This window comes from Deltaproteobacteria bacterium, from assembly GCA_016874755.1.
Lineage (GTDB): Bacteria > Desulfobacterota > Binatia > UBA9968 > UBA9968 > DP-20.
The window spans coordinates 115,344-173,014 of the sequence record VGTH01000005.1 but is presented as its reverse complement, the minus strand read 5'-3'; the positions used below and the strand labels follow the sequence as shown (position 1 = coordinate 173,014).

The 57,671-nt window shown below is 57.0% G+C and carries 52 protein-coding genes, 1 tRNA gene and 1 pseudogene (2 of these 54 cut by a window edge); 28 read left to right on the top strand and 26 right to left on the bottom strand.

The genetic code is table 11. The annotated features are described in order from the left end of the window. Together FJ145_05005 and FJ145_05000 are read left to right on the top strand one after the other, a co-directional pair. Positions 1-1,726: the 3' portion of a UPF0182 family protein gene (locus FJ145_05005; protein MBM4260785.1), read on the top strand. The gene continues 977 nt to the left of window position 1, outside the view; the window shows 1,726 of its 2,703 coding nt (coding positions 978-2,703); the start codon falls outside the window, past its left edge; it ends in the stop codon at positions 1,724-1,726. An 85-nt stretch (positions 1,727-1,811) separates the two neighbouring features. Beyond that, positions 1,812-2,540, top strand: a complete 729-nt coding sequence (locus tag FJ145_05000) for a TVP38/TMEM64 family protein (protein ID MBM4260784.1) — start codon at positions 1,812-1,814, stop codon at positions 2,538-2,540. Positions 2,541-2,544: 4 nt separating this feature from the next. On the opposite strand, the gene FJ145_04995 is transcribed toward FJ145_05000, so the two are convergent. After that, positions 2,545-4,311 (bottom strand): glycosyltransferase family 39 protein, encoded by a 1,767-nt coding sequence (locus FJ145_04995; GenBank protein ID MBM4260783.1) that lies wholly within the window; start codon positions 4,309-4,311, stop codon positions 2,545-2,547. Positions 4,312-4,643: 332 nt separating this feature from the next. Between FJ145_04995 and FJ145_04990 the strand changes: the two genes are divergently transcribed. The 5 genes from FJ145_04990 to FJ145_04970 all read left to right on the top strand — a co-directional run bounded on the left by FJ145_04990 (position 4,644) and on the right by FJ145_04970 (position 9,246). Then, complete coding sequence (locus FJ145_04990; protein MBM4260782.1) at positions 4,644-5,873, top strand: hypothetical protein; 1,230 nt, start codon at positions 4,644-4,646, stop codon at positions 5,871-5,873. Between the two features lie 10 nt (positions 5,874-5,883). Next, positions 5,884-7,044 (top strand): hypothetical protein, encoded by a 1,161-nt coding sequence (locus tag FJ145_04985; GenBank protein ID MBM4260781.1) that lies wholly within the window; start codon positions 5,884-5,886, stop codon positions 7,042-7,044. Position 7,045: 1 nt separating this feature from the next. Then, positions 7,046-8,095: a TonB C-terminal domain-containing protein gene (locus FJ145_04980; GenBank protein MBM4260780.1), complete on the top strand. Its 1,050-nt coding sequence runs from the start codon at positions 7,046-7,048 to the stop codon at positions 8,093-8,095. A gap of 85 nt (positions 8,096-8,180) precedes the next feature. Further along, on the top strand, positions 8,181-8,813 hold the full coding sequence (locus FJ145_04975; GenBank protein ID MBM4260779.1) for a MotA/TolQ/ExbB proton channel family protein: 633 nt from the start codon (positions 8,181-8,183) through the stop codon (positions 8,811-8,813). Positions 8,814-8,820: 7 nt separating this feature from the next. Continuing rightward, positions 8,821-9,246 carry a hypothetical protein gene (locus FJ145_04970; GenBank protein MBM4260778.1) on the top strand — a complete coding sequence of 142 codons (426 nt, stop codon included), beginning with the start codon at positions 8,821-8,823 and terminating at the stop codon, positions 9,244-9,246. Between the two features lie 71 nt (positions 9,247-9,317). Here FJ145_04970 and FJ145_04965 read toward each other — a convergent pair whose 3' ends face one another. Continuing rightward, the gene (locus FJ145_04965; GenBank protein MBM4260777.1) at positions 9,318-10,586 is read right to left on the bottom strand and encodes a VWA domain-containing protein; all 1,269 of its coding nucleotides are present in this window, start codon (positions 10,584-10,586) and stop codon (positions 9,318-9,320) included. Between the two features lie 115 nt (positions 10,587-10,701). On the opposite strand from FJ145_04965, the gene FJ145_04960 reads away from it, so the two are divergent. Beyond that, positions 10,702-11,484, top strand: a complete 783-nt coding sequence (locus FJ145_04960) for a hypothetical protein (protein ID MBM4260776.1) — start codon at positions 10,702-10,704, stop codon at positions 11,482-11,484. On the opposite strand, the gene aroQ is transcribed toward FJ145_04960, so the two are convergent. The 10 genes from aroQ to FJ145_04910 are packed head-to-tail and all read right to left on the bottom strand — an operon-like array spanning position 11,485 to position 19,971. After that, positions 11,485-11,925, bottom strand: a complete 441-nt coding sequence (aroQ, locus tag FJ145_04955) for a type II 3-dehydroquinate dehydratase (protein ID MBM4260775.1) — start codon at positions 11,923-11,925, stop codon at positions 11,485-11,487. An 18-nt stretch (positions 11,926-11,943) separates the two neighbouring features. Continuing rightward, positions 11,944-13,020: a 3-dehydroquinate synthase gene (locus FJ145_04950; GenBank protein ID MBM4260774.1), complete on the bottom strand. Its 1,077-nt coding sequence runs from the start codon at positions 13,018-13,020 to the stop codon at positions 11,944-11,946. After that, positions 13,001-13,507 (bottom strand): shikimate kinase, encoded by a 507-nt coding sequence (locus FJ145_04945; protein MBM4260773.1) that lies wholly within the window; start codon positions 13,505-13,507, stop codon positions 13,001-13,003. The genes FJ145_04950 and FJ145_04945 overlap by 20 nt, the downstream gene beginning before the upstream one ends. A 45-nt stretch (positions 13,508-13,552) precedes the next feature. Continuing rightward, positions 13,553-14,746, bottom strand: coding sequence for a chorismate synthase (gene aroC, locus FJ145_04940; protein MBM4260772.1), 1,194 nt, complete (start codon positions 14,744-14,746; stop codon positions 13,553-13,555). Between the two features lie 35 nt (positions 14,747-14,781). After that, positions 14,782-16,824: a type IV pilus secretin PilQ gene (pilQ, locus tag FJ145_04935; protein ID MBM4260771.1), complete on the bottom strand. Its 2,043-nt coding sequence runs from the start codon at positions 16,822-16,824 to the stop codon at positions 14,782-14,784. Further along, complete coding sequence (locus FJ145_04930) at positions 16,821-17,462, bottom strand: pilus assembly protein PilP (GenBank protein MBM4260770.1); 642 nt, start codon at positions 17,460-17,462, stop codon at positions 16,821-16,823. Before FJ145_04930 ends, pilQ begins: the two co-directional genes overlap by 4 nt. A gap of 6 nt (positions 17,463-17,468) precedes the next feature. After that, positions 17,469-18,089, bottom strand: a complete 621-nt coding sequence (locus FJ145_04925; GenBank protein ID MBM4260769.1) for a pilus assembly protein PilO — start codon at positions 18,087-18,089, stop codon at positions 17,469-17,471. Positions 18,090-18,092: 3 nt separating this feature from the next. Continuing rightward, the gene (locus FJ145_04920) at positions 18,093-18,671 is read right to left on the bottom strand and encodes a hypothetical protein (protein ID MBM4260768.1); all 579 of its coding nucleotides are present in this window, start codon (positions 18,669-18,671) and stop codon (positions 18,093-18,095) included. Beyond that, the gene (gene pilM / locus FJ145_04915) at positions 18,668-19,762 is read right to left on the bottom strand and encodes a type IV pilus assembly protein PilM (GenBank protein ID MBM4260767.1); all 1,095 of its coding nucleotides are present in this window, start codon (positions 19,760-19,762) and stop codon (positions 18,668-18,670) included. The genes FJ145_04920 and pilM overlap by 4 nt, the downstream gene beginning before the upstream one ends. Before the next feature lie 8 nt (positions 19,763-19,770). Further along, positions 19,771-19,971, bottom strand: coding sequence for a helix-turn-helix transcriptional regulator (locus tag FJ145_04910; protein ID MBM4260766.1), 201 nt, complete (start codon positions 19,969-19,971; stop codon positions 19,771-19,773). A gap of 276 nt (positions 19,972-20,247) precedes the next feature. Here FJ145_04910 and priA point away from each other — a divergent pair, with 276 nt between their 5' ends. The 6 genes from priA to FJ145_04880 all read left to right on the top strand — a co-directional run bounded on the left by priA (position 20,248) and on the right by FJ145_04880 (position 26,360). Further along, the gene (gene priA / locus FJ145_04905; protein MBM4260765.1) at positions 20,248-22,581 is read left to right on the top strand and encodes a primosomal protein N'; all 2,334 of its coding nucleotides are present in this window, start codon (positions 20,248-20,250) and stop codon (positions 22,579-22,581) included. Positions 22,582-22,598: 17 nt separating this feature from the next. Next, on the top strand, positions 22,599-23,141 hold the full coding sequence (def, locus tag FJ145_04900; GenBank protein MBM4260764.1) for a peptide deformylase: 543 nt from the start codon (positions 22,599-22,601) through the stop codon (positions 23,139-23,141). Positions 23,142-23,183: 42 nt separating this feature from the next. Next, entirely contained in the window at positions 23,184-24,125 is a 942-nt protein-coding gene (locus FJ145_04895; protein MBM4260763.1) for a methionyl-tRNA formyltransferase, read from the top strand. Further along, positions 24,019-25,473 (top strand): 16S rRNA (cytosine(967)-C(5))-methyltransferase RsmB, encoded by a 1,455-nt coding sequence (gene rsmB, locus FJ145_04890; protein MBM4260762.1) that lies wholly within the window; start codon positions 24,019-24,021, stop codon positions 25,471-25,473. The genes FJ145_04895 and rsmB overlap by 107 nt, the downstream gene beginning before the upstream one ends. Then, on the top strand, positions 25,474-26,139 hold the full coding sequence (locus tag FJ145_04885; protein ID MBM4260761.1) for a ribulose-phosphate 3-epimerase: 666 nt from the start codon (positions 25,474-25,476) through the stop codon (positions 26,137-26,139). It abuts the gene before it with no gap. Between the two features lie 144 nt (positions 26,140-26,283). Next, positions 26,284-26,360 (top strand) — tRNA-Pro (locus tag FJ145_04880). 54 nt (positions 26,361-26,414) lie between these two features. Here the strand turns inward: FJ145_04880 and FJ145_04875 are convergent. Continuing rightward, a pseudogene (locus tag FJ145_04875) lies at positions 26,415-26,723 on the bottom strand (hypothetical protein). A 233-nt stretch (positions 26,724-26,956) separates the two neighbouring features. Here FJ145_04875 and FJ145_04870 point away from each other — a divergent pair. From FJ145_04870 to FJ145_04855, 4 genes are all read left to right on the top strand, one after another. Further along, positions 26,957-27,508 (top strand): hypothetical protein, encoded by a 552-nt coding sequence (locus tag FJ145_04870; GenBank protein MBM4260760.1) that lies wholly within the window; start codon positions 26,957-26,959, stop codon positions 27,506-27,508. A gap of 367 nt (positions 27,509-27,875) precedes the next feature. Beyond that, entirely contained in the window at positions 27,876-29,279 is a 1,404-nt protein-coding gene (locus FJ145_04865) for a metallophosphatase (protein ID MBM4260759.1), read from the top strand. Further along, positions 29,272-30,621, top strand: coding sequence for a TIR domain-containing protein (locus FJ145_04860; protein ID MBM4260758.1), 1,350 nt, complete (start codon positions 29,272-29,274; stop codon positions 30,619-30,621). Before FJ145_04865 ends, FJ145_04860 begins: the two co-directional genes overlap by 8 nt. A gap of 24 nt (positions 30,622-30,645) precedes the next feature. After that, positions 30,646-31,725 (top strand): hypothetical protein, encoded by a 1,080-nt coding sequence (locus FJ145_04855; GenBank protein MBM4260757.1) that lies wholly within the window; start codon positions 30,646-30,648, stop codon positions 31,723-31,725. Positions 31,726-31,748: 23 nt separating this feature from the next. Here the strand turns inward: FJ145_04855 and FJ145_04850 are convergent, their stop codons facing one another. From FJ145_04850 to FJ145_04820, 7 genes are all read right to left on the bottom strand, one after another. Then, positions 31,749-34,736 carry a GAF domain-containing protein gene (locus FJ145_04850; protein MBM4260756.1) on the bottom strand — a complete coding sequence of 996 codons (2,988 nt, stop codon included), beginning with the start codon at positions 34,734-34,736 and terminating at the stop codon, positions 31,749-31,751. A gap of 292 nt (positions 34,737-35,028) precedes the next feature. Then, positions 35,029-35,592: a hypothetical protein gene (locus FJ145_04845; protein ID MBM4260755.1), complete on the bottom strand. Its 564-nt coding sequence runs from the start codon at positions 35,590-35,592 to the stop codon at positions 35,029-35,031. Positions 35,593-35,999: 407 nt separating this feature from the next. Beyond that, on the bottom strand, positions 36,000-36,719 hold the full coding sequence (locus FJ145_04840) for a hypothetical protein (protein ID MBM4260754.1): 720 nt from the start codon (positions 36,717-36,719) through the stop codon (positions 36,000-36,002). 44 nt (positions 36,720-36,763) lie between these two features. Further along, positions 36,764-37,336: a hypothetical protein gene (locus FJ145_04835; protein ID MBM4260753.1), complete on the bottom strand. Its 573-nt coding sequence runs from the start codon at positions 37,334-37,336 to the stop codon at positions 36,764-36,766. Between the two features lie 685 nt (positions 37,337-38,021). After that, complete coding sequence (gene ispH, locus FJ145_04830) at positions 38,022-38,960, bottom strand: 4-hydroxy-3-methylbut-2-enyl diphosphate reductase (GenBank protein ID MBM4260752.1); 939 nt, start codon at positions 38,958-38,960, stop codon at positions 38,022-38,024. Between the two features lie 281 nt (positions 38,961-39,241). After that, positions 39,242-39,475: a hypothetical protein gene (locus tag FJ145_04825; GenBank protein ID MBM4260751.1), complete on the bottom strand. Its 234-nt coding sequence runs from the start codon at positions 39,473-39,475 to the stop codon at positions 39,242-39,244. Positions 39,476-39,486: 11 nt separating this feature from the next. Next, positions 39,487-40,566, bottom strand: coding sequence for a hypothetical protein (locus FJ145_04820; GenBank protein MBM4260750.1), 1,080 nt, complete (start codon positions 40,564-40,566; stop codon positions 39,487-39,489). Positions 40,567-40,658: 92 nt separating this feature from the next. Between FJ145_04820 and FJ145_04815 the strand changes: the two genes are divergently transcribed. Both FJ145_04815 and FJ145_04810 read left to right on the top strand, forming a co-directional pair. Beyond that, positions 40,659-40,862 (top strand): cold shock domain-containing protein, encoded by a 204-nt coding sequence (locus FJ145_04815; protein ID MBM4260749.1) that lies wholly within the window; start codon positions 40,659-40,661, stop codon positions 40,860-40,862. Between the two features lie 11 nt (positions 40,863-40,873). Further along, positions 40,874-41,536: a class II aldolase/adducin family protein gene (locus FJ145_04810; GenBank protein MBM4260748.1), complete on the top strand. Its 663-nt coding sequence runs from the start codon at positions 40,874-40,876 to the stop codon at positions 41,534-41,536. A gap of 45 nt (positions 41,537-41,581) precedes the next feature. Here FJ145_04810 and FJ145_04805 read toward each other — a convergent pair whose 3' ends face one another. The 3 genes from FJ145_04805 to FJ145_04795 are packed head-to-tail and all read right to left on the bottom strand — an operon-like array spanning position 41,582 to position 46,669. Next, positions 41,582-43,276, bottom strand: a complete 1,695-nt coding sequence (locus tag FJ145_04805; protein MBM4260747.1) for an SGNH/GDSL hydrolase family protein — start codon at positions 43,274-43,276, stop codon at positions 41,582-41,584. After that, complete coding sequence (locus FJ145_04800) at positions 43,270-45,537, bottom strand: hypothetical protein (GenBank protein MBM4260746.1); 2,268 nt, start codon at positions 45,535-45,537, stop codon at positions 43,270-43,272. Before FJ145_04800 ends, FJ145_04805 begins: the two co-directional genes overlap by 7 nt. 7 nt (positions 45,538-45,544) lie before the next feature. Further along, the gene (locus tag FJ145_04795; GenBank protein ID MBM4260745.1) at positions 45,545-46,669 is read right to left on the bottom strand and encodes an ornithine cyclodeaminase family protein; all 1,125 of its coding nucleotides are present in this window, start codon (positions 46,667-46,669) and stop codon (positions 45,545-45,547) included. Between the two features lie 173 nt (positions 46,670-46,842). Here FJ145_04795 and FJ145_04790 point away from each other — a divergent pair, with 173 nt between their 5' ends. After that, positions 46,843-47,595: a hypothetical protein gene (locus FJ145_04790; protein MBM4260744.1), complete on the top strand. Its 753-nt coding sequence runs from the start codon at positions 46,843-46,845 to the stop codon at positions 47,593-47,595. A gap of 13 nt (positions 47,596-47,608) precedes the next feature. On the opposite strand, the gene FJ145_04785 is transcribed toward FJ145_04790, so the two are convergent. Continuing rightward, positions 47,609-48,391 carry a trypsin-like peptidase domain-containing protein gene (locus FJ145_04785; GenBank protein MBM4260743.1) on the bottom strand — a complete coding sequence of 261 codons (783 nt, stop codon included), beginning with the start codon at positions 48,389-48,391 and terminating at the stop codon, positions 47,609-47,611. A 112-nt stretch (positions 48,392-48,503) separates the two neighbouring features. On the opposite strand from FJ145_04785, the gene FJ145_04780 reads away from it, so the two are divergent. From FJ145_04780 to glgP, 3 genes are all read left to right on the top strand, one after another. Continuing rightward, the gene (locus FJ145_04780; GenBank protein ID MBM4260742.1) at positions 48,504-49,274 is read left to right on the top strand and encodes a hypothetical protein; all 771 of its coding nucleotides are present in this window, start codon (positions 48,504-48,506) and stop codon (positions 49,272-49,274) included. A gap of 176 nt (positions 49,275-49,450) precedes the next feature. Beyond that, the gene (locus tag FJ145_04775) at positions 49,451-50,089 is read left to right on the top strand and encodes a hypothetical protein (GenBank protein MBM4260741.1); all 639 of its coding nucleotides are present in this window, start codon (positions 49,451-49,453) and stop codon (positions 50,087-50,089) included. Positions 50,090-50,299: 210 nt separating this feature from the next. Then, positions 50,300-51,994 (top strand): alpha-glucan family phosphorylase, encoded by a 1,695-nt coding sequence (gene glgP, locus FJ145_04770; GenBank protein MBM4260740.1) that lies wholly within the window; start codon positions 50,300-50,302, stop codon positions 51,992-51,994. Here glgP and FJ145_04765 read toward each other — a convergent pair. Then, positions 51,984-52,928 carry an alpha/beta hydrolase gene (locus tag FJ145_04765; GenBank protein ID MBM4260739.1) on the bottom strand — a complete coding sequence of 315 codons (945 nt, stop codon included), beginning with the start codon at positions 52,926-52,928 and terminating at the stop codon, positions 51,984-51,986. The genes glgP and FJ145_04765 overlap by 11 nt on opposite strands. Further along, positions 52,877-53,392, bottom strand: a complete 516-nt coding sequence (locus FJ145_04760) for a hypothetical protein (protein MBM4260738.1) — start codon at positions 53,390-53,392, stop codon at positions 52,877-52,879. The genes FJ145_04765 and FJ145_04760 overlap by 52 nt, the downstream gene beginning before the upstream one ends. A gap of 214 nt (positions 53,393-53,606) precedes the next feature. On the opposite strand from FJ145_04760, the gene FJ145_04755 reads away from it, so the two are divergent. The 4 genes from FJ145_04755 to FJ145_04740 all read left to right on the top strand — a co-directional run. Further along, a complete protein-coding gene (locus FJ145_04755) occupies positions 53,607-54,164 on the top strand; it encodes a hypothetical protein (GenBank protein MBM4260737.1) in 558 nt (185 codons plus the stop codon). Continuing rightward, complete coding sequence (gene mltG, locus FJ145_04750; protein MBM4260736.1) at positions 54,134-55,228, top strand: endolytic transglycosylase MltG; 1,095 nt, start codon at positions 54,134-54,136, stop codon at positions 55,226-55,228. The genes FJ145_04755 and mltG overlap by 31 nt, the downstream gene beginning before the upstream one ends. A 159-nt stretch (positions 55,229-55,387) precedes the next feature. Further along, positions 55,388-56,818 (top strand): hypothetical protein, encoded by a 1,431-nt coding sequence (locus FJ145_04745; protein ID MBM4260735.1) that lies wholly within the window; start codon positions 55,388-55,390, stop codon positions 56,816-56,818. Positions 56,819-56,834: 16 nt separating this feature from the next. Then, on the top strand, positions 56,835-57,671 hold the 5' portion of the coding sequence (locus FJ145_04740; protein ID MBM4260734.1) for an AAA family ATPase. It continues 153 nt past the right edge of the window; 837 of the gene's 990 nt are visible here — the first part of the coding sequence; it begins with the start codon at positions 56,835-56,837; its stop codon lies off the right edge, out of view.

The following is a 57,671-nucleotide window of genomic DNA, read 5'->3' as shown; positions in this document are numbered from 1 at the left end:
GAGCAAGGATTTCCCCGCCGAGGAAGGCCTTTCCGCGGAAGGCATCAAACGCAACGATTCCACAATCAAGAACATCCGACTTTGGGAGCCGCGCCCATTGCTCGCAAGCTACTCCCAGCTGCAAGAGATTCGCACCTATTACAAGTTTGTCGACCTCGATCATGATCGCTACGAAATCGACGGCAGCATGCGTCAGGTAGCAATCTCCGCGCGCGAGATCTCCCACGCCCATTTGCAGGGACAAAACTGGATCAACGACCATCTAACCTTTACCCATGGTTATGGCGTTGTCGTGAGCCCGGTAAACCAGGTAAGCGCGGGCGGCCAGCCGGAATTTTTCATCAAGGACATTCCGCCGCAGTCAACCGATACGTTCAAGGTCACCCAACCTCGAATCTACTTTGGCGAGCTTGCGAACCAGTACATTTTGGTCAAAACCAAGGCCCGCGAGCTCGACTATCCTGCCGGCGACCAAAATATTTACACCACCTACGATGGCCGCGGCGGCATTCCCATCGACTCGTTCTGGCGCAAGCTGCTTTTCTCGGCGCACTTTGCCGCGCTTCGCATCACCCTGTCGGAGGACATCACCAACCAGAGCAGAATCCTCCTGCACCGTAAAATTCAGGACCGGATCAGAAAGATTGCGCCGTTTATCACGTTCGACAGCGATCCCTTCATGGTGATCGCACAAGGCGGCAGGCTCTTCTGGATGATCGACGGCTATACCACCTCGCGTCACTACCCCTACTCCGCGCCGGCAGGACGGATGGGCAACTATATCCGCAACTCGGTCAAAGTCATCGTTGACGCTTATCATGGCAACGTCGACTTTTATCTCAGCGATCCGACCGACCCGCTGGTTTCGTCCTATGCAAAGATTTTCCCTGGCCTATTCAAGCCGTTAAGCACGATGCCTGCCGACCTACAAAAGCACATTCGATACCCCGTCGATCTTTTTACCGTCCAGGCGCATATGTACGCGACCTTTCACGTGCGCGATCCTCAGGTGTTTTATAACAAGGAGGACCTGCTCAGCATTCCACGCAAGAGCACCGGCGGCCGCGAGCAAGAGCTCGACCCCTATTACACGATCATGCGTCTGCCCGGGGAGCAAAAAGAAGAGTTCGTACTCTTGCTGCCCTTTACACCCAATAAGCGCGACAACATGCGCGCCTGGTTGGCGGCGCGCAGCGACGCGCCGAATTACGGCAGGCTGATCGCGCTAAACTTTCCCAAAGCCAAGCTGGTTTACGGCCCCAAACAGGTGGACGCCCGCATCGATCAGGACACGGTGATTTCTCAGCAGCTCAGTTTGTGGAATCAAGCCGGCTCTCAAGTCGTGCGCGGCATCCCGCTGGCCATCCCGATCGACCAGTCTCTTTTGTATGTTCAACCTCTCTATCTGGCTGCCGAACAAGGCAGCTTGCCCGAGCTCAAGCGGGTCATTGTCGCGTTCGGCAACCAGATCGCCATGGAGGAGAATCTTGAGCTGGCGCTTCAGAAGATTTTCGGCGGCAGGCCGCTTTCAACGACGCCGCTTGCGCCGCCCACAACCGCGGCTGTAACCGGCGAAAAGGCGGCCGAGGTCAAAAATCCCGCGCGTGAGGCACTGCAGCATTTCCAACGCGCGCAGGAGCTCCTGCGCCAGGGCAATTGGGCGGGCTATGGCGACGAACTGAAGAAAGTCGAAGCGCTACTGCAACAGATGCAAAGTACTCGCTGATAAGCACGGCGACAGCCCCGGATAGCATTTGGCCTGAAGACTAGTTCTATCGTCTTAGAACCGTTTCGTTGCTATACATTTGCCGATGATTTCTCAGCGCCGCCAGCTCATTACCAGAGGAGTCATTTTCATTGTGCTGCTGGCGCTGCTGTTCTTTTTTAGCCGGTACATACCCCAGCCGCTGATGGCATTGGCGCCGGCCGGAGAAGATTTTGAGGACTTCGAAGCCGTCGCCTCCAGCGGCGACAAACTTGGCCGCTTCCTGCAGTCGCTTGGCCCCTACTCACCGGCAGTGTTTGTTGTGCTGCAAATCCTGCAGGTTGTGGCGGCGCCGATACCGGGCGAACTGACCGGCGTGGTCGGCGGTTTCGTCTACGGCGAGACCCTGGGATTTATTCTTTCGACGATTGGCCTGGCCATTGGCTCATGGGTTGCCTTTGAGCTGGCAAGCATTCTCGGGCGCCCGTTTGTCGAGCGCTTTGTCAGTCAAGAAGTTTTGCACAAGTTCGACTTCTTGACCACGAACACGGGCACGTTCATCTGTTTTCTGCTTTTTTTGATTCCGGGGTTCCCCAAGGATTATTTATGTCTGGTGCTGGGGCTGAGCCGCATGAAACTCAGCACGTTTCTGATCGTCTCGATCATCGGCAGGTTGCCCGGCACCTACATGCTAACGATCCAGGGTGCCAAGTTCCGCGAACAAGACTATTTGCAATTCGCCATCATCGCGGTTGCCTCGGCGTTGGTATTGCTGCTCGCCTATATCTACCGCGAAAAGATTCTTCACTGGATCAAACACCGCCACGAACGGTAGCGATTCATCGATTGGTAACCAAACGATAATTTTCGAAACGCGCAAGCTCCGTCGGCGTGGCGCCAACGGATGCACTGAACTGTCCCAGGCCGTTTTCTCTGACGATCACAAGCAATGGGGTTTTTCCGCTTTTCCAGCGCGCGGCGAATTCCTCGAATGGCAGCAGCACCGGCCCATAACCGGCGACTGGCGGCGGTCGGCGCAGCGCAAGGTAATTGCTCGCCATGATGCTAGTTCGGCCCGGTGATTGCACCAACCACGCTGGCTTGTCGATGCGGAAATAAAAAGGAATACCTTCAACGTAGGTGTCGTAAAATGCCAGCTGTTCTTGGCCGTTGAGATGCGGCGCGGCCGCTTGGGCCAACGGTTTAGACACGCGATTGAAAGATGCCGAGGCGACGATTTGCGTGAGCAGTGTCATGAAAAGGGCCAAGCCGGTGGCGCTGCATAGATAAGGAAAGCCGCGGTCCTGCCAGCGGTTTTGCCATCGGTAGCGCAGCGCCACCGAAAGCACCAGGATCATCGTTAGCGCTGCCGCCACAAGTAGAGCTCTGTTCGCCACCACCCCCGAGCGAATGCGTCCGACCAATACCTGCGGCGCAAAAGCGCCTACAAGCAAATACAACATGCAGCTCAAGGAAAGAATCCAAGGTGCCAAAAAGTCCATCATCCACGGAGCGCGCGGCTGCGTTGGCAACGCGGCACTGATGGAGCGTCCCACCAGCAACGCCAAAGCGGGAAAGATCGGCAAGATATAATGTGGCAATTTCGAGTTTGACGCTGAGAAAAAGGCAAAGGGCAAAATCACCCAGAGTGCGAGAAACAACATCACCGGCTCAGCCCTTTGCTGCCAGCAACGTTTGATTGCCATCGGCAGGTTCAAAGTCCATGGCAGAAAGCCGACGCTGATAACTAGGGGGAAATAGTACCAGCCCTTCGAACGATTAAAGCGCGGCGTTAGATAGCGAGCGAAGTGCTCATCCCAAAAAAAATAACGCAGGTAGCCCGGGTTCCTGATCTCGGCAGCGACGTACCAGGGCACAACGATAGCCAGGTAAAGCAAACATCCTAGCGGCAGGTTAATTTGCTTGAGCAGCGCCCATCTTCGGGTAAGTAACAGGAAACCCAAGATCACCATGCCGGGGGCGATCAGCGCGATCGGCCCCTTGACCAAAGTGCCAAGAGCCATCGCGACATAGAGACTGACGACGTCGCGGCGACGCGCTCCAAACGCAGCATCCTCGGCGATGCGATAAAAGGAAAACAGCGCCCAGGTAATGAAAAACGTCAAGGTCATGTCGAAGATTACTAGACGGGAGAAGATGACAAATTGCAGGCTCGTGACGAGGACCAAGCAGCTCCACAGAGCTTCCCACAACCCCCACTGTCGGCGCGCAAATCGATGGATCAAGAATAGACAGCCCAACGCTGCCAGGGTTGACGGCAGGCGCGCCGCCCACTCGGAGAGTCCAAAAATCTTAAACGCTGCCGCGATGAGCCAGTAGAAAAACATCGGCTTGTCGAGAGTCGGAAGAAAATTCTGGTGCGGCGTCACCCAGTCCCCGAGCAAGAGAATTTCCCGCGCTTTCTCGGCGTTGCGTCCTTCGTCGGGTTCGAACAATGCCGCGCTGCCCAGCCCACTGAATAGAATCAACAGGCCAACCAACAGCACGAGCAACTGCCAGCGCGATTCGCTCAACGCACTTTGAGCGGGAGCGTAGGCGCGGCTCTCTCCAGTCGTTTTTGCGATGGGGTCGTAATCTAACTGCATATCAAACGATTCAGCACGAACGCATTAGGGAGAAAATATCCGGAAGGCTACGTCGATGGGCTAGGCTTCAACAGGCGCGCGTCCGCCGTGAGCTGGCAACGCCGGCTCCAAGCCCGGCCAACACCTGCGAGGAAAACTCACCATTAGCGTGGCACGACAACCATACAGACAGTTCGGTGGTCCGATAGCAATTGCGGTTCTTCGCAATTTTATAACGCGGATTGGCTGTTGAGACAACAATATCGAGTTACGGCCTGTCGGAGCCGCGCCATTGCGCATTGACTTGCCCATGGCCGCGTCGTAGCTTGACAAGGTCCGGTCAACAAGTGGCCATGCTTAAACGGCTCCCAGTTCCCGCCCTTCTGGCGCTGACTCTCGCTGCTTTTCTCATTGCATCGGCGTTTGCCCAGCAGCCGGTGGCGAGCTTCTTTTATGACGAAAAAGGCAACGTCGTGCGCCAAGAGCGCGACACCAACAACGACGGTAAAATGGACCGCTGGACCCACTATGACCGGCAGGGGCAAATCGAACGCATCGAACAGGACAGTAATTTCGACGGCAAGATCGATGCCATGGTCTACTACGAAAACGGCAAGCCGAGGCGGCAAGAAATCGCCAGTAAGAACGACGGACAGTTCGATACCTGGATTTTTCTTGACGCCAGCGGCGAGATCGAGCGCAAGGGACAGGACCCCAACCGCACCGGCAAACCTACCCAATGGGTTTACTACAAGAATGGCCAGCCGGTGCGCAGCGAGGAAGATACCAAGGGCCGCGGCGTTACGAACCGCACGGTGCAGTTTCGCGACGGCAAAGTCAGCCGAGTCGATGAGGATACCAACAGCGACGGCAAACCCGACAGTTATTCTTTTTATGAAGACGGTCAACTCGTTCGCAAGGAGCTCGACCGAAAATTTAGCGGAAAAATCGACCTCTGGGGTTATTATCGCGACGGCCGGCTCGTCAAACAAGAGGAAGATATGCGGGGCGATGGCAGAGTCGGCCGCATAGTTTATTTCAATGGCGATGAAGTGATTCGCCGCGAGGAAGATGGCGCCGGACGCGGCCGCATGGATATGGTCGAGTCTTTTTACCAGGGGCGGTTGGAAAAGCGCCTGCGCGACAGCAAAGCCAGCGGCAAGTGGGACCTGATTTTTTTCTTCAAAGACAATGAGCTGATTCGCGAAGAGCGCGACAGCGATGGCGATGGCTTCTTTGACATGCGCTTCTGGTACGAGAACGGCAAGGTTGCCCGCCAGGAAGCCGACACCAACAAAGACCGCCGTGTCGATGTCTGGGTGCGCTTTGAGAACGGCGAAATGGTCGAGCAGCTAGAGGATCAAAACTTCACCGGCAAAGTTAGCGCTCGGTATACGTTTAAGGGCGGCCAGGTCTCCGGCCAAGAGCAGCTCGCCAATATCGACCCGCCCAGCGTGCCGACGCCGTTCGGCAGCGTCGAAGCGGAGCTGCGCACGATGCTGGGCTCGGACTCTGTCATGGCTTCGGCCGTCGGCCAATCGCGCAAGCAAGCCGTCTTGTCCGCGGCCAGCGAAGTAAAGTAGAATCGGCGTTATGAAAGACCCCTGGCAAACATTCGCCTCAGCCCCGGTGCTTTTGCTGGTTGCAGCGTTGTTGGCTGGCTGCCAGGCGAGCGCGACGCAATATCCGCCCGGCAGCTATCCCGTGCCCAATTATCCGGCCGGCTCGGGAGCGCAGCCGCCCACGGCAAGCGGATCTCCAACCAGCCGAACGCCACAGCCCCAATCGCCGCCGCGCAGCAGCAGAGCCAACCAGCATGTTATGGGATCGATGGCTGAAGGAGCGCGCTGGGGGGGCATGCTTGCCGGCCCGTTCGGCCACTTCGGCGCTTTGGGCGGCATGTTGGTCGGCGCGATCTATGGGATGGTGACAAGCGGCCAGGAAGAAGAGCGAGTCATAGCCCAGGTCAGCAAGGAAACCCAGAAAGACCAGCAGCTCGAGGCGCTCATCGAAAAGGAACTTGAGCGGCAGCGGGCGTTGGAGGGTCAGGTGTTGGGAAGCGGCACAACAACCCCCCCCACAACCACGCCAGGTGGCAACCGGGCTTCGCAGCCTTCCCAAAGTCAGCCTAATCGTGAAAGGATTGAGGTTGCTTCAGTCAATAAACCCGTGCCGGCGCCAGCCGCACCAGCGCCCTTTAAAAACGTCGAGGTCCGCGACATGAACGGCGATGGCATCCCAGATCTTTGGATTTACTACAACCCCCAGAAACCCGGCGAGATCGTGCGCCAGGAGGAATCGACCAAGGGCGACGGCCGAGTCGATACCTGGAGCTATTTCAAAGACGGCAAATTGCAGCGTCGTGAAGTCGATACCCGCGGCCAGGGCCAACCGACAACGATTTACTATTACAACGACGACGTGCTCGCGCGCGAAGAACGCGACGAAGTGGGCCAGGGGCGCATGACCTACCGCGCGACCTACGAAAAGGGCCGCCTCGCCAAAGTCGAACGCGACACCACCGGCCGCGGCCGTGCCGATTCTTGGGTTTATTACGATGTGACACAAGACGGCGAGGTTATCCTGAAAGACGAGCGCGATTTGAACGGCGATGGCATCGCCGACATCTGGACCTACTATGAGAATGGTCGTGTCGCGCGGCGCGACGTCAGCGCCGCAGGTCTGGAAATTCTCGCCAAGCAAGAACAGCTGCCTAACAGCGACCTTAGAACTGTTTCACTGCCGGGAAGCTAAGATGGGCAACACGATGTCCACTTCTTGGGGAGATACGGGCCTCTCCTCGGTTTTCCGTGCCCCCTTTCTGCTGTCCTCCATTCTGTTGCATGGCTTGCTGGCCCTCTTGACGTTGCGCCTGGTTAACTTGCAGATCGCCAAACCGGAGCCGGAAGTGCCGATCGCCGTGCAGTTGGCGGAGGTGCGCGTGCCCGAGGTGCGCGAAGGCAGTTCGCCCAACAAGAGCATCGGCCCGGGCCAGGGCCCCGGCGGTCCCAAGACTATGCCCAAGCTCGGCACGCCGATTCCACCGGCGCCGAGAACCGGCAAAATCGATAGTGGCTCGCTCGAAGCCACCGCTCCAAGCAAGAACGCCGAGCCGGCCACCGAGCCGCCCCCTAAACCGGTGGCCCTTCCCGGTCCCAAAGTGTTAGCCTCAGCGGATACGCGCCAGGAATCGGTCAACGCCAAGGAAACTTCACCCGATTCGCTAGTTCGCCTGCCGACCCGCGATGCGCCGACCAATTTGCCCGGCAGCGCCGCGGCGGACGCCGAGCTCAACCAGAGGAGCTTGGCAATGGCCAAAGGTGCGAGCGACGGCCCAGGCATTCGCGGGCTTAAAGAAGGCGCGCAGATTCCCGGGGCGCTCAAAGGCACGGGCACCGGCACAGGACCCTACGGTGTGCCCGGCGGCAGCAAGAGTGGCACTGGCATCGCCGGCGGCGGCACCGGCACGGGTACCGGCGGCGGCAGTGCCACTGGATTACGGGGCATCCCCGCGGCGGAATTCAATAGCTATCTCACCCAGCTAAAAAAACGCGTCGAAGCGGTCTGGCGCTTTCCCGATGGTGTTTCCGGTGTGCAGCGTGTCGCTGTCGTCTTCTCCCTCGACCGCGCCGGCCGGCTGATTCAAGCCGATGTCATCGATTCTTCCGATACCCGCATTAACTCAAGCGCCGTGGATGCCATGAGAAGGGCCTCGCCTTTTCCGCCGATCCCCGACAGTTTGAAAGAACTCGCCAACGAGCCATTGCGCATGCAGTTCACCGTCACCGTCGGCGTGCGTGGCTGAACGCTGCGTCGTTGTTGGTTTGAAGATTTCAATAATAGTTGTTTTCAGGTAATCTGCCGCGAAAGATTCGGAGAAATCACTGACGATGCAACCACAAGGTTTGGATCTCATCGATATTATCAACAAGGGTTGGCTGACTACTTACCCATTGATCATTCTGTCGATTGTCAGCGTCGCGGTCGTGTTCGAGCGGCTCTGGACCCTGCGCAATGTCGGCGCAGCGACCACTCGGCTGGCCGAATCTCTCCTCGATCCGATCAAAAAAGGCCAGCGCGATTTGGCCCTGGCGATCTGCCGGCAGAATAACAATTCTCCAGCGGGGAGAATCTTCCTCAATGTTTTTGACAAGGAAGGCAACTTTGGGCTCGACACCGCCAACGCCTTTGCTGCCGAGGCGATGTTTGAAGAAACCCAAAACTTAAAAAAGAATCTCTGGATCCTCGGCACCGTGGCGAGCAGCGCGCCGTTCATCGGTTTGCTCGGCACCGTCGTTGGCATCATCAAAGCTTTCGAAAACATGGCCATCGCCGGCACCGGCGGTTTCGCGGTAGTGGCTGCCGGCATCTCTGAGGCTTTGGTGGCAACGGCCTTGGGCCTCGCGGTGGCCATCATTGCCGTGGTTTTTTACAACTATTTTCAAACGCGGATTTCCAACATCAACGGCCTTTTCCGCATACAAGTGAGCAAAGTGCTCCACAACCTTAACCTCGCAGTGTAAGCGCACCATGGCTATCACACCCCTCGGCGGCAATGGCGACGATGCCGGCATCGTCGCAGAAATCAATATCACGCCGCTCACCGATATCTTTCTGGTGCTGCTGATCATTTTCATGATCACCAGCTCGGCGATGATCGAATCGGGAGGCAAAGTCAATCTGCCTAAAGCGGTTGCGACAAAATCGGAGACCCGCGGCACCACGGTGACGCTGACGCCGAAGCAGGAGATTTTCGTCAATCAGAAGAAAGTTGGCGAGGATACCCTCGAAGCCACGTTGAAAGAAGCGCTCAATGCCAACGCCGACAAGACCGTGATCTTGCGCGGCGATAAAGATGTCTTATTTGGCGAAACCGTGCGCGTCATGTCGATCATCAAGCGTGCCGGCGCCACCGAAATCGCCATCGCCGCCGAAGCCGAACGCGCCAAGCGTTGAAGACCGCAATCTAAAATCTGGAATTTGTAATCTGGAATTTGTTGCTCACCGGTGAGCAACGTGAGCAGCGTCTAGCGCGGCGTCTCCGAGGGCGCCGGCGGCTGCGGCGGCGGGCGCCGCGTGTTGTCTTCGCGATTGCGCTCAACGTCGCGCTGGATTTCCGCCGGGCTGCGGCCCAAGCGTTCCACTTGTAGTTTTAGGCTTTTCTCTTTTTCCAGGAAGACTTCCAGGTCTAACGACTTCTGTGTGCTCGATTGGTAGTCGATGGTAATCCGGTCACGGCCGATGGAGCCATCGCTCGCCCGCGCGAAGACTTCGATCTGATTGCGTCCATCCACCACCGGCACGGCTGAAGAAAAGAATCCATCGGCGGCGAGCCTGGTTTGGGTAGCTTTCTGGCCGCTCGTCTGATTGACGATTTGCACGAAATCGACGCCCACCACGGAGATACTTTCGATCACCGCGAGCACGTCAGCCGGCCGCGACACCGGTGTGTACGTGCCGCCGCTCTCAGCGGCAATGCCCGTGGCCGCTCTGGGGTGCGACAACGCGTCCTCACCCAAAGCAAACACATGAACTTTGATCCCGGCGCGGCCCGCAAGGCGGGCCGCATTGATGGCGAGATTGGTATCCTCCGGGTCGGCAAACTTGCCGCCGCCGATGGGCAGTGTTGGAAAGCCATCGGTGAGCAGAAACTGGACTTTGACCGCATCGGGCCGCTTTTCACTGCGACCAAAGCCCATCAGCTCGGAGATGCCCGTCCGGATGCCTTCAACCATGTTGGTTCCGCCGGTCGGGCCATTGCGTAATATGTCGTCCAGGGCGCGCCGGACGAGATCGAAGTCTTGGGTGAGCGGTTGCAGCAGCCGCACCTCCTGACCAAATGAGATCACCCCGACCCGGGTGGTCTCCGAATTGAGTTGCAAAAGCACGCGGCGCGCGGCGGCGACCTCCGCGGCGAGCACGGAATTGCGCAGGTTGCGCAGCGGCGGACCGCCACCGACACTGACGCCGCCAATGGAGATCTGCGGTGTCGGAAACCGCGACGACCCACCGTCGGGTAGCTGCCCAGCGTCGCCGAGATCGACGCCGGCATAGGCTGCGGTGCTGCCGGACACATCGACGATAAATGCGATATCGACGTTGGGGGATCGAGCCAGGTGGTTGCCGACCTTGCCGCTAATCAGAACGGTTTTCTGATCTTGGCTGATGCGGCTGCCGTCTTTGGGCGAGAGAATCTGGACCCTGGGCTCCGCTCCCATACTGAGAGCAGCCTGAGCGACGGTCACAAACAGCAGAAGAATCCCCTGGGCAACAAGCCTAAATTTTGCTCGGTTCATGGCGCGCCCCCGTAAATCAAATAACTAACATGTCTTAGACGACCAGTAAATGTGGATAATATCGAACAAAACTGGCCGATTGCCGGAGGTCCGCCGGATCGCTATAATAGCGTCTATGATGAAGCCAAAAGCGTTGTTGCCCTTGATCGCCCTCGCAATCACGTCGTTTCCAGCCGCCGCGCGTTCCGACTACACGCTGGAGCTCAAGAACGGCCGGAACATCGTCGTGCCGAGCTACCGTGAAGAAGCCGGCGTAATAAAGTTCAGCGGCTTTGGCGGAGAGATTGGCATAAGCAAAGACCAGATCCAGGCGATCCGCCATACCGCCGCCGCAGATCGCAATAGTTTCAATATCCAACAGGCCACGGCGACAAAAACGGTCTCAGCTTCCCCCGCACGGCCGGCGGTACGATCCGCCAGCGAGGGTGGCAAGGAGGGTGCTTCCAACGAGGCAGCGCAACGGGCCAAGGAAGAAAGGGAATACCAAGATAAGGTCAGGGCGTTAACCGAACAGCTCAAGAGCGCCCGGGATCAATACTCGCAAGCAGTGCGAGGCACCACCGGCCCGCAAGGCAACCAGCTGCACACCGACGAACAACTGCGCGCCCACAACGACGACGCGAACTCGCGCTACAAGAACGCTCTCCACAACCCTTCGCAACCGGAGCCAGTCAAGCTATTGGTCCCCTCGCCGTTTAGCAGCTTGCCGCCCAAAGCGGAGTCATTTTCGCCCGCGCCGTTCCCCGCTGCCCAACCCGGAGCACCGGCCTACAACGATAGAGAAAGGGAATTCAGCCAGCTCCGTGAAAGAACCACTCAAATTGAGAGGCAACGCGAACAACTGATCAATGAAATGCGCCAAAAAGGCTTCAACACCGGCTCGTTGTTTGTCGAATAACTAGATTTGCCCCACGGCAGCGCGCAGGCCAAGCAAGTAGCTCTGCACGCCAAAGCCGGCAATCTGCCCCACCGCCGCACCAGCGATATGCGAGTGATGACGAAAGTCCTCACGCTTGTAAATATTTGAAATGTGAATTTCCACGGTCGGTAGGCCGCACGCAAAGATTGCGTCCTTCATCGCCAAACTGGTGTGCGTATAGGCGGCTGGATTGATGACGATCGCCTGAAACCGTTTCGGCGCGTCCTGTATCCAAGTGACCAGCTCCCCTTCGTGGTTCGACTGGCGGATGTCGACCTCAACGTTCAACTCCTTGGCCAGCTTGCGCACTTGCTGATTGATCTCTTCCAACGTCAAACGGCCATAGATTTCCGGTTGGCGCGTGCCCAGCATATTCAGATTGGGGCCGTTTAACACCAAGATACTTTTCTTTTTTGCCATTGGCTCTTCCAAACCATTCTAGCCGCCCAAGGCCGCGATGATTTCGGCCGGCGCCAGGCTGTGAAACTTCGTCTTGCCGATGCCGGCGCACATGACGAACTTGACTTTGCCGGCGGCGGACTTTTTGTCGACTTCCATCCCTTGAATCAACTCTTGCAAGGTGACGCTCGCGGGAATTTCCAGCGGCAGCCCGGCCTGCGCGATCAGCTTGCACACCCGCTCCAGGGCGGTTTCATCGCAATGGCCAAAACGTTTCGAAAGCGCAGTCGCTTTTGCCATGCCGACGCCGATCGCTTCGCCGTGGAGAAACTGCGTGTAGTTCGTCGCTGCCTCAAGCGCATGGCCCAAAGTGTGACCGAAGTTGAGCACCGCGCGATAGTCGTCTTCGCGCTCATCCTGCTCGACCACGCGCCCCTTGATGGCGCAGCTCGTGGCGATCACGTGAATCAAGAGCTCATGATCGAGCGCGATGAGCTTGTCGATATCACGCTCCAACAGGCGAAACAGCGCCGGATCCTCAATGACGCCGTACTTGATCACTTCCGCGAGGCCGGCGATGAGCTCACGGCGCGGCAGAGTATTCAACGCCTCGACATCGATCAGCACCAGCCGCGGCTGATAAAATGCGCCGATCAAATTTTTGCCTTGGCGATGATCCACCGCGGTTTTGCCGCCCACGCTCGAATCGACCTGCGCCAACAACGTCGTCGGCGCCTGCACGTAAGGCACGCCGCGTAAGTACGTTGCGGCAGCGAAACCCGCCATATCGCCGATCACACCGCCGCCGAGCGCCAGTATGCACGACTTGCGCTCCAGCCGCTCGTCGATGAGACGATCGAAAATCTGCGCCAAAGTCGCAAGGTTTTTGTGCTCTTCCCCATCGGGAATCAAAATTGGAATGGTTTCAAAGCCACTTGCCTTGAGCCCGTCGTGCACCGTGTCGAGATACAACTGGGCGACGGTGGGGTTGCTCACCACGGCCACCTTGCCGCGCAGACCGGCCTGCGCGAGATAATCCCCGGCGCGCGCTAAAATCCCCCCGCCGATGTGTATCGGATAGGAGCGCTCCCCGAGATTAACCGTCAACGTTTGCATCATGACTCGCCGGGGCATCCAACTGGGCGATGATATTATCGACCACCTGATCGATCGTCGCATCGCTGGTATCGACGCTGAGATGCGCTTGGGCATATTGCTTGGCGCGCTCGCCGAGCAGTTGCTCGATCCGCTCTTCGCGATTGGTGCCTTTGAGCAGCGGCCGCTTGGTGCCGTTACCCACCCGCTTGAGAATGACCTCGGTGCTCGCCGTGAGACAGACGAGCAGCGATTTCTCCTTCAACAGAGCGAGATTGTCCTGATCCATAATGACGCCGCCACCGGTTGCGATGATCTGACTACTTTGCGCTAGAACTTCGGCCAACGCCTGCTTTTCCGCCTGGCGGAAATAGGGCTCGCCGTTCTCGCTGAAGATCTCCCGGACCTTTTTGCCTTCTTTTTTTTCAATGGCGCGGTCGAGGTCGACAAAGTGGCGCTTGAGCTTCTTGGCGAGATTGCGCCCCACCGCGCTTTTACCCACCGCCATGAAGCCGGTCAACGCGATGTTATGCGAAGGATGTTCCTGCAACGGCTAGTAGTTTTTAATTTGTTCGAGATAATTCTCGTAGTTGCGCCGGGTTTCACGCAGCGAGTCACCGCCAAATTTTTCCAGGAAAGCATTGGCCAGTTCGAAAGCCACCACCGACTCGCCCACCACCGCCGCCGCCGGCGCGGCACAAACGTCGGAGCGCTCCACCGAGGCGTCCGTGGGTTGCTTCGTGTGCAGATCCACCGAATTCAACGGACTCATCAAGGTGGAAATCGGTTTCATTGCCACCCGCACCACCAACGGCGAGCCGTTGGTCATGCCGCCTTCGGTGCCGCCGGAATTGTTGCTGCCGCGGTAAAAACCTGTCGGCACAATCCGCGGCGTGGCCTGGCTCACGTCTTTCTTCGGATCGAAAAAAATCTCATCGTGCACCTGCGAGCCGCGCCGCCGCGCCATCTCAAAGCCGAGCCCGATTTCGACGCCCTTCATGGCTTGAATGCTCATCAACGCCTGCGCCAAACGGCCGTCGAGCTTGCGGTCCCACTGGGTGTGGGTCCCCAAACCGGGCGGCAAACCGAGGGCGACAACTTCGAAGATTCCGCCCAGCGTGTTGCCTTCTATTTTGCACTCTTCGATGAGCGCGATCATCTGCTCTTCCGCTTTTGGATCGGCCGTGCGCACCGGCGACTCTTCAGAGCGCAAGAAGGTTTCCTCGTAAGATAAGCCATCCAGATTGGCTTCGATGCCGCCCAGCGAACGAAGATAGCCCATGACGCGAATACCGAAGGGAGAAAGCAGCTGTTTAGCGAAGGAGCCCACGGCCGTGCGCGACACCGTGTCGCGCGCGCTCGCCCGTTCGAGAATGTCGCGCGCATCGGCGCGGTCGTATTTCAGCACGCCGTTCAGATCGGCATGGCCGGGGCGCGGGTTGGTGACGGCAATCTTGTTATCGCGATCCTCGGCGGACGGCGACATTTTCTTGGTCCAGTTTTTCCAGTCGCGGTTTTCTATGCCGAACGTAACCGGCGAGCCGAGGGTTTCGCCCCAGCGGATGCCGGAGCGGATCGACACTTCGTCTTTTTCAATAAGCATACGGCCGCCGCGGCCGTAGCCCTGCTGGCGGCGCCACAGATCGTGATTGATTTGGGCGACATCGATAGGAAATCCCGCGGGCACGCCGTCGACGATCATCGTCAAACAGGGCCCGTGGGATTCGCCCGCAGTGAAGTAACGCAACATGCGGGCATCCTACCGTATTATTTTTTTTGAGGCTAGGGGTTGTAGACTACCGGCGTCGACGGATCGCCCTCGGTGCGGCGCAGTTGATCGCGCCACAATTGTTCAGCGCTGGGCAATGTTCCGGAACCGGCCGTGGTCAACCTTGGCGTGATGAACACCATCAGCTCTTCGAAGTCTTTTTGGATGCGATGGTTTTTGAATAGCCAGCCAAGAATCGGAACGTTCTTGAGGTAAGGAACGCCACTTTGGGATTCCTGTGCCGTGTCCTTGAGTATACCGCCAAGAACGATGGTTTCACCATCTTTCACAAGCACGCTGGCACTCGCTTCACGGTTGAGCTCGTCGAACGGCACGACACCGACCGAGCCGTCGGGGACGGTGGCGCTGTTGGCGATCGAACTCGATTTGACGTTGATATTCATGAGTACAAAACCGTCGCTAGAAACCTGCGGGGTCACGGTAAGAACGATGCCCACCGGCACTCGTTCAGTCGCTACCGCGGCGCCAGCCGCAGACGATCCACTGCCAGTAGCGATGTTCGTCGAGCTCGGCAGCGCGATGCGCAGAATGCGCTCGCTGCGTATCGTTGAAGCCTGGTTGTTGAGTGTGACAACCGACGGGCGCGAAATAATTTTGATGTTGCCTTCGTTTTCCGCGGCCTCTAGGGCCGTCGCTAGGTTACGAAAACCCGCGGCACGATTTTGAATGATTGACAGTGTAGCCCCCAGACCGTTGGCGAAGTTGGGAAAGCTTGCGGAGTTTCCGCTGAAAGGCGTGGCCGCGGCGGCGCCAGATGAAAACCCTGCCCCGAGAAGGTCGAAACTCAAGCGGGCACCCAAGGCTCGTGCAAAGGTCGGTGTGGTCTCGATCAAGTTGGATTCGATCAATACTTGCGGCGTGCGCATGTCGAGTTTAGCGACCAGGGTGCTAATATCTTCGACCGCCTTTTTAACGTCGCGCACCATGATGGTATTGCTGCGCTCATCGGTCACCAAAGACGCATCGGGCCGCTTGCTCTGCAGCGATTTGACCTTCGCTTCGAGATCTTTCACCTTCGCATAATTGATGTTGTAGTACACCGTCTCCAGCGGCTCTAGATTTTCTTCGGCCTTTTTCGCCGCGGCGACGTCGTCGCGTTCCTTTTTCAACTGACCCGCGGTGGAAATGCGCACCACGTTACCGACCTGCTCTTTGCCAAGACCGTTCGTATCGATCAAAAGATCGAGGGCCTGATCCCAGGGCACGTCCACCAGTCTCAGGGTAACCTTATTGTTAACATCACTCGTAACGACGATGTTAAGACCGCTCACCTCGGCGAGCAGCCGAAAGACGTTTTTGATGTCGGCATCTTTGAAATCGAGCGACAGACGCTGACCGCTGTATCGTTTATTATCCGAACGTGAGACCGCAGTGACCTGGGGACCGCCCCCGGCCGCCTGGAAAACTCCGGGCGTGGTTTCAAAGGATTTGCCCTCGATGCGCTTGCCGGCTTTCACGAAATCGATATTTTTCTTGTCGGTGTTGCTCGGATCGATATTACCGATGGTGATTTTCACGCCGCCATCTTCAGGCGTAATCGTATAAGGCGGAACATTGGCCGCCAAGATATCTAAGGTAACCCGCATGTAGCCTTCACCCGAGGTAACGCGCGCCGTGCTCACCAGATTGGTCGCAAGACGAAAGCTCTCCGTCGCGCCCGGTTGTTTGGCGTCGGTAAAGATGTCCAATAGTAGACGCGCTGGTTGCACCGCGGGGAAATGGCGAAAGTTCGCGATCGGTTGCAATAATTTTAGCGTCAGGACGGTCTGGCCAACTTCCTGACGCGCAAAAAAGTCCTGAATCTTGGGAGCCGGTGCATCGGTCGCGGCCTGCGAAGGGGTTGGGTTGACCGGCCTTGGCACAGAAGCCGTGCCTTGCGTGGCCGACGCCGCAGGCTTGGGTTGTTCCACGGCTGCCGGGGTGCAGCTCAGTAGACCAGCTGCCAAACCGAGGGCAATGCCGCTGCCCGTTATCATCTTGATGGGTCGAAATAAGCTCATAATTGTCTCACCGCTGTGTTTGTTCCGATCATTCATTCCGCACCCTCCGCTGTTAGCCTCATGCTGACTTCCCGTTTTTTCTCCGCGCCATATAAATCAACGTAGCTTTCCTGAATCGTGATGCCGTCGCGCTTGATTGCGATCACTTTGCCGTCGTTGGAACCGATCGGTGTCCCGACTCGAATCACGTAGCCAAGGCCCGCAGCGTCTTCGATCAGTGCATTGGCGTTCTTGGGGTCGGCGACGATGCCGACCAGCTTCAGTTGGCCCAGTTCGTAACGTTCCAGCGGAGACAGGTTGTCGCGCTTCTTAGCCGGCGTGCTTTTGGTGTTCAAGGTAAATGGACGAAACGGGTCGCGCCGGCCGATGGGCAGGATTCGTGCCGGCGGCGGTTCCGCCGGTTTATTTTCCGGCAACGAGGCAACCTGAGTGACCGGGGCAGGAGCAGTCTTGGTTTCCTTGGTCCCTAAACCAAGTTTGCTGCCGACCGTCTTGCCGACGTCCTGCAAGTTTTGCCGAATCGCTTGCTCCACGGCTGCGGGAGCGTTGTGCAGCATGTCTTTCGCTTCCTTCGACTTGGCCGAAACTGCATCGATCTTCTCCTGTGCTTGGAGACCACCGACCAAAGAAAAAAATCCCCATAGACAGACTAGAACTTGCGTTGACCTTTTCATGCGCACCTACTTCTTTGCTGCCGCGGCGGCCTTCGCCTCAGCGACTTGCTTCCGCTCCGCTTCGTCGAGAAATCGATAAGTCGTCGCCAGAGTCGATATTTCCAGGTTCACTTGGTCGCCGGCAACTTTGGGATTCTTGAAGTCGATATTGTCGATGTTGACCAAGCGGTTTAGCTTGCCCACCTCATCGAAAAAGTTCACCGCGCTGTAAAAGCCGCCGCGCACCACGATGTCCACGGGAATCTCAGCGTAAAACTCTTGCATGTTCTCGGCACGGGGCCGGAACAACACGATTTCCAACCCGGCCTCGCGCGCTTTGGTGGAAATGTTGCTCAACAGCTCAGGAATTTCACGGCTGTCAGGCAGCTGCGAGACGGCGGTTTTCAGTTTGATGTCCCACTCGCGCAAGTCTTTCTGGAGCTTCGGCAAGTTGGCAGCAATGGCTTTCTTGCGATCGCGGTCGGCCTGCACTGAGTCGATCTCCTCATGCAGTTTGGTCATTTGCTCGCTGTGCGGCGCATAAATGTAGAGGTAGCCGACCACAAGAAGCAACAGCACGATACCGACGAGGATACCGATTTTTTGCGGCTTCGGTTTATCGAGTACTTTTGCAATCAGGTCGTTCATAAATTAGTTACGCTTTGCTACCGGCACGGTTTGGGCTGGCGGTTGATACAGCAGTCTAGACTTGATCAGAAATCGGCGCGGCGGCAATCCTGCTTGTTCGGTCTGAACGGTTTCGACCAGCTCGGTGTTGCTAAAATTGGCATGGGAAGCGAGGGATTTTAGAAAATCGGCGATGGTCTGGTTGTTCATCGCGACTCCGGTAATAGTCAGATCGCCGCCCGTTTCTCTAAACTGAGTCAGCCAAAGAGCCGTTGGCGTCGATGCTGAAAGATTCTCCATGATGCGCACCGGGCCGGCTTTCTTTTTGTTGATGTCCTCAATGACCTTGTGTTTGCCCTGGAACTCGGCGACCCGCGCCTGTAGCTCAACGACGCTTTTCGCCTTGGCGGCAAGCTGCTGCAGCTCGGCGCGGGCATCCGCTAGTTCTTTTTCCAAAGCAGAAACCTGCATGGCTTGATATCCATAAAGCGCCCCCAGGGCCACTAACACGGTCACCAGGCAAGATACACCCAGCACCGTCTCGCGCCGCCGAGTGACTTCGGCCTTGAGTTCCCTAACCGGAAGTAGGTTGATGCAAATCATTTGTCTCCGGGTCTCCTAATGGCCAGTCCCACACCGACACCGAGCTGCGCTGCGGTTTCGGCGAGGGAATCGCGATCAATGTGTTTTTCCAACTGAAAACCACGCAAGGGATCGGCCAGCTGCACGGGCACGCCGAGTTTTTCTTCCATGGCAGCCGACAGACCGCGCACTCTGGCACTGCCGCCGCTCAAATAAATCGTCCGGATGCCCTCTTCGCTTGCCACGGCGCCGTACAGGCTCAGGTTTCGCCGAATGTCTTCGGCGAGCGTCTCCGCCGTCGGCCTAAGTAGTTCATCCAACTCGGGGTAGGGCTTGCCTTCGAGCGAGCCGGTTACCTTCAAGGTTTCCGCTGCTTCACTGGAGATTTGCAGCGAGCGCCGTAGAGTTTCGGTAAACTCTTCGCCGCCCACCGGTAAATCACCGGTGAACGTCGAGATACCGTTGCTCAGAACATTGATACTGGTGTAGCGCGAGCCGATATGGATCAGGCCGATGACTTCGCCGGCGCTTTGTGGCTCGTAGTTGGTTTCGTACATGCTCTCCATGGCGAAATAGTCGACGTCCAAGACGGCCGGTGTGAGTCCGGCTTCTTCGATGACATCGGTGTAGCTATTGACGATCTCTTTGCGCACCGCGACTAGTAGGACTTCGACCTTGCTGCCCCCTTCAAGAGAGTTGAGAATCTGGTAGTCGAGGTTGACGTTTTCGAGGTTCTCGGGAATCACTTTGTTGGCTTCGAACTCGATGTTGGCTTCCAGCTCTTCTTCTTTTTGCGCCGGCAGCTCGAATTTTTTCATGATCACCGAGCGCCCCGGCACGGCTGAGATGACCTTGGTCGCTTTTACACCGTGGTCGCTCACCAATTTTTTCATGGCTTCGGCCACCAGCTTGGTTTCGACAATCATGTTGTTTTGCACTGCGCCCGCGGGTATCCCCAAGACACCGAAATTGAGCAGGCGCCAGCTGTTGCGGTCGAGCGCCGCTTCGACCATCTTGACCGAGCTCGAGCCGATATCGAACGCAACGTAGCTTTCCTTGCGGCCTGGAAAACCCAGGGAGCTAAGACTTAGGTTTTTGAATAGTGCCGGCATAGTTTTTCTTATTGGCTAAAGACTTTGCTTTTCTGCGATACTTTGAGCCCCAAGGCGAGGAGTATCCGGCGTTGGGTTGCGACGCGGCAAGGTTTGCCTTGCTCGATACGGTCCAAGGTGAGCGGCGAGATCCCTGCTAAGCGCGCCAACTCGGACCTGCTCAGCATTCTAGCTTCGCGAAGCTTTTTCACGTTATTCGCAAACTGCATTGTACGGGAAGAACGGTGCGGGAACCGGATGGACAGAGGGTGTCAACCCTACCCGATAGGGTGACTACTGTCAAATTTTAGTTGTATATAATTATGCATAATTGTGTTCCTCTCTTACGGACAGCCTGCGCTTACGCAAGAAGGCGGCCACGATCGTCAGCAGAATTTTTGCTTCATAAAAGCCATCGGCAGTCCCTGAGCATCTCTTAGCCGCTGTTCTTATCCGTTGATTTCAAGCCTTGACCATGGCGATCGTCAACAAAATTGCAGTAAGCGATGGAATCCCGACTGGTTGCTTTTCCTGGCCTCAGCCTTAATAGTTCATGGATGAACGAAACAGCGGCGAATTTTGCGCGCGTGGTTGTGCCTTCGCCGCTTCTGCAAGCGTTGACCTATGCCGTTCCTCAGGCGCTGCGGGATTCCATCGCCGTCGGGTCACGCGTGTTGATTCCGCTGGGCAAGCGCAAGCTTAGCGGTGTGGTGATCGAGCTCTTGCCGGACCCGCCGCTGCTCCAAACAAAAGATATTCTCGCGGTCTTGGACGACCGTCCCGTGTTGGACGATGGGCTGATTCGACTGCTGCACTGGATCAGCCATTACTATTTGGCTTCGGTAGGCGAGGTGTTAACGGCGATTCTGCCGCCCAGCTTGCGTTTAGAAACCGAGCAGTGGCTGCGGCTCAAGGTGGAAGAATTTGCCGTTGCCGATCCTGTCGAGGAGCAAATAATTCACTTGCTGCGTCAAAGAAACGGCAGGGCTACTGTCAAGTTTCTCGCGCGCCAGGTAGAAAAAACGAGTATCCTGCCGGCCGTTGCGCGCCTTGAAGCGGCCGGCGTAGTGTCCCGTCGCGAGCGCGTGCCAGGGTTGCGTCGCCGCAAGGTCCATAGCAAGGAAGACCTGAGCGGCGGGCAGGCGAGCCAGCCTTTTGACCTGAGTGATGAGCAGGAGAACGCCTACCGTGCCATCGCCACGCGCATCGAGCAGGGCGGCTTCGCAACGTTTTTGCTGCATGGGGTCACCGGCAGCGGCAAAACCGAAGTCTATTTGCGGGCCATGGAGAATTGTCGCAACCTGGGCCGCCGTAGTCTGATCTTGATTCCAGAAATATCTTTGACTCCCCAGCTAATCGACCGCGTCACGGCGCGTTTTCCCGGACGGGTCGGGGTTCTCCACAGCGCGCTCACCGGCGCCCAACGCTGGGCCCATTGGTGGAGTATTCTGCGCGGCGAAGTAGACGTTGTCGTTGGCGCGCGCTCGGCGGTTTTTGCGCCGCTCCCGGATTTAGGGCTCATCATTGTCGACGAAGAACACGACCCATCCTACAAACAGGAGGAGGGACTGCGCTACAACGGACGCGACCTCGCGGTGGTGCGCGGCAAGCTTGTCGGCTGCCCGGTGCTTCTCGGCTCGGCCACGCCGGCAATCGAAAGCTACGAAAACTGCCGGCAAGGCCGTTATCGTCTCTTGGAAATATCCAGGCGCGTCAACGAGCGCCCGCTGCCGAAGATTGAAATTGTCGATCTGCGTGAGCAGCCGCTGCGGGCAAAGGACCAAGCCAGCGCGCCCTCCGAAGGAGGCGCCGCCAGTGAGCCCGCCGCAGCGCTGGCGTTAATTTCGCCGCCGCTTGCCGAGGCGCTCGTCGAGAATTTCAACAACCGGCGGCAGAGTCTGATTTTCATGAACCGGCGCGGCTTTTCCAACTTTCTACAGTGTCGGCTGTGCGGCCATGTGCTGCGTTGCTCCTATTGCAGTGTCACGCTGACGCTCCATCTGAAACAGCGCAGCGTGCGTTGCCACCATTGCGATTTCCGCAAGCCCGTCACCCAACTCTGTCCGGGTTGCGGCAACGAAAGTCTCACTGGCATTGGCGCCGGCACCGAGCAGATCGAGCAGGCGCTCAAGCACCTGCTGCCACTGGCGCGGGTGGCTCGCATGGATCGCGATACGACCAGCAAACGCGGTTCCCAAGAGGCGCTGATTCGCAGTTGGGAAAAGGGCGAGCTCGATGTTCTAGTCGGCACCCAGATGATTACCAAAGGGCATGACGTCATGGGCGTCACGCTCGTGGGCGCTCTGCTCGCCGATCTATCGCTAAACTTGCCTGACTTTCGCGCGGCCGAACGAACCTTTCAGCTCTTGAGCCAGGTCGCCGGCCGGTCGGGGCGCGGCAACGATCCCGGTCGAGTCATTGTGCAAACCTATGCGCCAGACCACTACGCCATGCAGGATCTGCTCAATCATGACTACAAGGGTTTTTTTGCGGCTGAAGTAGAGTTTCGCCGGGCGCTCAGCTACCCGCCGTTTAGCCGCCTCGTGCAACTTCGTCTCGATGGGCCGAGGGCCGAAGAAGTTGAAGGAGAGATTAAAAAACTCGCCACTGCGCTGCGCCGGCGTCTATCGACCCAAGAGAAATTCTCCAGCCAACTGGAGCTCCTCGGGCCCGCGCCCGCACCCATCGAAAAGCTGCGCAATCGTTATCGCTGGCAGCTCCTGATCAAAGGCAAACAGATCGGGCCGCTTTTAGAGTTCGCTCAGTTAGCGCGCGAAGGGGTGCGACGAGGGCGCGCTGTGCGCCTCCACATTGATGTCGATCCCTACAGCATGTTATGAATTTGTTTCAGTAGCTTATGGCAATCTTGGAAATACACAAATATCCAGATCCGGTCTTGACCAGGGTAGCGCAGCCGGTGAAAAACGTTACGGCGGCCACCCAACAACTGGTGCAAGACATGCTCGACACCATGTATGCGGCGCCGGGTATCGGCTTAGCGGCACCGCAGGTGGGGGTTTCGCAGCGCATCGTAGTCCTCGACATCGATCACGAAAACCCCCATAAACAGGTCTACAAGCTTATCAATCCGGTCGTGGCGCGCGCCGAAGGCGAAGTGGTCTGGGAAGAGGGCTGCCTGAGCGTGGTCGATTACACCGCCGAGGTGCGCCGCGCCGCGCAGGTGGAAATCACCGCCATCGATGAAAACGAAAACCCGGTGAAGATCGAAGCCGACGGGCTTCTCGCTGTAGCACTCCAACACGAGCTCGATCACCTTGACGGCAAACTCTTTATCGATCGCATCAGTCGCCTGAAGCGAGATCTCTACACACGCAAGCGCAAAAAAATGTTGCGTGACGGCGTCGAACCGAAATCGGAAAGTCCGCGGGCGATGATTTGACGCCCAGGTTTCATCTGCTCTGAACTTGCAATTCTACTTCTTATGCCTGCTGCCTGGCGTATTGTTTTCATGGGCACGCCGCCGATTGCAGCGGCGACCTTAGAAGAGCTGCTCAAAAGTGAAGATTCGGTCGTCGGTGTGGTCACCCAACCGGACCGACCCTCAGGCCGCGGCCAACAAACCCAACCCTCACCGGTGCGCAAGTTGGCAGAAGCGCACAATATCCCAGTGATCGCCCCGGAAAAAATCCGCACGCCGGAATTTATCGAGACGCTCAAGAGTTGGCAGCCGGAGATAATAGTCGTGGTCGCCTATGGCAGAATCTTGCCCAAGGCTGTCCTGGAGCTGGCGCCGCAGGGCTGTCTGAACATTCACTACTCGCTGTTGCCGAAGTATCGCGGCGCCGCACCGGCGGCCTGGACCATTATTAACGGTGAGACCGAGGGCGGTGTATCGACCATGCGGCTGGTCGAAAAAATGGACGCGGGAGCGATTTTTCTCCAGCACGCCGTGGCGCTGGCGGCCGACGAAACCACCGGCTCCCTCCAGGCAAAGCTGAGGCCCATCGGCGCCAACTTACTGCGCGAAACCTTGCGTCGACTTAAAGAAGGGTCGCTGCAAGCGCAAGAGCAAGATGAATCATTGGCCAGTGTCGCGCCAATCTTGAAAAAAGAAGACGGCCAGATCGATTGGTCTCAGTCAGCCAGTGCCATCGAACGCCGGGTGCGCGGGCTCGACCCGTGGCCCGGCGCTTTTACACATATCGCCGGAAAACTTTTGAAAGTGCACCGGGCGCAACTGGTAAACGACCAGGCCGAAAGAGCTCCAGGCGAAGTTCTGCGCGCCGACAGCGGCGGATTCTGGGTCGGCGCCGGCAGTGGAGTACTCTCACTCACTGAAGTTCAGCTGGAGAACAAAAAACGGCTCCCGGGAACCGAGTTTGTCAAAGGAGCAAGGATCAAAACCGGTGACCGCCTCGGATGAGAAGACCAACGTTCGCCAGCTTGCCGCCGAAATCCTAAGCAAAGTCGATACGCGCAAAGCCTACGCTGACATTCTCCTCGATAGCAGCATGAGATCGCAGCCCTTCGACGAGCGCGATCGCGGGCTCTTGACCGAGGTCGTGCACGGCACCCTGCGTTGGCGCGGCAAAATCGATGGGCGCCTGCAGCCCCATCTACGCCGGCCTTTGTCGGAAGCCGATCCGCTCATCAGAAACCTTCTGCGGCTGACTCTGTATCAGTTGTTGTTTCTCGACAAAGTGCCTGACTATGCCGCCGTCAATGAAGCGGTCGAGATTGCAAAAAAGTTGCAGGGCAGTAGGGCTGGAGGATTCGTCAACGGCGTGTTGAGAAACGTTCTGCGCCAACGCGACGACAGAGCGCAACCGCGGTTGTCAAATTCATCGGTGGCTACACTGGCTCAAGAGTATTCCCATCCGCAATGGTTGGTCGAGAAATGGCGCGATTATTTTGGCAGCGACGAAGCAATCGCTCTGATGAGTGCCAGCAACGATCAAGCACCGCTCGTCGTTCGCGTCAACGTTAGAAAGATCTCCCGAGACGTTTTGCTTACCCAGCTCGCCGAGAACGGTATCGAGGCGTTGCCGACGCGAAATTCTCCCGTAGGCATTTGGCTTAAGTCCGCACCTGCCATCGATCGTATTCCGGGATTCGCTGAGGGATACTTTCAAGTGCAAGGCGAAGCCTCGCAACTTGTATCGTATCTGCTCGATCCGCAGCCCAACGAGCGGATTCTCGACGCCTGCGCCGCGCCCGGCGGCAAGGCAACTCACGTGGCCGAGTTGATGGATGACCGTGGCTCGGTCATCGCCGTTGATAGGTCGCCTAGCGGCATCGCCAAGATCAACGACAACAGGTCGCGGCTGGGGCTGCGTTCGATAGAAGCGTTGTGCCACGACATGGGTGAAACATTACCAGCCGCATTATCTACCAACTACGACCGCATTTTAGTCGACGCGCCCTGCAGCGGCTTCGGCACGCTGCGCTCCCATCCGGAAATCAAATGGCAGCGCGATCAAAGCGACGTCAAGAGGCTAAGCGCTCTGCAACGCAAGATATTGAACAACGCAAGCGGATATCTTAAACCTGGCGGCGTTCTAGTTTATTCTACTTGTACGCTGATGGCCGAAGAAAATGACGAAGTGGTTCGACGATTTTTATCTGAACACGATGGATTCGAGTTGGAAGCCGCCGCAAACTATCTTCCTGAGCCAGCAAAATCGCTGGTGCAGGGAAAATATTTTTTAGCGCTGCCGCACCGCGACAACAGCGACGGCTTCTTTGCGGCGCGCATGAGAAAGGTCAACTAAATGTCTTCGATCAAGATTGCTCCGTCGATTCTTTCTGCCGATTTCAGCCGGCTCAAGGACGAGATCCAGGCGGTTGAAGCAGCCGGCGCCGATTGGCTCCACGTCGACGTCATGGACGGTCACTTCGTACCCAACATAACCATCGGTCCGGTGGTCGTCGAATGGGTGCGAAAAGTGACCACGATTCCGGTCGACGTGCATCTAATGATCACCGACCCGGGCAAGTATGCGCCGGAGTTCATCAAAGCCGGCGCCGATTGGGTTTCGATTCATCCCGACACTTGCGCCAATCCCAACGCCACCCTTAGAAAAATTCGTGAGCTCGGCGCCAAAGCGTCCATCGCGGTCAATCCCGATGTGCCGCTGAGCAAAGTCGCCGCCTGTTTTCCGGATATCGACATGATCTTGATGATGACCGTCTTCCCCGGCTTCGGCGGCCAGGCGTTTATTCCCGATGTGTTGCCGAAGATTGTCGAGGTAAGAAGAATGATTGACCAGGCGCAGCAGTCGATCCTGATCGAAGTCGACGGCGGCGTCAAATCCGACAACATCGCCCGCGTGGTTGAAGCCGGCAGCGAAGTGATCGTGTCAGGCTCGGGAATTTTTAAAACGTCCAACTACGCGGAAACGATTCGGCAAATGCGACAGGCCGTCAGCGCCGCGTAACGGCGCTGAGGGAGATTCCAGATGCCAAATTACAGATTCCAAATTTGGTACTGAGTCGCGGTGATCTGGAATATGGAATTTGTAATCTGGAGCGGCGCGCCTGCGCTTGTTTTCTACCTTCGGTGTTGTTAGTTTGTCCCGAGTCGGGGCGTGGCTCAGCTTGGTAGAGCGCACGGTTCGGGACCGTGAAGTCGGTGGTTCAAATCCACTCGCCCCGACCATTTTTCTTTCATCAAATCCTCTTTCTTGTTCATTGCGTAGAATTTTCTTGGCCGGATGTCGCAAGCACGCAGTGCGCGGTACCAATATTTGTTGCGCCACTTGTCTTGTTTGATGGGTTGCCCTTCGCGGTTCTTGAAAACAAAATCGGTTTCTTCGACGTGAAGCGGCTTCATCGCCTTCAGCAATTCCATGATCGATTTCTCGATCTCGCGTTCGCTGGCGACGGTTTTGGTTGGACTGGCGGTTTCTCGGTAGCGCGACTTGGTGATAGAAATGACGCCTATGCTGAAATCGACATCTCCCCAACGCAGCGCAATGATTTCGCTGTGTCTCGCGCCGCAACGTCGGTCTGGCTTCCAGATTTATAACAAGTTTACCCATTTATACTTAATTCCGCGTATAAATATGTATAAATGGATAGACAGACTGGCTGATGCAGGGGACAAGGTAAAACGAGGGCTAGCCGTACTCCGCAATTTTATTGGAGGCCTCAACAAATACCCCAAATCCAGATCTAACATAGCAATTGACAATCGTCGGAACCGGCGCTAAAGCTCGCCTGAAAAAACTGCTGGATTATTTCGGAGGATATGGCATGGCTTACACGCTTAAAGAATTTGCCGCCGACTGCGGTGATATCCTCAAGACCGACTCCGGCCCAATGGGACGGGATGCGGTGCGGAAAAAGCTGCAGGACTTGCTGATGAACGACGATTTCGTCGCTGCCACATGCGGCCCGAATGCCAGCGGCGGCGCCAATCTATTGTATGAAGATTCGGAACTCGGCTTCCAGATCCTCGCGCATATCATGGACCGAGATTATGTCGGCGGCCCCCATGATCATGGCGACTCGTGGGCGATTTATGGGCAGGCGGTCAAGCATACTGAGATGACCGAATGGAAGCGCACCGACGACGGCTCGGTTGCCGGCAAGGCGACGATAGAAAGGGCGAAGACCTACCGCATGGAGCGCGGCCAGGCCGGTATATTTCAGGACCGCGCCATCCATTCGATTGCTTACCCCGCCGGCGCGCGCTTCATCCGCGTCACCGGCGTTAATCTGGAGAACATCGCGCGCGGCCGCTACAACCACGAGGCCGGCACGATGGTGATAGAGAAGCGTCCCAACTTCCGCGGAGTCGCCTGACGGCCAGATTCGCGGCACACAAAGACTGGCAGCGAGCGACGCATCTAAGATGCGTCACACAGCGCGTGACCAATTAGAGTTCACGACGGGCTTTGTCCCCTCGACCACTTTCAATCCTAACAACGTCTTCATTGCTGCCACTGAAGTCCGGCTTGACAGCTCAAGCCCGGTCGCGATATTCCAAGCGCGTCGTCGTGCTAGGGGATTAGGAACTGCTACGCCAGCGAGGGCGCGCACCACCGGCCAGGGCATCGTCTCAACCACCCAGCAATCCCATCTCGTTCAAAGTACGCGGCGAACGAACGCGCTGTGGTCGAATTCGCATCTGAGTCGCGGGTAAGCATCGCGGTATGCAACAAAGACTACCATGCACACTTCCATCTACGTCATTTCAGATCTGCACTTGGGCGGTTCCCCTGGTGAAAACGGACGGCCCGGGTTTCAAATCTGTCCGCCGCGTACTCATGTTCTTCTAAAGCAATTCATCGATCGGCTTCCGGGCCGCACGCCAAGCAGCGATACCCGGCTAGTGATCGCCGGGGACATCGTTGATTTTCTCGCTGAAGAACCATTTCTCGCCTTCACCCCCGACCCCGAAACGGCGCGCAAAAAACTCGCGCGCATTCTCGATGACACTGCCCAAGTGTGGGAAGCGCTGCAACGCTTTGCCAAACGCGACGGCGCGCTGACGCTGATGCTCGGCAATCACGATATCGAGCTGGCGCTGCCAGGAGTGCGGCAACTTTTTCTCGACCGCATGGGTCCTGGGCGCATCGACTTCATCTACGACAACGAAGCCTTTACCTGCGGGCCGGTTTTGATCGAACACGGCAATCGCTTCGATGAATGGAACGCAGTGCCCCATGGCGCTCTGCGCCGGGTGCGCTCACAGCTGTCGCGCGCGCTGCCGGTTAAGCCCGAATTTCCAGTTTTGCCGGGGAGCCGCTTGGTGATCGACGTGATGAACCCTTTGAAACGACAATACGCCTTTATCGATCTACTAAAGCCTGAGGACGCAGGCGCGCTGCCGATCGTTGCGGCGCTGGGGGCTGCCGGATTTCGCGATGTCTGGCAATTCTTTCAACGGTTCCGGCAGACCTGGGCAGTCGATTTCGACGAGAACCGAGAACCCCAGGACCAAGAATTCATTGGCGCAGGCGACCAAAGCGACCAACAGCTGTTTGATCTCGCCCAAGATATCGCCAGTGGCGGCGACGCCGCCCAGGTGGGCGCGGTCAGCGATTTTCTCGGCCAAGTGGCAGAGGCGGTGAGCGACAAAGTGCGTGCCGCGCGCCGCAGCGCGTTGTTCAAAGCTATCCGCAGCACCGTCAACAAACACCGCGACGCCTTCGCGGTAGACAAGGAATTGGATACCTATCTCACCCCTGCACGTGCTGCGGCCGCGGCTGGTTTTAAGGTCGTCGTCTATGGCCACACCCACCTCGCCAAGCATGTGCGGCTCGGCGCGAACAGCGACGCGATGCCGGTCTATTTGAACAGCGGGACTTGGGCCGACCTGATGCGCATGCCCGATGCCATCTGGCAGGCCGACGCGGATCGTGCAGCTAGTGCATTGACGGCGTTTGTCGCCGAGCTGGAGAGTAATGCGCTCGATAACTGGCGCCGCGGCGTGCCGACTTACGTGAAGATCGATCTCGATGACAACATCGTGTGCGCCGCAGACGTCTACTTCGCTGACAGCGACGCCCAAGAACGCGTGACGACCGGTGCTTTGATGCAGAAGTTATCCGGAGGAAGTTCCCATGGCTGAGGTAGCAGCCGATCTGCTCACGCGTTTGAAACAAACCTGCGTGTTCATATCCGGTCCTGACGGCACCGGCACGGGGTATCTGATCGCGCCGCAGCGCATCGCCACCGCGTTGCATGTGGTCAAGTCGTGGCAGCCCGGACAACGATACCCGGTGATCGTCGGCGTCGGCGGTCCCACCTGCCGCGCAACGTTGCTCAAGTCGGATCTCGCCAGCGACAGCGCGGTGCTGGGCTTTGACGAATCGCTCGCGGTCGCGCCGCTGCCGATCGCGCATGGGCTTAAACGCCGAGTCGTCTGGGAGTGTTACGGTTTTCCGGCCTTGACCAGCAAAACCGATCGACCGACGGGTCTGCCTATCGATGGGCAAATTCAAGACCCGCAAACCAGAAACGATATTGGTCAGCCCGCTATTCTATTGTATTCCGACCAGATCGCCACCGGCAACGCCTCGCCATTGCACGGTTTTTCCGGAAGCCCGGTGGTGGTTGACGGCGCCTTAGTGGGACATCTGACCAAACATATCGGCGATGCCGACGATAAGCGGCGCGCCGCTTATGGCTATGTTTATGCCTGCCCGATTGGCGAAGTCGTCAAGCTGTTGGATATCGCGCCCGAGAGCGTGGCGATTGCACCGACGGTTTTGGCAACCCGCACCGAGTTGGTACCAGCGATTGATGACACCGCCTATCATGTGTTTGTCAGCTATCGATCCACCGACCGACCCTGGGCGTTAAGCTTGGTGGCCCGCTTGGAAGGGGCAGGGCTGAGGGTGTTCATCGACCAGCGTGAATTGGTTCCGGGCGGTGACCTGGCCGCACAACTAGAGTCGGCGCTGCAACGCAGTCGAGCCGCCGTCGTCTTGGTCAGCAAAGGTTGGTTGGAGTCGCCCTGGTGCCAGCAGGAAGCCAGCGTGCTAAAAAAACGCGCCATCGAAGACGAGGAATTTTGTCTGGTGCCCTTGCGCTTGGATGACTCGCCAATGCCGCCGTTTCTAGACACGCGCGTGTGGCTGGACTTCAATGGCAAAAGCCAAGCTGAAGGGGCGAACCTTGACCGTTTGTTGAACGTTTTGGTTGGCCGTTTTACCGATAGTGATAATACTCCGACGGCTCGCGCCAACGCGGCGGAGACCCGTGTGATCGACCGGTTTGTCGCGGAAATTCAGTCGGCGGCAAAGGGCGATGGTAAGCAGATATTTGATATTCTTTCGGAGTGGCGCAAGACGACGGCGACCGATCTGGCACCGCTCATTGCGGCAGCAGAAGCGTTCAACGGCAAAGGCCTATTTGAGTCGACCCTCCAGATATTAGAAAACGCTCCGGCGACCCTGCGCGTGCGCTAGCTGCGCGCGCTGGCGACACGAAAAATGGGGCAGATCGATGCCGCCATTGCGCAACTAGAAGAGTTGTCGCGCGAGGGTCAACTCGATCAAGAAACCGGTGGATTGCTCGCGGGGAGCTACAAGGCACGCTGGGTCATGGCAAAAAACACCGCGTTTCGCCAACTCGCGTTCGATTGTTATCGCGTCACCTACGAGCGCACCGGCGATCCGTTCAACGGCGTTAATACCGCCTCCATGGCCTTGCACTGCGGTGATCACGCGAAAATGTATGAGATCGCAACCCAGGTGCGTGACCTCATGCTGAAGCGTGATCACGCGAAGTTCGATCATTGGGATTGCGCGACCCTAGGTGAGGCCTACCTTTTACTCAAGCGTCTGCATGACGCAAAAGATTGGTATGCCAAGGCGGCCGGCAAAGCCGCTGGTTTGCATGAAAACATCGCGGTGATGCGCCGTCAGGCCCGACTAAACCTCGAAGCCCTAGGCCTGCCGCGCGATGTGCTTGACGCGGTCCTGCCGGTGCCGCGCGTGTTGGTCTATTTCGGCCACATGGTCGACGCCGACAACCGACCGGTGCCCCGCTTCCCCAAGGAAAAAATCGGCGCCTTGCGTCGAGCGATTCGCCAGCGACTCGACCAATACGGGGCGCTGCACGGCTTCGGTCAGGCATCGCGTGGAACTGACATGATTGTCCTCGAAGAACTAGTCCGGCGCGATTTGACCGCAACGGTGGTCTTGCCGATTCCCCGCGAGGATTTTTTAGCCCTCTCGGCGGGTGGCAACTGGAACGAGCACTTCGCCCAACTTCAGAAAAACCGGCGCATCGAGTTTCTGCCGCCATTGACATCGCCCTGCCCGCCGGCAGCTGAGCTTACCGATGCGCTGATTGCAGCGAACCGCGAAGTGCAGCGGCTGGCGATGGAGTTCTCGCGGCGTCTCGATGAAGAGCCGGTGATCTTGGCGGTGTGGGATGGCAAAAAGGGCGATGGCCCAGGCGGCACCGCCGATGCCATCACGCTTTGGCGCGATGAGGGCTACGAAAAATACCTAGACATTATCGACATCGCCAAGCTTGGAGCTGCGGCCGCGGCCCCAGGCCCTTGATCGGCGCGGCAATGAAAAACATTTCACAGCGCGAGATCGTTAGGCAAGCTTATTGCGCTGTCTTCCGTCCGGCTAGCGCCGGCGACGTGGGCGGGGATGGTGACGGTGAATGTTGTTCCGTGGCCGACTTTGCTCTCGACCTCGATGGTGCCCTTGAGCAGCTCGACGAACCGTTTGACGATGAACAGTCCGACTCCAGCACCCCCGTAGGAGCGGGTTTTGGAGCTGTCGACCTGGCGGAACATTTCGAAAATCAGCGGCAACTTCTCTTCGCTGATTCCCACTCCAGTGTCTTGCACTTTGAATTGCACGCCCGTGGCCGTGCACGATGCGGAAACCGTCACGCTGCCATCCTCAGTGAATTTGAGCGCGTTGTGAACCAGGTTCTGCAAGATATGCTTCAGCTTATCGCCATCGCTTCGGATAACTGGCAAGTGCGGCGGGACATTCCAATTGAGCGCAATGCTTTTCTTCGAGAGCACGCCACACGCCGCGGCAAGCTCCTTGAACAATCGATTGAGATCGGTGTCTTCGAAGTCGACCCGCACCTTGCCGGCTTGCAAGCTGCCAACCTGCAAAATCTCGTTGATCATGCGCAGCAGCTCTTTCGACTGGAAAATAATCGTTTGCACCGCATGACGCTGCTCATCGCTGATGTCGCCGAGCACTCCTTCGTCGAGGACTTGGGCATAGCCACTAACCACGTTGAGCGGCGTGCGCAGCTCGTGCGACATGACGTTGAGAAACTCGTCTTTCGCCTTGTTGGCTTCCTCCAGGTCTGCGGCTTGTTGGCGCGTGCGCTCGTAGAGCTCGGAGTTGTACAACGCAATCGCCACCTGGCCGGCCAGGGTAGAGAGAAATTCGATTTCCTCCTTGGGAAACGCATGTCTTTGGCGCAAGTAAAAGGCCAATACTCCAAGCAGCTGGTTTTCGGCGATCAGCGGGATACCGACGTAACTGACTAGTCCATGGGCGCGCCAATAGTCGGGGCACGACACCCGAGGGTCGGTTTGCAAATCTTCCACAACCAGGATCTGTTTCTGGTCCACAACAAGTTGACTCAAGCCGGTGCTAGGAATAGACCCGTTTGTCTCGCTGTCGAGCCAGCCCGCGGTAACGGACTCGAGCCTTCCAGTAGTCTTGTTGAAGAGCCGCAGCAACGTCACCGAATAGGGCGACAGGTTCTCTAACCGAGTTGACAGAGTGTTTAACAGGATCCCCCGGTCGAGTGTTCTGCTGATGGACGACGTGATGTCGTGCAACAATTCGATGCGCTGACGTTGACGTGAAACTTCCTGCTGAGCGCGTTCACGCTCGGTGATCTCAGTGCGCAGATCGTTATTCGCGCTTTGCAATTGCTCGCTACGTTTGATGGTTTCTTCGAACAGACGAGACTTCTCGTGCCCGATGGCGATCTGTTCGCACACCGCGTTGAGCAGTTTCATGGCCTCATCGCTAAGCCGCTGCACCGCGGTGCTGCTGAACACCACAACGCCGAAAGTCTGTTCTTTGGTTTTGATTGGTAAAGCAGCGAGAAAACGGAACCCCTGTGCGCGTCCGGCGCCGCTGTGGCTCAAGCTCTGATAGGACTCGCTTATTTGTATGTCTTCAAAAACCGCCGCTGTACCGCACTCTGCGACTTTGCCCACCACGCCCTCACCTCGGCGAAACCGGCGCGGCGCCACGTCCAGAGATTGTGAGTCGCGGTCAGGGCTGGCCAAAACCAGTGACTCGAAGCTGTCATCAAACAGGAAGAACTCGATGGAGTCGAAATGGAAATGGGCACGGATCTGTTCGATCGCGTAGCTCAGGACCTTCGACAGGTCTAAGGACTGGTTTAACTGCGTCGTTACGCCATATAGGAGCGAAAGTTCTTGGGTGCGGTTTTGCACTCTGGCTTCCAATTCATCGCGGTTAGATTTGATGACATCCGCCATTTCGTTGAACGTGGTTGCCAATTCGCCGATTTCGTCTTTGCTCTTGATATCGACGCGGTGATCAAGATTGCCCGCGCCAAAGGTGAGGGCTCCTTCACGGAGAGCGAGTATCGGACCGGTGACGCGCTTGCTCAGTAAGACGATCAGGACAAAACCCAGGAGCAGTCCAGCTGCCAAAAGCACGCGGGTAAACTTCTCCAAAGCTTTAATATCTTCTAAAGCAAACTCGACCGGCTCTTCGACCACCACCCCCCAATTCAAACCTGGCACAACGGCATAGCTGCTAAGCACGTCCGCACCGCTCAAACCTCGCCCTCGGATGGCAGCACCTTGGGGTTTGTTGCGCGCTTTGACGAATGCGGCCACTGCCGGCATGGCTTTAAGCTCAGGACTTTGAAGCACCCGGAGCGGATCTTTAGACGCGATCAGCCGGCCATTTTCATTGACAATGTAGATAACCCCGGCGCGTCCGAAGCTTTCCTTTTGCACTAGCTCGGACAAAAACCGCATGCTGGTCTTAGCCAGCGCAACTTCAACGCTGCTTTTCGTCGGATTGGTAATTGGCACCGCTAGAAATAGATAGGGCTCACCCTTATCAGAGGTGGACACCGCACTAACATAGTCCTTACCCTTAGCCGCCGATTCAAAAGCAGCGTTCTTGCTTAGGTCCCGCAAGTCGGCGTCGAAATAGACTTTCAGGTCGGAAACCCGCAAATGTTCCCGGCCCTGGTCATCGAGCACCGAAATCTCTTCGAAGGACTCGTCATTCTTGACGAGGAGACTGATCGTGATGCGCTGCTCCTGGCTACCGAGCGTATGCAGGCTCAGATTCGTCGCGGCGTCACGCAAGCGCAGCGTTTTTTGCGCGATATAAGCTTCCACGTGGCGAGCTGTGAGGCTCGCCACTTCCTTCTGCATAGCTGCCGTTGAATGCTGAATCTGCCGGCGGGTGTAGATTTCGCCCAGGAAGGTGTTGACCCCAAGAGCGATGCCAAAAAGGGCGAGCCCCCAGAGCACCAGCGACCGGCGAATCCCGCGTCGGAAAATTGTCGGTCTTGTTGAGCTGGGATTCATCGACTCAATGGGTTCGTTTGCCGCTGGTTTACCGTTAGATAGATTCGAATTGTAAGCCCCATTACAAAAATAGCAAAAGTTTTCTCAAAACGGCTTCTAACTGAGCCCGTTAAAAGAATAAATCGGCACTTTGCGACAAAAATTACACCGAGCAAACGGGAAAACTTCGACACACTTAACAAAAAAGGGAGTCTCGACGCAAAGTCGGCGCCAGGAGGAACTTGTGGTTAGCTCCCCGAACAATCTGGGTCCCTACTGGGCCGAGGGGTTTAAACGGACAATAAAGAGCGAATCATTTGATGACTTTATCCGCCTGAACAAGAACGTGCTGTGGAATCGTAACGCCGATTTGCTTGGCGGTTTTGAGATTCGCGATAATCTCGAATTTTGTTGCCAACTTAACGGGCAGGTCGGCCGGCTTGTGCCCCTTTAGGATGTCCACAACGTATTCGGCAGCACGCTTATAAAGCTCAGCCAAATTGGCTCCGTACGAAATCAAGCCGCCGGCTTCTACGTATCGCGCTTCCTCTGTCATTGTCGGAACTCGGCTTTTTGTAGCAATCTCAAAAATCTGCTTGATGTGTTGACTCATCAGAGGATTTGCGACAACAATCACGACCTCCGCGCGACCCGTTTTAGCGCTCTGAAACGTTTTGGGAAAATCGGCATTAGGACCCCGAACTGCCAGAGACTGGATTTCTGTCTTAAACGACTGAGCGGCAGCTAGGTATTCCTTAAACGCAACCTTCGCCGTACCGAAGATCGAGTTGGATATTCTTGCCTTCGGTGTAGCCGAGATCACGCAGTCCCGCACGAAAGGCTTCCAAATGTGGCCATGGATCCGAGCGACCACCAGAAGATGAAATTATCCCTACCCGTGGCAGTCCAGCTTTAACTGACTGTTGAGCGTCTGCTGCCCCCACGATTGAAAGGACCAGAATGGTTATAACGAAGACGGCGGCAACAATCATCCTAAACTTCTCCTTGCCGTCGAGAGCAGATGTCAGTAGATGCGAGAATCGCGGCTCTATTATCTTTTGATCAGCACTATAACACACACATTGAGGATAGTAGAAGTGACATCTTCGGATTATGAGCGTTGACAAGTGTACAAATGCACGCAGAATGAAACACAGATGTGTTCAATGCACATTCGTTGAGGTGCTTCTTGGAGCCGTGCAGAACTTTTGGGAACAAATTGAGCGCGGATCGAAAATCGCTACAGCTCACGTGCTCAATCGGAATTTTTCTGGACCCGCCCCCCTATGCATCATCTACCGCCCGCCGCCTCTCAAATTTGTACCGGAATCGTTCGATCAAAGCGCGTTCACGGAGCGAAACCAATTCTGCAAGCTCCGGAGAATAATATGCCGAGTAGTGATCGTGATCAGAAACATTCTTCTTTTCGACATTGAGTACCGCATCCCGCAGCGGGTTGTTCAAGACACGGACTCTCTCGAAGAACGTTAGCAGATCCGTACGGAGAGACTCTACTCTACAGAAAAAAACATCCTCCGAGGGCTCGAACATCAGATTGAACCGGAAGGAATAGAGACCCAGTCCGCTACCTTGGATTCGCCGCATGATATTCTTGGTCACGTTGGGCACATGTTTCTTTTGGTAGTCAAAGTCATCAGGTAAATTCTGGATCAGACAATCGAGCGATCCCTCGCTTAGACACAGATCTAAAGCATTTCGAGTTGTCTCAACAAAATCGAGCTTGCGATTATCACTCACACCGCAAAACAGTGGCGAATTTCCAGCTTGGGAGATTTGATGCTTATACCAGGAAATGTAGAAATCCCACGGATTACGCACACCGCCAAGCACCGGAAGATGAGCGTATTCTTTGGGAAGCATCATGCGTGGAAGATGATAGCCGACTTCCCGGACTGACGGGAAAAATCTTTTGATAAGATCAGCTATGAAAGTGCCGCCAGTTCTAGGAAGATGTGTGAAAACAAAATGCTCTGTAACTAACATAACCTTTCACCCTCGGGTTCACTGTCAACCCAATTGCCGTTTGCTTAAAAGGATCCTTCAACCTCAGCAGGCACTCGGCGCGTTTTCTTAGTAGTCAGTGATCGAGTTTCTGCATTTTGCTTCAGCGCCGATGAATCTACGCTCATGTCGGCGATCAGACTCCTCTCGGCTTGCGATGTGGGCGTTAGCTTTAGCAACGAGTAGGGGATTTTTTGACTCTTGACCGCTCTTAAAATCTGTTCTTGTTGCCAGATATGGCGATTTAGCGTGTTTCGAAAACCTTCTTTGTTAATGATTTGTGCTTGGTGGTCTCTCCAGGCAGCGGAACGCTCTGGGTGTATGCTTCTTTGCGCGATTTCCGATTCCTCCAAGAGCAAAACGATCACGTGAATGGGCAGTTTGCGCAAGAGCTGAATCATAGAGTTGTATTCCCTTTCAAACCGCGGATCTTGTGCAACGGCGTAGACGTAGGTTGAGAGATGAAATCGGTTTAGCAAAAAGACGACGTTGTTTTGCTTTCGGACAACCTCCGCCATATATTTCGCAAAGAGTTTCATAAACCTTAGTCGCAAACGGAGCACGCCTTCGATGTGCAACTGCTTCCAAGATTGCAGCAACTCACCCTCCGCATAGTCATAGACATCAAAGTCGCTTAGACTTTCTTTGACGTATTCCTGAAATGTATCTTTACCAGATCCGGAAATTCCCTCGACTATGAAGACACGCTTTTCCGCTCCGATCCGAAAGCGTTCAAAAAAAATTGTTGGCTCGGGAACGCTGAGGAGTCCCCCGCCGAGACATAATGTTCTTCAAGGTTGCTATGCGGGGTTGTCCTTGCTCGTTACCACTCTGATCCTGTCGAACCCTGCTCCATCCATGGAACGTTGCCATTTTTTTTTCTTCCTCCCCCATACTTTTCGGTAGAAACTGCTATGTGGAAAGGTGCGTCACTCAGCACTAGAAAAAACAGATCCGCCAAACTGTTGTAAGTTCGTGTTTAAACTACCGTTCAATTGGGGGAATTATTTCAGGCGCTGGTAGTTCGATGTGCCGTCAGGAAAATAATTCACTCCTGGTAGCTTCTGTCCTTTTACTTACCATCGAATCCATTCAGAGGAGCAAATCGGTGGGAGACCTTCTATCGAAACACTGGATATCTCGTCAAGGTGTTTTTCTGTGGAAAACAGATTTTTACGCAGGTATACGTAAGGAACAAAAGGCGGCGAAGTCCCAAATGCACAACATATGGGGCTTGAGATAAATTCTGGGGCTTTCTATTGGGGTTAGCGAGAACAAAGCGGGCTAAGGGGTTACACGTACCTCATCGGGTAATGCGAAGTGAATGTTTTCTTCGATCAGGCCATTTTGCTGCACGTTGGCACCCTGTTGGGCGAAATGATTCACCGCTTCTTGAACGAGAGCATCCGGCACCGACGCGCCGGACGTGATGCCGACGCTGACAACACCTTCAACCCACGCGCTGTCGATGCCGCGAGTGTCGTCAATAAGATAGGCTGGTTTACCGAGAGCGCGCGCGACTTTCACAAGCTGATTGGAATTTTCGCTGTTCTTCGACCCGATCACCAAGACCAGATCGACCTTGCTCGCGAGCTGCTTCACCGCGTCTTGGCGGTTTTGCGTGGCGTAGCAGATGTCTTCCTTTGCTGGTGTGACCAGCTTCGGAAAGCGCCGTTTCAACACATCGAGAATCTCGCGCGTGTCGTCGACGCTCAAAGTCGTTTGGGTCAAGACGGTCACTTTGTTTGGGTCGGGAACAGCTATGTTTCTTGCTTCTTCGACCGTGCCGACGATGAGTGTCCGCTCCGGTGCTTCGCCGCTGGTGCCGACGATCTCGTCATGATTTTTGTGGCCGACGAGAATAATCCAATAGCCCTGCGCGACGAACTTGCGCACTTCGCGGTGGACTTTTTCGACGAGTGGGCAGGTGGCGTCGATGAGCCATTTCAATTGCTTTTCCTTCGCCTGTTGCCAGATCGCCGGCGAGACGCCGTGGGCGCTAAAAATGACGTTGGCGCCGGCAGGAATTTCGTCGATGGAGTTGACGAACGTCACGCCGCGCTCGGAGAAATCTTTAACGACGTGCTGGTTGTGGACGATCTCGTGAAACACATAGAGCGGTGCGCCATGCTTTTGCAGCGCTCGCTCAACAGTCTCGATCGCCATCTCCACGCCAGCGCAAAAGCCGCGCGGCTTGGCGAGGATTACTTGCTGGATTGCCATGCGAAAACTCCGAAAGCCTCAAAGAGCGTCAACTTGGAGACGCCCAGGTCCACGCTCGTATCGAAAGAATTGTTCCGGTAGCTGAATCCGCATTCCGTAAAACGTTCCGCCAAGCAAACTGGCGAAATCTCTCTGATCTAAAGTAAGCAATACGTCAGCGGTCGCCAAAGCGGTGAACAAGATCGGCCGGTCTTTGCTCGCGGGAAATATAACCAATCGATCAAGAGCCCCGTTCGACGAACCGGATGCGGATAACAGCACGCTTGTGTCGAGGAACAGTCTCACTGCCCCGCTCGCAAACGGCGCATGCCCTCCTCATCTTTCGCAATCCATTCTTCAATTTGCTTTAGACTAAAATCGCGGGGCGGAGGTAACTGCCCAGCGGCGCGCAACCGTGCGGCCAAGAAGAGGAATAGCTCCTGCTTTTGCTCGGGCGAAAGAGCGTCAGCAGCGGCCTCGATTTCGGTGAGTGTCGTCATGGAGAAAGAATACCATGTTCTCAGGAGTTGCTTCAAATCTAGGTGAGCTACTGATTTCGCAGATCGTACATGTCCAGAATTTTCCGCGCGGCAACCGCCGCGCCATTCAACCCAACGGTCGGCCAATGCGGCGGCTTGTTCAGCAGAGCCGTGGTGTATGGTGCGATGTTGCCGGCCAGCAGCTCGGTTTGCGGGATATAGGCGGCGTGGGCGCATTCCCGCAGTGCTTGCACTAAATACTCGTACTCGGCGAAATCGCCGCGGTCGGTGTAGAGCATCGGCACTCGCTGCGAAAGAACGTCGGCAACGATACCGTAGCCGGGCTTGGTGACCAGCACGTCGATGGCCGACAGCAAACCTTCGTAGTAGCGCTGGGTGTCGGGGAGGATCATAACGTTGCCGTCTTCGCGCTTCGCGTTGCCGGTGGCGAGAAAAAATAACTCGCTCTGCGCCTTGAGTTTGTCCCACGGCAGACGTTCAAGCCCCAAGCCGCCAAAGCTGAGCAGCACGATGGTCGCGCTTTGCGGCAAGCCAAATTGTGCCCGCGCTTTGGCTCTATCGATCCGAGGAGGGCGAGCGATCCAAGGAATCGCTTCTTGGCGTGGAAACGCATGCATCGGGCACGGGTACGGCAGCGTTAGCAGCAGACTCGTTTGGTTGTGGTAGCTTGCTATTTGCTCAACCAGCGGTTTGAAGTCAGGATAGTCGCCGACATAACCTTGGTAGATGACATCCCAGGAAAAATTGCTGATGCCCACTGATGGCACGCGCGCGCGCGCGGCTATCTCGAAGGCCAGGGGAGGAATGTCTGCGACGACGAGAGAGATGGCGTTTCGTTTTACGAACGCGACTTCTTGTTGGGTAAGGTTTTCCGCATCGCGGTACAGCGCCTGGCATGCGCGCAAGGTCGCCTGAAGGTCCATGTCGAGGCTATCGCGCTGGACGAGCCCGACATCGAGGGATTGCCTGGAACAGTCGGCCGCGCGGGGAAAGAGCCACTGCGGCGCCGTGGTGCGAACGTGAACCTTTAGTCCTGGGCGTGCCTTGAGCAGAGCTCGCACCACTTGCGCCGAGCGCACCGCGTGGCCGTAGCCATGACCGGAAATATAGTAGAGAATTGAACTCAAGCGGTTTTCGGAGGTATGTAATCGGAAAGAGGCTAGGGGTGCGACGAGAGATTGTCAAGATTCGATGCGCGAAAGCGGGAGAAGGTTGATCTATGACGGGAACAGTCAAAAAAGTAATGCGGCAAAAGGGCTTTGGCTTTATCAAGCCGGATGACGGCACCGAAGACGTTTTCTTTCACCGCGGCAGCATGGCGCCGCGGGTACAGATCGAAGACGTCAATGAAGGCGACAGCGTGCAGTTTCAAACCCGCAAGGGCGACAAAGGTCCGGTGGCCTTCGATTTGAAAATACGCTGAGCGAGGACTCGATGAGCAACGACGCTTACAAAACTGCCAAAGACGATTTCATCGCGGCCCTGCGGATCATCCACCGCGAAGGACTGAGCGATGCCTTCGCGCACTTGAGCATGCGCGGCAACGACGGCAACGAAATGCTCTTCATGCCGCGCAAGAGCCCGGCATTGGTGCAGCCTGAAGAATTGTTTTTCGTCGACTTCGAAAAACCGGTGCCGCAGTCGTCCTTACATCAAGCGATCTACAAAACCCGCAGCGACGTAAAGGCGATCTTTCATTTCCACTCGCCGGCGATTATCCTCATGAGCGTGCTGGGCCAAACCATTCGGCCGATGCACAACTACAGCGCGATTTTCTACGAAGGCGTGCCGCTCTACACAGGGACCGGCCAAGTCGAAACACCGGCGCGGGCCGGTGAAATGGCCAAGCTGCTTGGCAATTCGAAAGCCCTCATGCTGCGCGGTCACGGCGCCGTCGTCGTCGGCCAATCGATTCGCGAGGTCTGCATGCTGTCGCTGTTCTTGGAAGAATCGGCCAAGCTGCAAGCCGAAGCGATGCGCCTCGGCGAGCCGATGTTCATGTCGCGCGACGAGGCCGAGAAAATTGCCAAGCGCACGTTCAAGCCTGCGTCCGTGGAACGCGCTTGGGATCACTTCGCGGCGAAGTGGGCAGCTTGATGTTTTCTCAACCAATCGGGTAGTCAAAAGCAGGTTGACTGATGGTCAATCTGTCACGGCAATACGGGAGGTGCGCAGAGCATTGATTACCTGGGGGGCAAGCCAGTCTGCGAGGATATCTTGCCCGTAAGACGTCAAATGAACCGTGTCCCACCAGAGCGCTCCGGTCCGCAGCTTGCTAACCTCTCGCAGAAAGTCATTTGACGCCAGAACTGGAGCTGCATATCTTTCGCCCAACTTCCGCAGCACTTCATAGTTGGCAAGCACTCTTTTATCATCCGCCGGTTCAGGACTTCTCGCCTCTTGGAGCAAAAGTGTTTTGATGCCCGCTGCCTGGTTGAGTCCAAGGAATTCCTCAATGGCGGCGGCAAACTGCTCTGGGGAGCGCCGGTCGTTATAGGACAAGTTGATAAGCATGACATGAGGCCAAAATGCGTGATACCGAGACTTGTATTCCTTGAGCAGCTCGGCGGCCCGGAGCCCGGACATAGCAAGGTTGATTGACTCGACATGGAACTTGGGCGCCAAGGCATCTGTGACATGCTTGTGCACTCGCACAAAAAATGTTTCTTCCAGGCTTCGCGCACCGGCACCGATGGTTTGCGAGCTACCAATGAACAGGACCCGACAGTTGGGTGCTTTGCGCGCTGCATTACCGGGTGTCGACGGTAACCCCTCTACGCAAGATTGCGGCTGCGCTGCACAATAAATGGGCCCTTGAAATATCCGCTTGGCCGGGTACCCACGATCACTAAGGCTTTGGTGCGTGACGATCTCTCCCCCAGCCAAACCGTACCAACCGCTAAATGCCGCAAAACGTAATCGTTCGAAACTCGGTAGGCGAAAACTCTCTGTGCCAAGCAATGGACGCGTAATCCCCGAATCGCGGGGAATTCGCGTGGAGTAAAAATGAAAATCGAATAGATACCAGCTGCCGGCGCAGATAACGGCAACGAAAGACAACAGCAGCCAACAATAGAGGCCATCTTTGGTGCCAGCCCAGTAGCGTCCAAGCATTAGTTTTGATAGCAGAACGCCGAGAATGACCATGAGTCCATATGTGATAGCGAACGTCCGCCGCCAGTTTTTTGTATTACGAAAACTGTCACGAAACGGCGAACCACCGAGGGGTTGAATTTCCACATCATCGATCTTAGCTCCGTTCATTCCCCCACTAAAACCGACCAGACCGGCGGTTACACGGGAAGCTGCTTCGGGAGAAAAGATCTGACCATCGATCCTCAGGGTTACGCCGGACGGCGAACTCTGCACCGATGCTTTGTGCCAGCCGGCTCCAATGGTTTGCGTCGAGGCCGGTGTGATCGAGTGAAACCGCCCGGTTGGCGTGCTCTTATAAGCGATCGATGGGCTCTCCGGGCGTCTGCTCAGCCGAATGCCTGAATAGCCAGCATCATCTCGATCATAAATAATATCGAGATAGGACCCATCCTCGATTTGAAATCTGAAGTCGATTCGCCCGAGAATCAGCGGTTGTCGATAAAGAACTTCCTGATAGCCGAGGTTGCTACCGAGATTGAGCACATTTCGCGCCAGCGGGGTCCGTGTCAGGAGAAATTCATCCGCTCGAATCAAGCCCATTTTCATCATGCGCTTTTGGACGACCCAACGACCGTTGAGGTAGAGAGAGTTTTGCGAGTAGAGAACAATCTCCGTCAATAGCAGGACGGCGGGAAATAACACCGCGCAAGCCAAAAGAAAATGCTTGACGAACCTCAACATGCTTCGACTTCGACCAGCGTGTCGTAGAACGCATAGTTCTCGGAGCTCGCGCTAATCAGCTCGTGGGTGAGACTGTACGGATCGCCTTCGATAAAATCGCTCGCCCAAGAACCTTCCGAAATCACCGCGACACCGACTTTGATATCCGCATTGAGCCTGGCCTTGAGCGTAACGCTGCCGCGTTGGTTGTAGACCCGCACATAGTCTCCGCTGGCGATCTTCCGCTTCCCCGCGTCGGTCGGATGGATCTCAACCGTCGGTTCCGGTTCGAGGCGTTTGAACTTCGGTAAATTGGCAAACGTCGAGTGAATGCGGTGGCGGCTATGGGAAAAAAGCAGAGTGATGGGGAACTGCTTATACAAGGGACTCACCGGTGAAGCTTCCACCGGCTCACGATAGTAGGGCAGCTCAGCGCCATGCCGCAGTAACTCTTCTTTGTACAGCTCAATTCGGCGCGAAGGCGTTTTGAACGAGAAATCCGTGAACGCGACGTACGGATCGGCGGCGCGATTGAGCATGACAGCGTCTTCACGCTCGAGCCGCTCGAGGGTGATGCCTCGCAGCAAGGGATGATCGGTTTCAATCATTTCCTTCAGATAGGCCTCGGGCTGTTCGGCGAAATATTTTCCCAGCCCCATGCGCTCGGCGAGGCCGGCGAAAATATCCCAATCGCTCTTGCTCTCGCCCTCCGGCGCGACGGCCGGCCGCTGCAGCTGGAGGAACATACCGGCGATTAAATCTTTCTTCTCGAAGATCGTGCACGCCGGCAGAACCAGGTCGGCTAGCGCAGCCGTATCCGTCATGAAATGATCGACCACCACCAATAATTCGAGATTCGGTACAATTTCCCTCAGGGTGCGGCTGCGATTGACAGTGGTCTGATTGAAAAGATTCGAACTCGATAGCCACAACGCTCGAACCGGGTACGGCTCGCCATGCTCAATGGCAGACATCAAGGAAACCACATCGAGGGTGGCCGCTTCGCGCCCCTCCGGCGCACGGAAAGTTTGTAAATTGAGCGGCGCCGCGTAGGTGCCGTCGTGCACGCTGATGCCGCCGCCGGCAATGCCAATATTTCCGGTGGCGACAACCAGATTAGCAACCGCCCGCGCCGTGTAATCGGAGTAGTACCAGCGATCGACACCGTAGCCGATGCGGACTGACACGGGCTTTTTACGTGCAATCTTCCGCCCGAGCTCGACGATGGTCGATGACGGCACTCCGGTGATGTTGCTAACTTCGTCGGCAGAATGTTGCGCCGCGAGGTCGCAAAGCAATTGGAATGCCGGCGCGCAGGCGACGACACTGCCGTCGGCGCGCCGTGCTTGATAGTGGCCGCGTAGCGCTGGATTGGCGGACTCGCTGCAGCGCACGGCCAAGCCTCGCGACAAATCCCAAACCAAGTACGGCGCCGCGTCAGTCGTGTCATCGTCGCGCAGCAGTGCGCCGTTATCGCGCCGGACCAAGCACGGCGCGTTGGTGTAACGGCGCAAAAACTCGTCGTCCTGCCGATTGTTGCGGAGTATTTCGTTGAGCAGCGCCAGTGCAAGCGCGGTGTCGGTGCCCGGCCGCGGCGAAATCCATTGGTCGGCACGCTTTGCCGTCACCGTCCGGTTCGGATCGATGCAAACCAGTTTCGCGCCGCGCTTTTGCGCTGTGGTAAGAAAATGAAAATCGACCTGGCGTGTGTCCGCTGGGTTACCGCCCCAAAGCAAGATGAGTTTCGAATTGACGGCGTCGGCCATCTCGTGGCCACCAGGGCGAAAGTAGGTCGACGCCGGCACGCCGAACATATACTCGAGCCCCTTTGGCACACCGTAGTCGACGCCGCCAGCGCGATAGGCCGTGCCGCCGATGGCGGCGGCGAAACGCTGCGCCGAGCCTTTGGTGAGCACGCCGGCGGCACCGCTGCCGGTGAAAAAAGCCAACGAACGCGGGCCATGGCGTTCAGCAATCGCGCGCAGTTGCGTCGCAAGACGTTCGTACACTTCATCCCAGCTAATTCTCTGCCATTGCCCCTGGCCACGCGCGCCCGTGCGCCGCATCGGATAGCGCAGCCGATCTTTGTGATACTGCTGCTCCAAGCGCGCCATGCCCATGGCGCAGACGCGCCCGTCGTATTCTGGCAGCGGAAATGAGCCCGGTTCGATTTTGGCGATCCGCCCGTGCTCCACATGCGCCGCAATGCCGCAGCGCGGGTTGGCGTGGCAATTGGGATCGCACACGGTGCGGATGACGCGCGCTTCAGCCACGGCCTTCATTCAATCCTTAATCGCGAATATCTTGCAGGAACCACTCCGTCGGAAATTCTCTGCCGAGTCCTGCGGCCTTGGCGCGATCGTAGACCAGCGAGGCCACCGTGACAAACTGCAATCCCTTGACGCTATCCTCGCCGCCAACTTTTACGCCGCTCGACGCCGAGATTTCCTGAGCGCTGGTCCTGCCAGTGGCCCCGCCAGTGATCAGCTCGGTAAGGGAAACCAACCGGCCGTGAAAATCCTGATCCTTGCGGGCGCGCCTGCGCGCTTTGCCCTTGGCTTTTTCAAGCGCCGCCGCGCTGCCGGCGAGATAGGTCGTAAAACCCTGCGCGTCGTCGATGGCGGCGCCCTCGACGACTTGACTCGCCGGGCCGCCGCCGATGCAGAGATCAAGCTTGGGATACACGTCCGCAGCGAGCTCACCCGAAACTTGGGTCAAATGCATCCCCGGCTCGAGCATGCGTGCGTGAACGGTCGGCTCTTTCGAATTGGTGCAGGTCGCGAGAATATGCGCGCCTTTGGCTGCCGCTTCGGCGCTGCTACAAGCAATTACCTCGGCGTCGAGCGCTTGCGCCATTTCGCAGGCATATTGCTCGCGGTGCTCACGGTTCGGACTAAAAACTTGCACGCGCTTGACCTTGCGCACCGCCGCGAACGCCAACAGATGGCTATGCGCCATGCCGCCGGAGCCGAGCATACCGACGACCGAGGCATCCTGGCGGGCAAGGTATTTGGCGCCCAAAGCGTAGAGCGCGCCGACGCGGAGATGCTGCAGATAACCGTCGTTGATGATCGCCAAAGGCTCACCGTTATCCGTGCTGAATAACATGATCAGGCCGCAGTAAAGTCCCGGCTGCCGGCAATACTTGTCTTCGACTTTGACGCCGTGCCGGACCGGCCAGCTGACGACGTCGGACTTCAAGCGAATCGCGAAACGCTGCAAGCTTTTACTCGACCCTTCCATGGTGCCCCAGCGATGAAACGTCTCTGGTTTGCGCGTCTCGGTGTAAACATCGACCCGCGGCCGGCCGGCAAGCTCGCCGCGAGCAAGTTCTTTGTGGCCCTCTTCGATGACGCGCAGCGTGTCTTCCATGGTGAGAACTTGTTTGACCGCATCATTGTCAATGAACAGCATGCTCGTTGTCTCCCTATTGATTTGGAGCGTTTGGGTCGCGCCGATCCTATCACATGGCTTTGTAGAAGGGGGAGCGTCTCTTGGTCATCTATTTTGCTGGGCCATGGGGTCCTCGTCGCCTTGACGCTCTTTTTCTAAGCCCTTACACTTGGGCGCTAATGCTTTTAGGGTTCTTGAAAGATCGACCGCTGTTGCTCTCGGCGGTCTTGCTGCCAATTGCGCTGGTCATTTTCATCGTTGGCGGCGGTCAAGACTGGCTACGAGCCCGGTTTATCCGCTGGGCGGAACACTCCGAATCGACGGGTGCGTCGATCGCGGCAATGAAAGAGTTGCTTGCCAACGACCAACGGCTGCTGGTTAGTCACGAAAAAGCTCAATCAGCTCTCCGAGCGGAGGTGGTTCGCCAGCGCAAACTCTTGCAAGACGGCGGCACGGACAAAGCCGCGGTGACGCAAGCGGAACAAGCGTTCGTCGCCTCATTGCGAAAAGTGCACGAAATGCAAGCGCAAGTTCTCGAAATCCAAATCGCGATTACGGAAGCCGTGCTCGGCGCCAAAGTCGATCGCTTTGCGATGGCCGACAAGAACAATTTTCGCGAGACTGAAAACTTCGCCCGTTTCAGCGGCGGCGCCAATTGGTCGTTGCGCGACGCGCCGGCAATCCAAAACTACTTCGTAAAAACCTTTGGCTACAATTTGCCGGTTAGCGCCTACGGCCAAAGCCCGACCCACAATCGCTTGGGCTTCGATCATCGCAACGCCATGGACGTGGCGCTCTATCCCGATAGCACCGAGGGGCGCGCACTGATCAACTACTTGCGCCAAGCCGGCATCCCTTTCATTGTCTTCAAGAGCGCGGTGCTGGGCGCATCGACCGGTCCGCACATTCACATCGGCCGTCCGTCGGGGTGGATCGGCCGGCGCTGAAGCCGCTGGTCAATTATTCTACGCCGGCCTTCTTCAATAAATCTTTCAAATGACTGATTTGGATCGCGTAGGAAATCCCGCTGGGTTTCTCGATGGCGGACTCTCGGCTCGATTGCACGAAGACCTTATTGACGATGCCGATGACTTGGCCGCTTTGGATGTCATAAAGCGGGCTGCCGCTGTTGCCAGGATACGCCGTGGCGTCGAGTTGGAAGATATTGTAGGGCGCGATCAAACGAGCCAACACTTTCTTGTCGATCTGTTGTGCCGATAGCTGCGGAATCGCGATCGGTGTGATGGCGGCGATCATGGCCCTGTGGGTCACGGCATGGAGCCCGAGCACCATGCCAATGGGAAAGCCGGTGAGCGCGTAATACTCGCCCTCGCGCACGCGCGTCGAGTCGCCTAGCTTGAGTGCCGTCAAAGGTTCGCCGCTGATTCTTAAGACGGCTAAATCGTAGTCCAAATCTTCGGCGACTTTGGTGGCCTCACGAATGTCGGGGGTTTGCCCCTTGCCGGTGAAAATCGCCACAAACTCTCGCTTGTCAGCGTCGACCTTTTCTGGGAGCACGTGGGCGTTCGTCACGACGTGGAGCCCTTTGCCGATCACAAAACCGGTGCCGCGAAATACTGCCGGCGGTCGGCGGGTTTTCTGAAACGTGCCGACGGCGACAACGGAGGGCTTCACTTTTTCAATGGTGTCGGCGAGCGCGCTGAACTCAGCGGCGCCGCAATTTGCCGCCAGGCTCGCCGTCAACAAGACCGCGCCAAATAAAGCTCTGCCGATTGTCGTCATTGCCAACTAACTCCTTGGAACGGCGGCCATTGTAACGCGTGTGCCGCTGGACCCACAACCGTTCGACTAAATCTCTTGACCAAACCAGGGGTCAGCACTTACACTTCGGGGAATGCTCACCCGGTTCTGGCAGCACCGCTATGTTACCGTCGGCATCGGCGTTTTGCTGATAGGCCTCATCGCAGCGTCTAGCTACGCCCAAAATAAGGTCGTGCCGCGCTCGGCCCCGCGCGCCGCGGCCAATCCCGAGCTGGCGCGGCTGCGCGCCGACGTCTTGGAAAAGATGAAAGAGTCCCATGCCGGCGCGCAAAAACTTTTGGCCCTCCACGAAGAAGAAAAAAAACGCGTCTATGAAGAGTACTTGCAGCGGCGTGAGCTTTATCATCAGGGTTTGATCGCGCGCGTCGAGGTGGCGCAAGCCGAGCGCGCGTTGGCCAATGCCATCCTGCGCGTCGACGAAGAGAAAAAATGGCTCGCCGAGTCCGAGATCGCCATCACCGAAGCCTCGACGCGTGATATTATTTTGGGGTTGCCTATTCTTGGCGCCGGTGGCTACAGCGAAACTGCGGCCTTCATTCGCTTCAACGGCACGGCGCTATGGTCAATCGCCGACTCGCACAAGATCGAGGCATTTTTCACCCAAACCTTCGGCCGTGGCCTGCCCATCAGCGCCTTCGGTCAGACGCCTACCCATGATCGATTGCGCTTCGACCATCGCAACGCCATGGACGTTGCGCTGCATCCCGACAGCGCGGAGGGCCAATCGCTGCTCTCCTACTTGCGCCGCAGCGGTATTCCGTTTATTGCTTTCAGAAACGCAATCGCCGGGTCATCCACCGGCGCCCATATTCATATCGGCCACCCCTCGCCGGCAAAAAACTAATTCCAGAGCAGAGCCTCCATCTTCTCCCGGCGGGAGCTGCGTTGACAAGCAGATAACGTACAGACTCGGCGCTTTCGACAAAAAAGGGTTACCACGTGGCACAACCTGCGACTCCTCTCCCGGCATCGACCGTCGTTTTGGCTCGTCCTACACACTCCGGCGGCTTTGAGATTTTTATGAATCGCCGGCCGGATCACATGGACACCTACGCCGGCATGTATGTTTTTCCGGGAGGCCGGGTAGAAACCAGTGATTGGTCGGAAACCATTTTGCAGCAGATGCGCGGTGTGTCACCGGACCAGGCGCGCCAAGCGTTGGGCAGCGATGGCGCGGCAGAGTTGTGCTTGGGATACTGGGTGGCGGCAGTGCGCGAGCTTTTTGAAGAGGCCGGTATTCATTTCTTTGTCGATCGGAGTGGCGAACCCATCGCCACGGCAAAAGGCCAATCGTCGGAAACCTTGATGGAGAAGCGGCGCGCCTTGCAGCAGGGCGAGTTGGACTTTGCCCAACTCCTGGTCGCGGAAAGTTTGCACTGCGATTTAGGGCAGCTTAGCTATTTTTTTCACCGCGTGACGCCGGAACACTATTCAACCCGTTTCGACACGCGCTTCTACCTGGCCGCCCTGCCGCCGGAACAGGAGCCCCTGCACACCTCAGAAGAAGTGGTCGAGAGCATGTGGGTCACCCCCGGACAGGCTTTGCTCCGCCATGAAAAGAAACAAGCACCGATGATGCCGCCGACCCTGGCCGTGCTGCGCACCTTGGCTGACCAGCCCTCGTGGGAGGCTCTGCGCAGAGTCTACCGAATCGGCTGAAGCTGTGTTGTTTCAACGACTTATCTCGATAAGGCACCCATCAGAAACAACCCCTACGAATAATTGACAACGCGATTTCGTCCAAATACCAAAGCCCGCCTAAAATTGATGTGCTAACAAACCGATGATAGATTAAGGGACTGCCTCAAAATTGATGGCTTGACCTAAACGGCGTAAGCCGCAAGCGTGAACCAGAGCATAAAGTAAAGTATGGACAACCCCGACTTGAGAACCATCGCTTATTTTTCCATGGACGTCGCCGTCGACTCCGCGATCCCGACCTATAGCGGCGGCTTGGGCATTCTCGCGGGAGACATGCTGCGTTCCTCTGCCGATCTCGGCGTCCCGTTAATCGGCGTTTCGCTGCTCCATCGCAAAGGATATTTCGAGCAGCGGCTTGACGCTCAAGGCAACCAACAAGAGAGCCCGTCGAAATGGTCGCCGGAAAAATTTCTTGAAGAGTTGGCGCCGCAGGTCAGCATCGCCATCGAAGGTCGCGATGTGCGCGTGCGCGCCTGGCAATATCTGTTTTGCGGCACCAAAGGATCCACCGTGCCGTTGTTGTTCTTGGACACCGATCTCGATGCCAACGACCCGCACGACCGCGTGCTCACCGATCATCTCTACGGCGGCGATGAGCGCTATCGTTTGTGCCAGGAGGTGTTGTTAGGGATCGGCGGCGTGGCGATGTTGCGGGCGCTTGGCTATAACCGCCTCCATTCTTTTCACATGAACGAAGGCCATTCGGCGCTGATCACGTTGGCACTCTTGGAAGAACAAGCGGGTCATGGACGCGCCCGCGGCTTCAGTGAAACCGACATTCAAGCGGTGCGCCGCCAGTGCGTGTTTACGACCCATACGCCGGTACCCGCCGGCCACGATCGCTTTCACAGCGAGCTGGCAACCAAAGTGCTGGGCGAGCACCGGTCCACGGCCTTGCGCCAAATGGGTGTAATGAATGGCGAGTTGAACATGACCGAGCTCGCGCTCCACTTGTCTGGTTTCGTTAACGGCGTTTCGATGCGCCACGGCCAAGTGTCGCGCGGCATGTTCCCCAACTACGAGATTGATGCGATTACCAACGGCGTGCACGCCACCGCGTGGACCTCGAAACCATTCGCCGATCTTTTCGACGAGATGATGCCCGACTGGCGCAGCGACAATTGTTATCTGCGCTACGCAGTGGGCATAGCGCCGGCGAAGATCCGCCAAGCCCATGCTCAAGCCAAAAGAGATTTATTGCAGCAGGTACGCTGGCTCACCGGCACCCAGCTCGACGAATCTATTTTCACCATCGGTTTCGCGCGCCGCGCCACCGGCTACAAACGCGGCGATTTGCTGTTCACCGACTTAGAGCGACTCAAAGGCATCGCGCGCCGCGCCGGCGGTTTGCAGTTGATTTACGCGGGCAAAGCCCACCCGCGCGACGATGGCGGCAAAGCGATCATTCGGCGCATCTTCGAAGCCGCCGCAGAGCTCGCCAATGACGTGCGCGTGGTTTATCTGGAAAACTATGACATGGCGCTCGGCAAGCTGATCTGTTCCGGGGTCGATGTTTGGCTCAACACGCCGCTTCGTCCGCAAGAGGCTTCCGGCACCAGCGGCATGAAAGCGGCGCTCAACGGCGTGCCAAGTTTTAGCGTGCTCGACGGCTGGTGGATTGAAGGCCACATCGAAGGCGTAACCGGCTGGTCCATCGGCGACGCCAATGAAAACGATTCCGCCGCCGAAGCAAACTCGCTCTACGACAAACTAGAGAACGTCATCCTACCGCTCTACTACCAATCGCCCGATGGCTTTGCCCAAGTGATGGGCTCGTCGATTGCGCTAAACGGCTCGTTCTTCAACACCCAGCGCATGGTCTCGCAGTATCTGCGCAACGCCTACGGCCCGGTCAGCCGCTAGAGATCGCTGCTTTTGCCGAAGCCGCCCGGCGCCGCCGGTGCGCCGCTTCGATATGTTGGCGCCAGGCTTGATAGTAGCGCTCACCGCCCACAAAGTAGGTGTCATTGTGACCGGCACCGGCAATCGTGTAAAAGGTTTTCGGCACCAACGCCGCCGCAAAGACTTGCTTGCCCTGGGAAAACGGCACGACTTCATCGCGATCGCCATGCAAAATTAGCAGCGGCGCTTTGATGCCGCGTACTTTTTCCACCGTGGCATAGCGTGTGCTGGTCAACGAACCCAAGGGCAGAAACGGCAGTATCGCCCGCGCCATTTCTTGGATCGACGCGAACGGGCTTTCAAGGATCACCGCCATGCTCTCGAAGCGATTGGCCATCTCCGCCGCCACCGCGGCTCCCAACGAACGCCCGAAAATAATCAGTTCATCGGCGCCGACGTTGTATTTCTCTTTTAAAAAGCGGATCGCCGCTTCGCCGTCCTTGTATGTACCCGCTTCCGACACTGAGCCGCCGCTCTGGCCGTAGCCGCGGTAGTCAAAAATAAAAATATTGATCGGTATCCGCTCGTGCAGCATTTTGAGGTTTTCCACCCGATGGCTGATGTTGCCGGCGTTGCCATGGAACCAGATGAGCGTCGCCATCGCCTTCGGGTGGCGGACAAACCAGCCGTGCAGCCGCACGTTGTCTTCGGTCGTGAAAAATAGGTCGTCAAACGCAAGACCGGCCGCTGCCGGAGTCTGGTGCAGCACCGGGTCGGGGTGAAAAATGAGCCGGTCCATTGAGCAGCCGCTGCCCAGCACGGTCGCAGCCAGTAGCAATGCCGCGGCCGCGAGCGCGCGACTATTTCGCCACGCCGGATTGCCTGAACGCGCCGACACGACAATCAGTGCTTGTACTCGCCGCGGAGTTTCCATTCGAGGCCGTCGATAATACATTCGACGCTCGCCTGTAGGATATCGGTGGCGACGCCAACCGTGCCCCAGCGGTCCATCCCGTCGGCGAACGTTGCCAGCACCCGCACCAGTCCGCCAGCGCCGCGCTCTTCGTCGCGCAGAAGTCCGGGATGAAACAAGCGGACATCGAATTCTTCCAGCCGCACCTCGGAAAGTTGCGGGTAATGTTTTTCCAGAATCTTGCGCATCGCGTTGTCCACCGCGTGCACCGGTCCATGGCCGGTGGCGGCGACCAGCTCCTCTTCGCCGAAGACTTCGATCAATACCGTCGCTTCGGTGGTGCTGCGCACCAATTCGGGGCTCTGAAAATCGACCTGATCGTCGATCTTGCAGCGCAGCACTCGAAAAGGATTTAGATAGTCGTCGCGCCGCCGGATCGACATCAGCTCGAACGAAGCCCATGCCCCATCGAGCCGAAAGAAATCCTCTTTGAGATCTCGCGCCATGAAACCTCCCAGTGAAAATTTACAACAGATTATATATCGGCCGGGAAATTACGCTAGAGGATCGCGGCGAGCACACCGCAACAAAGCGAATACAAGCGTTTCTTGGCCCATCAGACCCCTTTTCTAAAGCAAAGCTCTGGCGCGGCAATTGCGTGATTTACTTTTCTCGTTTGGGCAAGTTTGTTATCATTTCGCAGGTCTGCAGGGGGTGCGGATGTCCGAGAACAAGTTGCAAGACTATTTTCTCAGCATCGTTCGCCAAAGCTTCTGGCAATTGGGCATTTACGATGCCACCGTCGCGAACTACGTTGCCGAGGTCTTGACCGATTTTGCGCGGGCCGACAATCTCTATAAGGTTCGCGGCCGCGGTGGTAAAAAGATCGATAGCGTCGTCGAGATGTTGGCGCAACAGAACGACGAGCTAAGCGACGAATCGTCGCTCATGAAGGAACGCTCGGTGCGCAAATACGTCGGCGACTACGCTCTGTTCATGAGCGGCATGTTTCGCAGCCATGTCCAGAAGCGCGGCTTTCTCGACTACTACATCCAAGAAGGCAGCCGGTCCTATTGGACGGTGTCGGAATTGGATCTATCGCTTTACCGCACCGGTTTTTTGCTTTATCAAGAGCTCTCGAAAAAGTTTGAGTACTATTCAGGTGCGCTCGACTACACTCGTAAAGCGTATTTCACCACTGAACCCGGTGAGGACCCGTTTGCGGGTTTCCTGCGTCAAGTCGAAGGCTGGGCCAAGGTCAATATCTCTACCAATTGATCTTGCCGTTTGCGAAACGTAGATCCGCTGTGAAAGGTATTCTCATCGCGCTTGGTTGCATCGTCGCGGCGGCGGCCCTCTCGTTCGGCGCCTTGGCCGCGCACATTCACTATTCCACGCCGACGCCCAGTGACACCGTGAGAGAAATTCACGTCGAGCCAGGCGACTCATTTTCCACGGTGGCGCGCAAGCTGAGCGAACAGCAGATCATCGTCAATCGCCAGCTATTCTCACTCTGGGCGCGGTTCACCGGCGCCGACAAAAAATTGCATTTAGGCTTCTATCGCTTCGAAACCCCAACTCCCGCCGCCCAGGTTCTCGATCGGATCGTCACCGGCAAAGGAACTTTGCTGAGCGTCACCATCCCTGAGGGTCTGACCATCGTCGAGATCGCCGAGCTGCTCGCCAAAGCCGGCTTCGCCGACAAAGAAAAATTTATCGCCGCCACCCAAGAACCGGAACTATTGGCGCAGCTCAATCTCCAAGGTAAGTCCCTCGAGGGCTATTTATTTCCGAGCGCGTATTATTTCGCGCCCCGCACTTCCGAGCGCAGGATCGTTGCGGTTTTGGTGGGGCAGTTTCGCCGCGCGTCGCGGCCGCTGTTCGAAAAAGTCGATGAGAGCATCAAGATGACGCCCCATGAGATTGTCACGCTGGCCTCGATCATCGAAAAAGAGACCGGGGTCGAAGCCGAGCGGACCTTGGTTGCCGCTGTTTTTCACAATCGCCTCAAGCGCGGCATGCCACTGCAAAGTGACCCAACGGTCATCTACGGCATCAAAGACTTCAACGGCAATCTGACGCGCAAAGACTTACAGGAGTACACGCCCTACAATACCTATCGTATCGCCGCGCTACCGCCGGGTCCCATCTGCAACCCGGGCGTGGCGTCGATCAAGGCGGCGTTGTCTCCGGCCGACGATCCCGCGCTTTACTTTGTTTCGAAAAACGACGGCACGCATCAATTCTCAGCCGATTTGGCCTCCCACAACCAGGCCGTGCGCACCTATCAGATTCTGCGCAATGCCGCGCCTGCGGCCAAAACCTCAGCCCGCGCGCGCTAGCGCTCTACAAGGCGGCGTCGAAGCGCTGCTCTGTTGCCTTCGCTCCGGAAGGGTTGCACCTCTGTCGCTCCGCTTTCGCACGCACCACGCACGTTCGTAAATGATCTGGCCGGGCGCTGGCGTTTTGGCTCTACCGATTAAGTGTTATAGTTGTCGCTCATGCAAGCGGTTTCCCAGTCCCTGCGCGGTGCGTCGCCCGAGCAATTGCTCGATCGGGGGTCGGCACAGTTGCGTAATCATGTTCTGCGGGACGCGCTTTTGTTGATCGTCCCGCCGGCGCTCGCCTGCTTGTACGGCTCGTTTCATCTCTTTCAACTCGGCTGGGTGGGCCAATTTGGGTTAGCGGCATTGGTTGCGGGCACGATCTCGTTGGCGGCCGTGGCGGTATTTTTACTCTTTCAACCGAAGATTCCTTCGCGCGACACAGCCGCGCAAAAAATCGATCAGCTAACCGGCGCCAAGGATCGTTTCGTCACCCTCGCCACCATTACTTCCGCTTCCTGCGCGCCGGAACTGCTAGGTCGATTGCGCCGCGAGGCGGCCGGCCTGCAAAGTCGCGTCGAGATCAAGCGCGATTTTCCCTATCGAGTCAAAAAACCTTTTTACTATTCTTTGATCGGCGCCGTTCTCGCGACGGCCTTGTTTCACCTGGTGCCGGTGCTGCAATCCAAGTTACGGCCTGTTGCACCGGCGGAGCGGGTCCGGCAATTGGCCGAGAAGGTAGCCTGGCGGCCGAATCTGCAGGAAATCGCGCGCAGCCTGCAAGTACTGGCGGTCAAGCTCGAAGACCCAAAAGCCACGCCACAGGAGCAGCAGAAACTCATCCAGCAAATGCAGCAACAAATCGAGCAGCAACAACGACAGCAGGAGAAACAACCGCTTCAACAACAAAACAAAGAGGAGCAACAAGCCGACCGCAACACGTTGAACGACGCCTCGGCGACGCTGAAAAGCTTGGAGCAGCAGTCGGGCGGCGGCCAGGAGCAGCAAAAAGACAAAGCTGGCGGCGGCGGCGACATCAAGAGCAACTTGCCTCAGGATGGCAAAGGTGAAAGTAAGCCGAGTCCGGGCGGCGATGGGCAAAGTAAAGGCGACGCCAACGCGCAGATGAGCGATGGCAAGCAGCAGGGGCAATCGGCCCAGGGCGACGCCAAGGGAGAAGCACAAAAAGCCGGCAACGAAAAGACTGGCCAAAGCAAAGGTGACTCCAAAAGCGATCAGAAAGACTCCAATCAATCCGGCGGCGAGAAAAATCAGGAGGCCGCCGGGAAAAACCAGAGCAACAACGCGGGAAAAGGCAGCAGAAGCAAAACTTCCGAGGACACTCCGCAAGGCGCTCCGCCCAGCGATCGGATGACACAAGGCGGCGACGGCGCTGGCGGCCTCAAGAACGCGCGCTACGTCACCGTGCAGCTACCGGAAGAAGTCGGCGCCGAGGAGAAGGGCCAAAGCAGCGGCACGAAGAACTCTAAGAACAATCGCGCCGGCGCCAAAGTACCGGTCAGCAACACGCCGCTGCCGCCGCATTTGCCGGATGCGCCGACCGAGCAGCAACGGATGCCGCTGGAGTACCGCGGGATCATTCGCTGATAAGAGAAGGGATTTAATGCAGCCGGAACAATTCAACCAAGTATTCAAAGCCCTTGAGGCCGAAGTTCGCAAGGTCATCGTCGGTCACGACGACGTAATTCGGAAAATCTTGATCGCCTTCTTTGGCGGCGGCCACGTACTGTTGGAAGGCGTGCCGGGTCTGGGCAAGACTCTATTGGTGAAGACCCTCAGCGGCGCGCTCGGCGTGTCATTCAAGCGCATTCAGTTCACGCCCGATCTAATGCCGTCCGACATCGTCGGCACCGAAGTGTTGGCCGAAGCCAATGGCCGGCGCGAATTTCAATTCAAAAAAGGGCCGATCTTCGCCCATGTCGTGCTCGCCGACGAGATCAACCGGGCGACGCCCAAGACCCAGTCCTCCGTCCTCGAAGCCATGGAAGAAAAGCAGGTCACTGTTTTCGGCGAATCGCATCTGTTGTCGTCGCCATTCATGGTCATGGCGACGCAGAACCCGATTGAATTGGAAGGCACTTATCCTTTGCCCGAAGCGCAGCTCGATCGCTTTTTCTTTAAGCTCTTGGTCGCGCCGCCCACGCCCGCCGAGCTAAAGGAAATTCTTAAGCGCACCACCGGTGCGGAAAACGGCGCGGTCAGCAGAGTATTGCCGGAAGACAACGGCCAGCTCATCAACGAAATGAAGCAGCTCCTGCGCCAAGTCTTGATCGCCCCGCCGATCGAGGACTACGTGGTGCGCGCCGTCCACGCGACCCAGCCGGGTCCGAGCAGCAACGGCGGCAAGGCGGCGCCGTCCATCAAGCAGTATCTACGTTTTGGTTCGAGCCCGCGCGGCGCCCAGGCGGTGATTCTCGGCGCCAAGGGCAATGCCTTGGCC

Coding starts and splice junctions, on each gene's coding strand:
- FJ145_05000 (MBM4260784.1), top strand. CDS start 1,812: ATGATTTCTCAGCGCCGCCAGCTCATTACCAGAGGAGTCATTTTCATT.
- FJ145_04995 (MBM4260783.1), bottom strand. CDS start 4,311: ATGCAGTTAGATTACGACCCCATCGCAAAAACGACTGGAGAGAGCCGC.
- FJ145_04990 (MBM4260782.1), top strand. CDS start 4,644: ATGCTTAAACGGCTCCCAGTTCCCGCCCTTCTGGCGCTGACTCTCGCT.
- FJ145_04985 (MBM4260781.1), top strand. CDS start 5,884: ATGAAAGACCCCTGGCAAACATTCGCCTCAGCCCCGGTGCTTTTGCTG.
- FJ145_04980 (MBM4260780.1), top strand. CDS start 7,046: ATGGGCAACACGATGTCCACTTCTTGGGGAGATACGGGCCTCTCCTCG.
- FJ145_04975 (MBM4260779.1), top strand. CDS start 8,181: ATGCAACCACAAGGTTTGGATCTCATCGATATTATCAACAAGGGTTGG.
- FJ145_04970 (MBM4260778.1), top strand. CDS start 8,821: ATGGCTATCACACCCCTCGGCGGCAATGGCGACGATGCCGGCATCGTC.
- FJ145_04965 (MBM4260777.1), bottom strand. CDS start 10,586: ATGAACCGAGCAAAATTTAGGCTTGTTGCCCAGGGGATTCTTCTGCTG.
- FJ145_04960 (MBM4260776.1), top strand. CDS start 10,702: ATGATGAAGCCAAAAGCGTTGTTGCCCTTGATCGCCCTCGCAATCACG.
- aroQ (MBM4260775.1), bottom strand. CDS start 11,925: ATGGCAAAAAAGAAAAGTATCTTGGTGTTAAACGGCCCCAATCTGAAT.
- FJ145_04950 (MBM4260774.1), bottom strand. CDS start 13,020: ATGCAAACGTTGACGGTTAATCTCGGGGAGCGCTCCTATCCGATACAC.
- FJ145_04945 (MBM4260773.1), bottom strand. CDS start 13,507: ATGGCGGTGGGTAAAAGCGCGGTGGGGCGCAATCTCGCCAAGAAGCTC.
- pilQ (MBM4260771.1), bottom strand. CDS start 16,824: ATGAATGATCGGAACAAACACAGCGGTGAGACAATTATGAGCTTATTT.
- FJ145_04930 (MBM4260770.1), bottom strand. CDS start 17,462: ATGAAAAGGTCAACGCAAGTTCTAGTCTGTCTATGGGGATTTTTTTCT.
- FJ145_04925 (MBM4260769.1), bottom strand. CDS start 18,089: ATGAACGACCTGATTGCAAAAGTACTCGATAAACCGAAGCCGCAAAAA.
- FJ145_04920 (MBM4260768.1), bottom strand. CDS start 18,671: ATGATTTGCATCAACCTACTTCCGGTTAGGGAACTCAAGGCCGAAGTC.
- pilM (MBM4260767.1), bottom strand. CDS start 19,762: ATGCCGGCACTATTCAAAAACCTAAGTCTTAGCTCCCTGGGTTTTCCA.
- FJ145_04910 (MBM4260766.1), bottom strand. CDS start 19,971: ATGCAGTTTGCGAATAACGTGAAAAAGCTTCGCGAAGCTAGAATGCTG.
- priA (MBM4260765.1), top strand. CDS start 20,248: ATGGAATCCCGACTGGTTGCTTTTCCTGGCCTCAGCCTTAATAGTTCA.
- def (MBM4260764.1), top strand. CDS start 22,599: ATGGCAATCTTGGAAATACACAAATATCCAGATCCGGTCTTGACCAGG.
- FJ145_04895 (MBM4260763.1), top strand. CDS start 23,184: ATGCCTGCTGCCTGGCGTATTGTTTTCATGGGCACGCCGCCGATTGCA.
- FJ145_04885 (MBM4260761.1), top strand. CDS start 25,474: ATGTCTTCGATCAAGATTGCTCCGTCGATTCTTTCTGCCGATTTCAGC.
- FJ145_04870 (MBM4260760.1), top strand. CDS start 26,957: ATGGCTTACACGCTTAAAGAATTTGCCGCCGACTGCGGTGATATCCTC.
- FJ145_04865 (MBM4260759.1), top strand. CDS start 27,876: ATGCACACTTCCATCTACGTCATTTCAGATCTGCACTTGGGCGGTTCC.
- FJ145_04860 (MBM4260758.1), top strand. CDS start 29,272: ATGGCTGAGGTAGCAGCCGATCTGCTCACGCGTTTGAAACAAACCTGC.
- FJ145_04855 (MBM4260757.1), top strand. CDS start 30,646: ATGGGGCAGATCGATGCCGCCATTGCGCAACTAGAAGAGTTGTCGCGC.
- FJ145_04850 (MBM4260756.1), bottom strand. CDS start 34,736: ATGAATCCCAGCTCAACAAGACCGACAATTTTCCGACGCGGGATTCGC.
- FJ145_04840 (MBM4260754.1), bottom strand. CDS start 36,719: ATGTTAGTTACAGAGCATTTTGTTTTCACACATCTTCCTAGAACTGGC.
- ispH (MBM4260752.1), bottom strand. CDS start 38,960: ATGGCAATCCAGCAAGTAATCCTCGCCAAGCCGCGCGGCTTTTGCGCT.
- FJ145_04815 (MBM4260749.1), top strand. CDS start 40,659: ATGACGGGAACAGTCAAAAAAGTAATGCGGCAAAAGGGCTTTGGCTTT.
- FJ145_04810 (MBM4260748.1), top strand. CDS start 40,874: ATGAGCAACGACGCTTACAAAACTGCCAAAGACGATTTCATCGCGGCC.
- FJ145_04805 (MBM4260747.1), bottom strand. CDS start 43,276: ATGTTGAGGTTCGTCAAGCATTTTCTTTTGGCTTGCGCGGTGTTATTT.
- FJ145_04800 (MBM4260746.1), bottom strand. CDS start 45,537: ATGAAGGCCGTGGCTGAAGCGCGCGTCATCCGCACCGTGTGCGATCCC.
- FJ145_04795 (MBM4260745.1), bottom strand. CDS start 46,669: ATGCTGTTCATTGACAATGATGCGGTCAAACAAGTTCTCACCATGGAA.
- FJ145_04785 (MBM4260743.1), bottom strand. CDS start 48,391: ATGACGACAATCGGCAGAGCTTTATTTGGCGCGGTCTTGTTGACGGCG.
- FJ145_04780 (MBM4260742.1), top strand. CDS start 48,504: ATGCTCACCCGGTTCTGGCAGCACCGCTATGTTACCGTCGGCATCGGC.
- FJ145_04775 (MBM4260741.1), top strand. CDS start 49,451: ATGAATCGCCGGCCGGATCACATGGACACCTACGCCGGCATGTATGTT.
- glgP (MBM4260740.1), top strand. CDS start 50,300: ATGGACAACCCCGACTTGAGAACCATCGCTTATTTTTCCATGGACGTC.
- FJ145_04765 (MBM4260739.1), bottom strand. CDS start 52,928: ATGTATTATCGACGGCCTCGAATGGAAACTCCGCGGCGAGTACAAGCA.
- FJ145_04760 (MBM4260738.1), bottom strand. CDS start 53,392: ATGGCGCGAGATCTCAAAGAGGATTTCTTTCGGCTCGATGGGGCATGG.
- FJ145_04755 (MBM4260737.1), top strand. CDS start 53,607: ATGTCCGAGAACAAGTTGCAAGACTATTTTCTCAGCATCGTTCGCCAA.
- FJ145_04745 (MBM4260735.1), top strand. CDS start 55,388: ATGCAAGCGGTTTCCCAGTCCCTGCGCGGTGCGTCGCCCGAGCAATTG.